38 protein-coding genes, 1 pseudogene and 1 riboswitch are annotated in these 41,108 nt (G+C 61.6%); of the genes and pseudogenes, 15 read left to right on the forward strand and 24 right to left on the reverse strand.

Translation table 11 applies throughout. From position 1 onward, the window contains the following. The 6 genes and pseudogenes from CQ012_RS17945 to CQ012_RS17070 form a co-directional block, all read right to left on the reverse strand. A pseudogene (locus CQ012_RS17945) lies at window positions 1–143 on the reverse strand (serine hydroxymethyltransferase); the annotation flags it as partial. Continuing rightward, the gene (gcvH, locus tag CQ012_RS17050; RefSeq protein WP_105659073.1) at window positions 143–523 is read right to left on the reverse strand and encodes a glycine cleavage system protein GcvH; all 381 of its coding nucleotides are present in this window, start codon (window positions 521–523) and stop codon (window positions 143–145) included. The gene gcvH and the pseudogene CQ012_RS17945, both read right to left, overlap by 1 nt. A 60-nt stretch (window positions 524–583) precedes the next feature. Then, window positions 584–1,711, reverse strand: coding sequence for a glycine cleavage system aminomethyltransferase GcvT (gcvT, locus tag CQ012_RS17055; protein WP_105659074.1), 1,128 nt, complete (start codon window positions 1,709–1,711; stop codon window positions 584–586). Between the two features lie 13 nt (window positions 1,712–1,724). Then, complete coding sequence (gene gcvP, locus CQ012_RS17060; RefSeq protein ID WP_105659075.1) at window positions 1,725–4,571, reverse strand: aminomethyl-transferring glycine dehydrogenase; 2,847 nt, start codon at window positions 4,569–4,571, stop codon at window positions 1,725–1,727. 164 nt (window positions 4,572–4,735) lie between these two features. Continuing rightward, a riboswitch (glycine riboswitch) is annotated at window positions 4,736–4,833 on the reverse strand. A gap of 102 nt (window positions 4,834–4,935) precedes the next feature. Continuing rightward, complete coding sequence (locus tag CQ012_RS17065; RefSeq protein ID WP_105659103.1) at window positions 4,936–5,712, reverse strand: SGNH/GDSL hydrolase family protein; 777 nt, start codon at window positions 5,710–5,712, stop codon at window positions 4,936–4,938. 47 nt (window positions 5,713–5,759) lie between these two features. Next, window positions 5,760–6,932 (reverse strand): serine hydrolase domain-containing protein, encoded by a 1,173-nt coding sequence (locus CQ012_RS17070; protein WP_105659076.1) that lies wholly within the window; start codon window positions 6,930–6,932, stop codon window positions 5,760–5,762. 265 nt (window positions 6,933–7,197) lie between these two features. Between CQ012_RS17070 and CQ012_RS17075 the strand changes: the two genes are divergently transcribed. After that, window positions 7,198–8,646, forward strand: a complete 1,449-nt coding sequence (locus CQ012_RS17075) for an APC family permease (protein ID WP_105659077.1) — start codon at window positions 7,198–7,200, stop codon at window positions 8,644–8,646. Between the two features lie 63 nt (window positions 8,647–8,709). Here the strand turns inward: CQ012_RS17075 and CQ012_RS17080 are convergent, their stop codons facing one another. After that, window positions 8,710–9,639, reverse strand: a complete 930-nt coding sequence (locus CQ012_RS17080; RefSeq protein ID WP_105659078.1) for an RNase H family protein — start codon at window positions 9,637–9,639, stop codon at window positions 8,710–8,712. A gap of 117 nt (window positions 9,640–9,756) precedes the next feature. Here CQ012_RS17080 and CQ012_RS17085 point away from each other — a divergent pair, with 117 nt between their 5' ends. Further along, window positions 9,757–10,065, forward strand: a complete 309-nt coding sequence (locus tag CQ012_RS17085) for a hypothetical protein (RefSeq protein WP_105659079.1) — start codon at window positions 9,757–9,759, stop codon at window positions 10,063–10,065. Between the two features lie 69 nt (window positions 10,066–10,134). Here the strand turns inward: CQ012_RS17085 and CQ012_RS17090 are convergent, their stop codons facing one another. Both CQ012_RS17090 and CQ012_RS17095 read right to left on the reverse strand, forming a co-directional pair. After that, window positions 10,135–11,244, reverse strand: a complete 1,110-nt coding sequence (locus CQ012_RS17090; protein WP_105659080.1) for a glutathione S-transferase family protein — start codon at window positions 11,242–11,244, stop codon at window positions 10,135–10,137. 123 nt (window positions 11,245–11,367) lie between these two features. Continuing rightward, the gene (locus CQ012_RS17095) at window positions 11,368–11,943 is read right to left on the reverse strand and encodes an NADPH-dependent FMN reductase (protein WP_105659081.1); all 576 of its coding nucleotides are present in this window, start codon (window positions 11,941–11,943) and stop codon (window positions 11,368–11,370) included. A gap of 142 nt (window positions 11,944–12,085) precedes the next feature. Between CQ012_RS17095 and CQ012_RS17100 the strand changes: the two genes are divergently transcribed. Beyond that, complete coding sequence (locus CQ012_RS17100; RefSeq protein WP_105659082.1) at window positions 12,086–12,571, forward strand: MarR family winged helix-turn-helix transcriptional regulator; 486 nt, start codon at window positions 12,086–12,088, stop codon at window positions 12,569–12,571. On the opposite strand, the gene CQ012_RS17105 is transcribed toward CQ012_RS17100, so the two are convergent. Further along, window positions 12,568–14,412 (reverse strand): ABC transporter ATP-binding protein, encoded by a 1,845-nt coding sequence (locus CQ012_RS17105; RefSeq protein ID WP_105662722.1) that lies wholly within the window; start codon window positions 14,410–14,412, stop codon window positions 12,568–12,570. The genes CQ012_RS17100 and CQ012_RS17105 overlap by 4 nt on opposite strands. 191 nt (window positions 14,413–14,603) lie before the next feature. Here CQ012_RS17105 and CQ012_RS17110 point away from each other — a divergent pair, with 191 nt between their 5' ends. Then, window positions 14,604–14,996, forward strand: a complete 393-nt coding sequence (locus CQ012_RS17110; protein ID WP_181148955.1) for a MarR family winged helix-turn-helix transcriptional regulator — start codon at window positions 14,604–14,606, stop codon at window positions 14,994–14,996. A gap of 75 nt (window positions 14,997–15,071) precedes the next feature. Here CQ012_RS17110 and CQ012_RS17115 read toward each other — a convergent pair whose 3' ends face one another. From CQ012_RS17115 to CQ012_RS17125, 3 genes are read right to left on the reverse strand one after another with little or no spacing between them, the layout of a single operon-like run. Further along, window positions 15,072–16,979: an SIP domain-containing protein gene (locus CQ012_RS17115; protein WP_105659085.1), complete on the reverse strand. Its 1,908-nt coding sequence runs from the start codon at window positions 16,977–16,979 to the stop codon at window positions 15,072–15,074. Between the two features lie 3 nt (window positions 16,980–16,982). Then, window positions 16,983–18,089: a FecCD family ABC transporter permease gene (locus CQ012_RS17120; RefSeq protein ID WP_286134415.1), complete on the reverse strand. Its 1,107-nt coding sequence runs from the start codon at window positions 18,087–18,089 to the stop codon at window positions 16,983–16,985. After that, on the reverse strand, window positions 18,086–19,135 hold the full coding sequence (locus CQ012_RS17125; protein WP_105659086.1) for a FecCD family ABC transporter permease: 1,050 nt from the start codon (window positions 19,133–19,135) through the stop codon (window positions 18,086–18,088). Before CQ012_RS17125 ends, CQ012_RS17120 begins: the two co-directional genes overlap by 4 nt. 20 nt (window positions 19,136–19,155) lie before the next feature. Here CQ012_RS17125 and CQ012_RS17130 point away from each other — a divergent pair, with 20 nt between their 5' ends. Continuing rightward, a complete protein-coding gene (locus CQ012_RS17130) occupies window positions 19,156–19,956 on the forward strand; it encodes an MBL fold metallo-hydrolase (RefSeq protein ID WP_105659087.1) in 801 nt (266 codons plus the stop codon). Window positions 19,957–19,962: 6 nt separating this feature from the next. Here CQ012_RS17130 and CQ012_RS17135 read toward each other — a convergent pair whose 3' ends face one another. The 3 genes from CQ012_RS17135 to CQ012_RS17145 all read right to left on the reverse strand — a co-directional run bounded on the left by CQ012_RS17135 (window position 19,963) and on the right by CQ012_RS17145 (window position 23,277). Next, a complete protein-coding gene (locus tag CQ012_RS17135; RefSeq protein ID WP_105659088.1) occupies window positions 19,963–21,021 on the reverse strand; it encodes an ABC transporter substrate-binding protein in 1,059 nt (352 codons plus the stop codon). 190 nt (window positions 21,022–21,211) lie between these two features. Continuing rightward, a complete protein-coding gene (locus tag CQ012_RS17140; RefSeq protein WP_105659089.1) occupies window positions 21,212–22,537 on the reverse strand; it encodes an FtsX-like permease family protein in 1,326 nt (441 codons plus the stop codon). Beyond that, window positions 22,534–23,277 (reverse strand): ABC transporter ATP-binding protein, encoded by a 744-nt coding sequence (locus CQ012_RS17145; RefSeq protein ID WP_105662723.1) that lies wholly within the window; start codon window positions 23,275–23,277, stop codon window positions 22,534–22,536. The genes CQ012_RS17140 and CQ012_RS17145 overlap by 4 nt, the downstream gene beginning before the upstream one ends. A 132-nt stretch (window positions 23,278–23,409) precedes the next feature. Between CQ012_RS17145 and CQ012_RS17150 the strand changes: the two genes are divergently transcribed. Next, window positions 23,410–23,670, forward strand: a complete 261-nt coding sequence (locus CQ012_RS17150; RefSeq protein ID WP_105659091.1) for a glutaredoxin family protein — start codon at window positions 23,410–23,412, stop codon at window positions 23,668–23,670. 64 nt (window positions 23,671–23,734) lie between these two features. Further along, window positions 23,735–24,379, forward strand: a complete 645-nt coding sequence (locus CQ012_RS17155; protein WP_286134416.1) for a YqaJ viral recombinase family protein — start codon at window positions 23,735–23,737, stop codon at window positions 24,377–24,379. Between the two features lie 69 nt (window positions 24,380–24,448). Here CQ012_RS17155 and CQ012_RS17160 read toward each other — a convergent pair whose 3' ends face one another. Beyond that, the gene (locus CQ012_RS17160; RefSeq protein ID WP_105659092.1) at window positions 24,449–25,543 is read right to left on the reverse strand and encodes a mechanosensitive ion channel family protein; all 1,095 of its coding nucleotides are present in this window, start codon (window positions 25,541–25,543) and stop codon (window positions 24,449–24,451) included. A 268-nt stretch (window positions 25,544–25,811) separates the two neighbouring features. On the opposite strand from CQ012_RS17160, the gene CQ012_RS17165 reads away from it, so the two are divergent. The 3 genes from CQ012_RS17165 (at window position 25,812) to CQ012_RS17175 (ending at window position 28,910) form a co-directional block, all read left to right on the forward strand. Continuing rightward, window positions 25,812–26,300 (forward strand): AMIN-like domain-containing (lipo)protein, encoded by a 489-nt coding sequence (locus CQ012_RS17165; protein WP_105659106.1) that lies wholly within the window; start codon window positions 25,812–25,814, stop codon window positions 26,298–26,300. Between the two features lie 95 nt (window positions 26,301–26,395). Then, entirely contained in the window at window positions 26,396–27,394 is a 999-nt protein-coding gene (locus CQ012_RS17170; RefSeq protein ID WP_286134418.1) for a PhzF family phenazine biosynthesis protein, read from the forward strand. Window positions 27,395–27,455: 61 nt separating this feature from the next. After that, window positions 27,456–28,910: a DHA2 family efflux MFS transporter permease subunit gene (locus tag CQ012_RS17175; RefSeq protein ID WP_105659094.1), complete on the forward strand. Its 1,455-nt coding sequence runs from the start codon at window positions 27,456–27,458 to the stop codon at window positions 28,908–28,910. A gap of 78 nt (window positions 28,911–28,988) precedes the next feature. On the opposite strand, the gene CQ012_RS17180 is transcribed toward CQ012_RS17175, so the two are convergent. Together CQ012_RS17180 and CQ012_RS17185 are read right to left on the reverse strand one after the other, a co-directional pair. Beyond that, complete coding sequence (locus CQ012_RS17180) at window positions 28,989–29,171, reverse strand: hypothetical protein (RefSeq protein WP_105662724.1); 183 nt, start codon at window positions 29,169–29,171, stop codon at window positions 28,989–28,991. 104 nt (window positions 29,172–29,275) lie between these two features. Beyond that, window positions 29,276–29,707 (reverse strand): DoxX family membrane protein, encoded by a 432-nt coding sequence (locus CQ012_RS17185; protein WP_105659096.1) that lies wholly within the window; start codon window positions 29,705–29,707, stop codon window positions 29,276–29,278. A 161-nt stretch (window positions 29,708–29,868) separates the two neighbouring features. On the opposite strand from CQ012_RS17185, the gene CQ012_RS17190 reads away from it, so the two are divergent. Beyond that, window positions 29,869–30,558, forward strand: a complete 690-nt coding sequence (locus CQ012_RS17190; protein WP_105659097.1) for a TetR/AcrR family transcriptional regulator — start codon at window positions 29,869–29,871, stop codon at window positions 30,556–30,558. Between the two features lie 103 nt (window positions 30,559–30,661). Then, window positions 30,662–31,894 (forward strand): acyl-CoA dehydrogenase family protein, encoded by a 1,233-nt coding sequence (locus CQ012_RS17195; protein ID WP_105662725.1) that lies wholly within the window; start codon window positions 30,662–30,664, stop codon window positions 31,892–31,894. Window positions 31,895–31,964: 70 nt separating this feature from the next. Here the strand turns inward: CQ012_RS17195 and hrpB are convergent, their stop codons facing one another. Further along, window positions 31,965–34,523, reverse strand: coding sequence for an ATP-dependent helicase HrpB (gene hrpB, locus CQ012_RS17200; RefSeq protein WP_105662726.1), 2,559 nt, complete (start codon window positions 34,521–34,523; stop codon window positions 31,965–31,967). Then, window positions 34,520–35,305, reverse strand: coding sequence for an alpha/beta fold hydrolase (locus tag CQ012_RS17205; RefSeq protein WP_105662728.1), 786 nt, complete (start codon window positions 35,303–35,305; stop codon window positions 34,520–34,522). The genes hrpB and CQ012_RS17205 overlap by 4 nt, the downstream gene beginning before the upstream one ends. Window positions 35,306–35,455: 150 nt before the next feature. Between CQ012_RS17205 and CQ012_RS17715 the strand changes: the two genes are divergently transcribed. The 3 genes from CQ012_RS17715 (at window position 35,456) to CQ012_RS17215 (ending at window position 38,630) form a co-directional block, all read left to right on the forward strand. Beyond that, a complete protein-coding gene (locus tag CQ012_RS17715) occupies window positions 35,456–35,617 on the forward strand; it encodes a hypothetical protein (RefSeq protein ID WP_166650864.1) in 162 nt (53 codons plus the stop codon). 296 nt (window positions 35,618–35,913) lie between these two features. Further along, on the forward strand, window positions 35,914–36,975 hold the full coding sequence (gene mgrA / locus CQ012_RS17210) for an L-glyceraldehyde 3-phosphate reductase (RefSeq protein WP_105662727.1): 1,062 nt from the start codon (window positions 35,914–35,916) through the stop codon (window positions 36,973–36,975). A 272-nt stretch (window positions 36,976–37,247) separates the two neighbouring features. Then, entirely contained in the window at window positions 37,248–38,630 is a 1,383-nt protein-coding gene (locus tag CQ012_RS17215; RefSeq protein WP_105659101.1) for an NAD-dependent succinate-semialdehyde dehydrogenase, read from the forward strand. Window positions 38,631–38,731: 101 nt separating this feature from the next. Here the strand turns inward: CQ012_RS17215 and CQ012_RS17220 are convergent, their stop codons facing one another. From CQ012_RS17220 to CQ012_RS17225, 3 genes are all read right to left on the reverse strand, one after another. Beyond that, window positions 38,732–39,805 carry an HTTM domain-containing protein gene (locus tag CQ012_RS17220; RefSeq protein WP_105659102.1) on the reverse strand — a complete coding sequence of 358 codons (1,074 nt, stop codon included), beginning with the start codon at window positions 39,803–39,805 and terminating at the stop codon, window positions 38,732–38,734. Further along, a complete protein-coding gene (locus CQ012_RS17515) occupies window positions 39,796–40,551 on the reverse strand; it encodes a DUF5819 family protein (protein WP_146112342.1) in 756 nt (251 codons plus the stop codon). The genes CQ012_RS17220 and CQ012_RS17515 overlap by 10 nt, the downstream gene beginning before the upstream one ends. A gap of 116 nt (window positions 40,552–40,667) precedes the next feature. Next, the coding region (locus tag CQ012_RS17225; protein WP_146112988.1) for an LPXTG cell wall anchor domain-containing protein at window positions 40,668–41,108 on the reverse strand (441 nt) is incomplete at its 5' end.

Raw genomic sequence — 41,108 nt, forward strand, 5'->3', positions numbered from 1 at the left:
TGGTTCTCCGAAGCGATCATTTCCAGGCCGCGCTGCTGGCGAGCCAGCTCAGCGTCAATACGCTGCGCGATCTCCGGGTCCAGCGAAGCCAGCGACTGGGTCAACGTTGCAGCGGCAACGGATTCAAAAGTCTGGTTGCTCATTACTCGACGTTTCCACCGTTCGCGCTTGCGTAGTCAGCTGCCGAAAGCAGCGGACCCTCTTCGGCGACCTCAACGGTGAACAGCCAGCCGGCACCGTATGGGTCTTCGTTCAGGATGCCTGGGTTGTCCACTGCCTCGTCGTTGATGGCAACGATGGTGCCGGTCACTGGCGAGTACAGGTCGGAAACCGACTTGGTGGACTCGACTTCGCCACAGGTCTCGCCTGCGGTAACGGAGTCGCCGACCTCTGGCAGGTCGACGTAGACCACGTCGCCCAGGGCGTCGGCGGCAACCTGGGTGATGCCGATCTTTGCTGGGGACGATGCATCGATCCACTCGTGTTCGGCCGAGTAGCGCAATGACGAAAGAACTTTACTCACGGTATTTCCTCTCCCAAGGGAATTAGCGGGCGATTTGCTTAGCCCTACTGATGTTTAACGTTACTTGGCTCGGGTGTAGAACGGCAGTTCGACTACGACAAAAGGCAAAGTCTTACCACGCAGGTCTACCTCCAGCTCGGTTCCCACTGCACCGAATTCGGCGTCGACATAACCCAGTGCAACCGGGTAGCCCAGGGTTGGCGAAGGCTGGCCGGAGGTGATTTCACCGATGGTTGCGCCGTCCTTGACGATGGCGTAGCCGCCGCGGCCGGCGCGCTTGCCCAGGCCCTTGAGGCCGACGAGCTTGCGTGGCGGGGTCGCACCGCGCAACGCTTCCAGGGCTTCGCGGCCCACGAAGTCCTCTTCCTTCTTGAAGGAGACCACCGGGCCGAATCCGGCATCGAACGGGGTGCGTTCCAGGGACAGCTCGTTGCCGTACAGCGGCATGCCGGCTTCAAGGCGCAGCGAGTCGCGGGCGGCCAGGCCGCAAGGAACCAGCTCGTGGTCCTTGCCGGCGTCAACGCTCTTTTCCCAGAGGGCTGCCGCATCCTCGTTTTCGATGATCAGCTCGAAGCCGTCTTCGCCGGTGTAGCCGGTGCGGGCCAGCAGCACGTCGATGCCACCGAGCACCACCTTCACCGCAGCGTAGTACTTCAGTTCGGTGACCGCCTGGGCGGTTGCCTCGTCGGCGGCCAGCTTGCGCACAATTGCCTCGGCGTTCGGTCCCTGGACGGCGATCAGCGACTGGCGGCCCGAAGCGTCGTCCACGACGACGTCGAAGCCGGCGGCGCGGGCAGCCAGCTCGGCGGCAACCACCGGAGCGTTGCCGGCGTTGGGCACGACGAGGAACTTCTCCTCTTCCAGGCGGTAGACGATCAGGTCGTCGATGATCTTGCCCTCGGCGTCAAGGATCAGCGAGTACTTCGCCTTGCCGACCTTCATGATGCTCAGGTTCCCTGCCAGGGCGGTGTTCAGCGCCTTGCCGGCTTCCGGGCCGGAGAGGTAGACCTCGCCCATGTGGGACAGGTCGAACAGGCCAGCGGTGGAGCGCACGGCCTTGTGCTCTGCCAGTTCCGATCCGTACTTCAACGGCATGTCCCAGCCGCCGAAGTCGGTGAAGTTGGCGCCGAGAGCTTCGTGCTGCGCGTGCAGCGCGGTGTGCTTGAGTGCTTGGGTAGTCTCAGTCATCTCTAACTCTTCCTTAGTCTTCGAAGGCTTCGGGAGCCGGGCAGGAGCAGATCAGGTTGCGGTCGCCACCGGCGCCGTCGATGCGGCCCACGGTTGGGAAGTACTTGTCGAACTTCAGCGCCGGGACCGGGAAGGCCGCCTGCTCGACCGAGTACTTGCGGTCCCACTTGCTGTTGACCACAGCGGAGACCGTGTGCGGAGCGTTGCGCAATGGGGACTCCTCGATGCTGTAGGCACCGGAGAGGACCTCGTCCATTTCCTGGCGGATGGTGATCATCGCTTCAATGAAGCGCTCGATCTCGGCCAGGTCCTCGGATTCGGTGGGCTCCACCATCAGGGTGCCTGCCACAGGGAAGGACAGGGTCGGCGCGTGGAAACCGAAGTCGATCAGGCGCTTGGCCACGTCCTCGGCGGTGACCCCGGTCTTGGCGGTCAGTTCGCGCAGGTCCAGGATGCACTCGTGGGCAACCAGGTCCTTGTTGCCGGTGAACAGTACCGGGAAGTGCTCGTTCAGGCGCTTGGCAATGTAGTTCGCGTTCAGGATCGCGTGCTTGGTGGCTTCGGTCAAGCCGTCCCCGCCCATCATCGCGATGTAGGCCCAGGAGATCGGCAGGACGCCGGCCGAGCCGAAAGCGGTCGCCACCACCGGCACGCCATCACGCTCGGAGTAGGTGCCCGAAGCATCGCCTGGCAGGAATGGCAGCAGGTGCTCGCCAACGCCGATTGGGCCTACGCCTGGACCGCCACCGCCGTGCGGGATGCAGAAGGTCTTGTGCAGGTTCAGGTGCGACACGTCGCCGCCGAACTTGCCTGGCTGGGCCAAGCCAACCATGGCGTTCATGTTCGCGCCATCGATGTACACCTGGCCGCCGGCGGCGTGGACCTTGTCGCAGACCTCGCGCACGTCCGCGTCGTAGACGCCGTGGGTGGATGGGTAGGTGATCATGATGGCTGCAAGGACGTCCTTGTTGGCCTCGATCTTGGCATCCAGGTCGTTCGCGTCGATGGTGCCATCGGCTGCGGTCTTCACGACCACCACGCGCATCCCGGCCAGCACTGCCGACGCGGCGTTGGTGCCGTGGGCCGAGGCCGGAATCAGGCACAGATCGCGCTGGCCTTCGCCGCGCGAACGGTGGTAGTCCGAAATGGCCAGCAGGCCCGCGTACTCGCCCTGCGAGCCGGCGTTGGGCTGGATCGAAACGCCAGCGTAGCCGGTGATTGCGGTCAGGCGCCCTTCCAGGTCGGTGATCAGCTCGCGCCAGCCCTCGGTCTGCGCTGCAGGCGCGTAGGGGTGGATCGAGGCGAATTCCGGCCAGGTGATGGATTCCATTTCGGCGGCCGAGTTCAGCTTCATGGTGCACGAACCCAGCGGGATCATGGTGCGGTCCAGGGCCAGGTCGCGGTCCGAGAGCCGGCGCAGGTAGCGCATCATCTGGGTTTCGGAGGAGATGGTGTTGAAGATCGGGTGGGTCATGAAGTCGCTGGTGCGCACCTGCCCTGCCGGGATCTCGAAGCCTTCCGGAGCCGAGAGCTCTGCGCCGAAGACCTCAAGCAGGGTCTTGACTACGCCCGAGGTGGTGGCCTCGTCGGTGGAGATGCCCACCTGGGTCTCGCCCACCTTGCGCAGGTTGATGCCTGCTTCGATGGCCTTGGCAATGATGGCATCGGCGTTCTCGACGTTCACCACAACGGTGTCGAAGAAGGAGTCCGAAGCCAAGGTGTAGCCGCCGGAAACCAGCGAGCTGGCGATCACCCGGGCGTGGTTGTTGGCGCGCGAGGCGATCTGCTTCAGTCCGGCTGGGCCGTGGTAGACCGCGTACATCGAAGCGCAGATGGCCAGCAGGGCCTGTGCGGTGCAGATGTTGGAGGTGGCCTTTTCGCGGCGGATGTGCTGCTCGCGGGTCTGCAGGGCCAAGCGGTAGGCAGGGACTCCGGCGTCATCGGCCGAAACGCCCACCAGGCGTCCTGGCATGGAACGGGTCAGGCCATCGGCCACGGCCATGTAGGCAGCGTGCGGTCCGCCGAAGAACAGCGGCACGCCGAATCGCTGGGTGTTGCCCACGGCGATATCGGCACCCTGCTCGCCCGGAGGGGTGATCATGGTCAGGGCCAGCAGGTCGGCAATCACGGTAACCATGGCGCCGGCTTCCTTGGCGGCGGCGATGATCGAAGCGTGGTCCGCGATCGAGCCGTCGTTGCCAGGCTGCTGCAGGACAATGCCGGAGATCTCGCCCTCTGGCAAGCCTGCGGAAAGGTCGGCAATCTCGACTTCGAAGCCCAGCGCGTCAGCGCGGCCCTGCACGACCTTGAGGGTCTGCGGGAAGATGTTGGAGTCCAGCACGGTCTTGCCCTTGGACTTCTTCTTGTTGGCGCGGCGCATCATCAGCACGGCTTCGGCGGCAGCGGAGGATTCGTCCAGCAGCGACGCGTTGGCGATGGGCAGGCCGGTCAGGTCCATGACCATGGTCTGGAAGTTCAGCAGGGCTTCGAGGCGGCCCTGGGAGATTTCCGGCTGGTACGGGGTGTAAGCGGTGTACCAGGCTGGGTTTTCCACGATGTTGCGGCGGATCACAGCTGGGGTGATGGTGTCGTAGAAGCCCTGGCCGATCATCTGGGTCTTCATGACGTTCTTCGAGGCAAGCGCACGCAGGTGGGCTAGGGCTTCGGTTTCGCTCAGGGCGTCTGGGATATCCAGTGCGGAGTCCTGGCGGATGTCTGCCGGAACGGCGGTGTCGATCAGTTCTTCCAGGCTGTCGTAGCCCAGGGTCTGAAGCATGGTGGTGACGTCGGAAGGACGTGGGCCGATATGGCGTGAAACGAATTCAGTATTCGCTCGTGCCGAAGTCTGCGTGATGGTCATGGTGCTGGTATCTCCATGGGATCTGTCTTGGCGCATGCCAAAGGAAGGTCTTTTTACCTCCCCATCCCTGTTGCATAACCTGAGAGTTTTACGCATCCAGCAAACCAAGCCGGGCACTTGCACCTTCGGTGAACCGGAACGGGCCGGTTTCTTTCCAGAGTTGCCTCATGATGGCGGTACGGGTGCCTGAGAGTTTCCTGGGGAGGAATTGCTCCTACGGCGCCCGTCCATGGTGTGAACGGGACTCTCCCGCCATCCGTCTATGGCGCGCGCTGCCGGCCGGAGACCTGCAGCACACCACCATGTTACCTGCCCCGCCCCCAAGGTCAAACAGGAGCGGGGTCCGGAAAAGTCATAAATGCGTTCAGTTGGCGTCGGCAGTTAAACGGATGTAATCAGGATATTTCGCTGACAAGGAATCACCCGACGAGGTGCCGGTGATCCGGCGCTTGACCCACGGAGCCAAATGCTCTCTGGCCCAGCCCAATTCCTGCTTCAGCTTTTCGCCGCGCGAGTTCACGGCCAGTTCCGGCAGGGACGGCTGCTGGATCCTGGAGGACCAGTTTCCCTCGGTGATCCGATGGGTGCCGAACACGTCAAGGACCTTCGAAGCCATCAGCGTGTGGCCCAGCTCGTTCATGTGCAGCCGATCCACCGCCCAGTAGCGCAGATCGGAGAATTCTCGCCACCGCCAGTAATCCGCGATCACCGCACCGTACTCGTCCGCGATTTCGCGAACCTTCTCGTTGTAAATGGCCGTGCGCGGACGGGTCTTGGAGAACAACGGTGATTCCACGGTGTCGAAACCGGTGAACAGCACGACCGCGCTTCCGGCTTCGGCAAAGCGGCTCACCATGCCTTCATAGCCGCGCATCAGCGCATCCAGGTCCGCCTTCGGGCGCAGGATGTCATTGCCGCCGGCATAGATGGTGACCAGGTCCGGGGCCAGTGCGAGCGCCTGGTCCAGCTGCTGGTTGATCACCTGCCCGATCTTCTTGCCGCGCACCGCCAGGTTGGCGTATTCCCATTCGCCTTCGGCGCAGAGCACTTCCGAAACCCGGTCCGCCCAGCCGCGGACCTGGTTGGGCCGGGTCGGATCCACATCGCCAACGCCTTCGGTGAACGAGTCACCTAGTGCCACAAACTTCTTCACTTCGCTCCTGCTTCGTTCCATTCCCGATGGGTTTACTACGCGTTGCTGCCGGCAGCCTGGGCCGACATGTTCTTCTGCATGATCAGCTGGCGGGCCAGCTGGCTGAGCTTGACTCCGGTGGAGATCTCCTTGGCGCCTTCATTGCGCGAGGGAATGAAACCGAAGCCCAGCTGGTGGGCTGGATCGGCGAAGGCCAGCGAGGAATTCGCACCGTCATGGCCGTAGGCGAAAATCGATCCATAGTTGTTGCGCGCGGAGGCCTTCATGAACCCCAGGGCGAAGGCCTGCAGCAGCCCGTTGGTCCGGTCATGGCCGTAGACCAGCTCGGTGGAAACCTGGGACCAGGTGTCGGCGGTGAGGAATCCGCGGGTGGCGCCCAGTGCCGGCACGGCACCGAATGAGGCGGCATAGATTGCGGCCAGGCCTTGGGCATTGGCGACCGCGCCCATGGATGCGGGGCCCAGTTCGCGCACCTGAGGCGCGTTGGCCAGTTCGTGCCAGTTGTAGACCGGGCCGTTTTCCAGCGCGAAACCGGAGGCCGAGTTCACCGAAAGCCCGGCCGGGGAGAACGGATCGAAGAATTCCGGTGCGGCGTCAGCGCCCGGCAGTACATCGCGGTAGCGCGATTCCAGCGCGGGGTCCTGGCCGATGTAGGCTTCGGCTCCCAGCGGCTTGCGGATGCGCTCCTCGAAGACGTCTTTCAGTTCCTTGCCGGTGACCCGGCGTACCAGTTCTTCCATGAGCACGCCCAGGGTGATCGCATGGTAGCCGACAATGTGCTGGCCCAGCGGCCAGACGCTTGGCATGGAAGCGAGCACCTTGGCGTATTCGGCGGAGTTCAGGAGGATCTCGCTGGGAACGCCCCCGGGCACGCCCAGCACTCCCGCTTGGTGGCTGAGCACCTCGCCGACGGTGAGCTGGGATTTCCCGTTGTCCCCGAATTCCGGCCAGTAGGTGGCCATTGGCGCGTTCGGATCAATCAGCCCATCTTGCACGAGCAGTGCCACGACCAGCGCACCCAGGCCCTTGGTGCAGGAGAAGACGCAGGTCAGCGCGTCACCAGAGAGGTGCTCGCCAACGCTGTGGCTGAGCACCAATTCGCCGCGGTGGTACACGGCCAGCTGCGCCGAATAGCCTTCTTCCTCAGCGGCTCGCGCCTCTAGTGCTTCCGCCAGGGGCGCGAACTCTTCAGTGATCACCGATTGCATCTAAATCCTTCAAAGTGCTTGTCTCTCATCAACTAACCCTAACCGCTTCGATCCCATGGCCCGGTAGTTCCACACGCTGACCCGACACCTAGCATATAGGTACGTCAGCTCACAGCATTGGCTTGTTTAAGCCACTAATCGACATTTCACTACCGCTGGACCCCAAGTTCTGTGAGCCAGCCTTGAAGCCGGTTTGCCCACTTCATGCGCTGACCCTAAAGTTGTAATGTTTGCCTACAAAATTGAAGGAGATGATCTCGATCGCATGACTGTGAACAGTGACACGGCCGTTACCGACGGCAAAGAAACAGAACTCCGCAGGGTGATTGGCCCGAAGCTGCTGCTATTCCTCATCATGGGCGATATCATCGGCGCCGGAATTTTCGCCATCACCGGCAAAGTTGCCGGCCAGGTGGGCGGAGCCGCCTGGCTGCCGTTCCTGATCGCTTTCACGATCGCGACCCTCACCGCCTTCAGCTACCTCGAACTGGTGACCAAATACCCGCACGCGGCCGGTGCCGCCTTGTACATCCACAAGGCATTCGGCATCCACTTCGTCACCTTCCTGGTGGCGTTCACCGTGGCTTGCTCGGGCATCACCAGTGCCGCCACCTCGGCCACTTTGGTGGGGCGCAACCTGCTCATTGGCATTGGCCAGTTTGTCGACGGTGTTCCCAACACCCCGGAAGCGGGCATGTGGGCAGCTATTGCAATCATCGTGATCCTCGCCGTGATCAACTTCCGCGGCGTAGGCGAGAGCGTGAAGTTCAACCTCGTGCTGACCATAGTTTCGCTGGCCATCATGGCCGCGATCATCGGCATCGGCTTCGCGGTGATCGCCTCGGGCCAGGGTGACATTTCCCGCCTGGTGGTCTTCGAGACCCCGACCGACCGCAGCGTCTTCGCCGCCGTGACCATGGGTACTGCCATTGCGTTCTTCGCGATGGTGGGCTTCGAGGATTCGGTGAACCTGGTTGAGGAAACCAAGAATCCCAACAAGACCTTCCCGAAGATCATGCTCATCGGCTTGGGCATCTGCGCCTTGATCTACATGCTGGTGGCCGTCACCGTCATCATGGTGATTCCGACCGGCGATCTGCTGAACCCTAAGAACCCGGATGCCGGCATCCTGCTGGATGTTGTGCGCATCGGCCTGCCGAACCTGCCGGTTGACGCGATCTTCCCCTTCTTGACCGTCTTCGCGGTGGTTAACACCGCGCTGATGAACATGCTGATGGCTAGCCGCCTGCTCTACGGCATGGCCCGCCAAGGCGTGCTACCGCAGTTCCTGGGCAAGGTGCATTCGACCCGACGCTCGCCATGGGCTGCGATCCTGTTCAGCACCGGACTGGCCATCGCCTTGGTGGTCTACGTGAACCTGAGCAACGGAAGCAGCATTGTCGGCTCGCTGGGCGGCACGACCGCGCTGCTGCTGTTGTGCGTGTTCGCCGTAGTCAACGTAGCCCTGCTGGTACTGCGCCGCGACAAGCCGGAACCCGATTCGTTCCGCGCTCCAACGATCATCCCGATCCTCGGCGTGTTCTTCTGCTTGTTCCTTGCCGGCCCGTGGGCTCGCGCCCGCGAGGACTGGGTCCAGTACGAGATTGCCGGCCTGCTGCTGGTCATCGGCGTGCTGCTGTGGGCCGTGACCTGGTTGGTCAACCGGATCAACTACAAGAAGGGCGTCATCGAAACCCGCCCGGGACAGTACTGATCCCAGCCCGTTAACGCAGTGATGCCCGCCATTTGGCGGGCATCACTGCTTTAAGCGTGTTTTCTACGCGGTCTGCTCGACCGTTTCCTGGCGGAAACGAAGCTTCAGGCCGCCTTCGGTGCTCTGCCACCAGGAAGATACGACGAGCACCGGGCCCTCTGCAGGCTTCATGCGGTAAGCGAGAAGCACCATTTGCGCATCCACTTCCCGGGCCGCAAGGACCTGCACCGCACCGGTGCTGGGCAGGCTCGCCCCGGATTCCAGCATGGTCCGGACCGTGGCCACATCCAGCAGGCCGCCATGGCGAGTCACTTCCTGGTAGCCCGGATGCAGGAAGTCGTTGAGTTCCGCGAAACTGGTGCGGATCTGCGGGTCGAGGAAACCTTGTTCCAGTTCGAAGACGGTGGCCGCGATGTCCACGCCGGGTTCCGGTGCGGCGGCGGTTTGCCCGCCGGGTGCCAGCACGGCATCTTCAGCCGCTGGAGCATGGGAAGCCGCTGGAGCATTGGAAGCCACGGGGCCGCCGCCGGCAGTGTAGCCCGGTCCGGCCTCTACTGCAGAGCCCTGCTGGTGCGCGGTCGCAGCCGCACGCGCATGGCCGTCAGCAGCTTCATTCAGCTCATGTCCGGCATGGCCCTTGACCCACTCGAAGGTGTACTTGCGCCCGGCAATGGCCCGGTCAAGTTCCTTGAGGATGTCCTGGTTCAAGACCGGTTTGCCGTCGGCCTTTTTCCAGCCCTTCTTCTTCCAACCCGGCATCCACTTGCTGATGCAGTTGATCGCATACTGCGAATCGCACAGGATTCTGAGTTCTTCTTCTGGCAGGTGCTCGGTGGCCCGGAAGAGTTCGAGCACCGCTTGGAGCTCCCCCATGTTGTTGGTTCCGTGGTCCCAACCGCCAGCGGCCCAGTTGTCCTGGTCCACATACCAGGCCCAACCTGCCGGTCCGGGGTTTCCTAGGGCTGATCCATCCGCAGCTGCAATGATCGTCATGCTTTAATCCTGCCACGTTGACGCCCGCACTCGGTTCCATGCATTGGGCCATGTCGCCAGCGAATACTTGCACAATGGATCACAGCATCCAGCCAGGTCCAGGCCTAGGATTGGGATGTGAAGAAAATCCTGCCTGTATTGGCTACCCTGGTTCTGGTCCTGTCCGCATGCGCTGGCCCCTCGGTCGACGAGCTGCGCCAACTCGATCCCCAGGGCCATACCGCCTGCTTGCATTTTGGCGGGGGCCTGGTTGACCCCGAGGGCATCGGCGCAACGAATATGCAGAAAGCCGCTGATCATGGGGCGAAGGCTTCCACCGAACAGATCAGCGCTGCGGTGGCCGCCGATGAATCGGGGGATCCCCGGATTATTGACTTGGCCGCTTTCCAGGAAGCTTGCGAGGGGCAAGGCTTCGATTTCGAATAGGACAGATCGGCCCAGGACCCCTCGAAATAGCGGGCTCCTGAGCCGATCCGCCGTGGATCGCCAGCGCGCCTAGGCGGGGTACAACGGGTTGTGCCCGGCTTGGACTCGCTCGTCAGCCCGGACTTCGCCCGGTGCCGTACCGTTCAGGAACGGACCGTTCTCGGCCAGCTCATCTCGGCCCGGCGCTTCGAGCCAGTTCGCCAACTCCGGCCCCTTCGGGATGATCCGGGTCGGGTTGATGTCCTCATGAACCACGTAGTAGTGCGCCTTGATCTGCTCGAAGTCGATGGTGTCGCCGAAACCCGGGGTCTGGAACAAGTCCCGCGCATAGCCCCAGAGGTTCGGCATGTCGATGAGCTTGTTGCGGTTGGCCTTGAAGTGGCCATGGTAGACCGGGTCGAATCGAACCAGCGTGGTGAACAGCCGGACATCGGCCTCGGTGATGTGATCACCCATCAGGAAGCGGCGGGTGCCCAGCCGGTCTTCGAGGTAGTCCAAGGTGGCGAATAACCGGTCGTAGGCATCGTTGTAGGCCTGCTGGTCCCCGGCGAACCCGGCACGGTAGACGCCGTTGTTGACCTCGGTGAAAATCCGCTTGATCAGCGGAAGCATTTCATCGAGCTGGTCCTGCGCAATGAGGTCCGGGGTGCCTTCCCGGTGGAACTCCTTCCACTGCGTGGACATGTCCCAGGTGATCTGCGGGTAGTCATTGGTGACAACCGCACCGGTGGGGATATCGACGATTGCCGGCACGGTGATGCCGCGTGGATAGTCGGCAAAGCGCTTGAAGTAGTTCTCCTGGACCCGCTCGGTACCCAGGACAGGGTCCTTGCCCCCGGGGTCCAGGTCAAAGGTCCAGCTGCGTGCGTCGTGGGTTGGGCCGGGCAGTCCGACGGACAGCGCGTCTTCCAAGCCCAGCAGGCGGCGAACGATCAGGGTGCGGTTGGCCCAGGGGCACGCGCGGGCTGCGACCAGATGGTAGCGGCCAGCTTCCACCGGCCAAAGCCGGGCCCCGTCCGAAAGCCCCGCGTTGGGATGCCCGATCTTGCTGTGGCTGTTTCCCTCGCCATAGTGCTCGGCGCTGGCATCAGCGACGATGCGGTCCTGGATGTAATTGGTGTCCCGGGTGAATTCTCCGCCGGTGACGTAGGCGCCCTTGGTCGAATATTCCTCGCTCATCGCATTCCTTCCAAAGAATTTTGAAGTCCCGTGCATAAACCATTCACATCGAGACTATGGCAGTTGGGCAGGTATGGAAATGGCACAATGCACTTTTCCACTCCCCGCCGATTTCAACCCGATCTAGGCGTTGACCGTGGCGCCTTCGCGCACGGTGCGCATCGCCTTGCTCCAGGCGAGCACCTGTTCAAGCATGGGCTGCACGCTGTTGGCCGACCGTTCGGTCGGAGCGAAAGCCGAGAAGTTCTCGAAGTCGGAGAATAGCGAGAACATGCCGGTTTTCTGCACGTGGGCGATCTGCAGTTCAGAGAGGATCCCGCGCAGGTGCTCGACGGCACGCGAGCCCATGGCGGAGCCGTATCCGACCATGCCGGCGGCCTTGTTATTCAGCTCTGCATTCAGGTAGCTCAGTGCGTTGGCCAATGCAGGCTGGACGGAGTGGTTGTACTCGCCAACAATGAAAATGTATCCATCGAATTCGCTCATCTTGGCGGCGAAGGTCTTGGTGTGCCCGTTCTGGTAGTTCTGGTAGGCGGCCGGGAACGGCTCGTCGAGCATCGGCAGGTTGAAATCAACGATGTCCACCAGCTCGTAGTCGGCACCACCGAATTCCTGGGCCCTGGCCAGCACCCATTGGGCGACGCCCTGGTTGACACGTCCTGGACGGGTGGAACCGGTAACGATAGCGATCTTCGACAAGTTGCTCTCCTTGGAGTTCTCCGGCCAACAATGTAGTTGACACGTCATCTTCTCTTGCTAAATCCCACTATACAGGAGATGATTGATACGTCAACAATATTTTGAATGCCCCTCCCTGGGGACAACATGGTTAGGAAAGAGAATGAAGAGCGAAGAGACCCGCTGGCTCACCGACAGCGAGCAGGACCTCTGGCGCACCATACGCGAGTTCCTCTGGCAGTTCCCCAGCGGCATGGATCGCCAGCTGCTGCGCGATTCGAACATGCTCTCCGGTGAATACTCGGTGCTGGCTGTGCTTTCGGAAACAACCGAACCAAGTCTACGCCCGGCCGACGTGGCGACCGCATTGCGCTGGGACCGCTCGCGCCTCTCCCACCTGCTGCGCCGCATGGAAGCCAAGGGCCTGGTCAGCCGCTGCTCAGATGAGACCGACCGGCGCGGGCACCAGATTACGCTCACCGCCCAGGGGCGCAAGACCATTGAGGAAGCCGCGCCAACCCACGTGAGCTTCGTGCGTGAAACCATTTTCGATTCCCTGAGCCCTTCCGAACGCACGGCATTGGAATCGGCGCTGCCGAAGATCCTGGCCTCGCTGGAAAAGCAGGGACTGAAAGATGGCCAGTGCTAGCTGGCTCGTTCGGCCAGTTCGCTCTTGGCTACCAGCTGGGCGAATTGCCCGCCAAGCTGGACCAGCTCGTCAAAAGTTCCCGCTTCGGCAATCCGGCCAGCTTCTAGCACGACGATGCGGTCCGCTCGCATCACGGTGCTCAACCGGTGCGCGATCAGCAAGGTGGTTCGCCCCAGTGCGAGCTCGTCCAGCGCCCGCTGCACCAAAGCTTCGGTGACCGTATCCAGGGCACTGGTCGCCTCATCGAGCACCAGGACCTTGGGTTTGCGCAGCATGGTGCGGGCAATGGCCAGCCGCTGCTGCTCGCCACCGGAGAAACGGTGGCCGCGCTGCCCCACCTGGGTTTCCAGGCCCTGCGGCAGGCTGCGGACCAGCTGCGCAATCTGCGCGGCTTCCAGCGCCTGCCAGAGCTCTTCCTCGGTGGCCTGGGGCGCTGCCCACAGGAGGTTCTCCCGAATCGAAGCATGCAGCAGGTAGCTTTCCTGGGCAACGACGGAGACCGCCTGGGCGATGCCTTCAGGATCGAATTCCTTCAGGTCAATGCCGTCGAGCAATACCTGGCCCTCGGTAGGGTCAAGCAGCCGGGGCAGCAAGGACCCCAGGGTGGACTTTCCCGAACCGGTGGAACCGACAACCGCGGTCATTGTTCCCGCCTCCAGGGTCAAATCCAGCTGTTCCAGGGTGGCGCGGTCAGCCTCGGGGTAGCGGAAGCTGACATTGCGCAATTGCACTTCGCCACGCAGCTTCCCGGGTTCGACCGCTCGCGGCCGCTGGGGTACCGGCAGCGCCTGGTCCGTATCCAGGTATTCGAAGACGCGGCTGAACAAGGCCAAGGCCGAGACCCACTGGACCGAAATCTGCATCATGCCCATGACCGGACGGAAGATTCCGGCCTGCAGCCCGGTAAAGGCCACCAAGGTGCCGATGCTCATTCCCTGCCCGGTGGCGGGCAGCCCCGCCACGATGTACAGCACCGCGGGGATGGCCGCGAAAATGATGCTCATCGTGGCCATGCGCCAACGCCCGGCCAAAGCGCTTTTCATTTCCAGGTCGATGAGCTTGTGGCTGGACTCTCCGAAGGCCGCCGCATCAGCGGCTCCGGTGCCCATGATCTTGGCCAGGCGGACCCCGGAGATGCTCAGGCGCTCGTCGATCAGCGAAGCCAGGTTCGACATCTCGCGCTGGCGCTTTCCTGTCACGGCGCGGCGCAGTTTCGCGGTTTGCTTGGCAAGCAGCACCGCTGGCGGCAGCACGACCAATGAGATCAAGCTCAGTTTCCACGAGATCGCCACCATCGCGCAGGCGGTGGCCACAACGGTGGTCAGGTTCGAGGCAATGCTCGTGGCCGAATTGGTAATCACCGATTGCATCTGCCCCACGTCGTTGACCAGGCGCGACTGCACGTCCCCGGAGCGCGAGTTGGTGAAGAATCCCAGGGATTGCTTCTGCAGGTGCGTGAACAGCCCGGTCCGCAGGCCATGCATGACGCGTTCGCCCATCAGGGTTGCCCGCCAGGTCTGGACGACTTCCAGAATCGCGGTAGCCAGGGAGATCAGCACCAGTCCCCCGGCACCCAAGAGCAGCAATCGGATATTGCTGTTGGGAATCGCGTCATCAATGAGTTCGCGGATGATGAACGGCTGGGCCAGGCCGATGACCGACGCTGCCACGATCAGCGCCATGACCGCAATCACCGACCCCAGATGGGGCCGGAAGAGCGCGGCGATGCGCGCCAGGGACACCGGATGCTCGGTGAGCCGCTGCTTGTCCCGGGCGGCGTTGCCGGACCGTCCTTGCCCGCCACCGCCCGGATGCGGCCCCGGCATTCCCATTGCGCTCATGGACTCCCCCTCTACCTCTGGATATCTCAAGTCCAGAATAACAGAGGGAACCTCACTATGTGGTTGCATCTTGAAATTGTTCCCAGAAACACACTATCCTTGAACATATGCAGAACGAAGAGCCCAAGCCTGACTTGGCAGATCTTTTCCTCCACGCTTCAGGCATGCTTCGCGGCAGATGGAGGGACAGCTTGACTCCCCTGGGCATCACTCCGCACCAATCGAGGGTGCTGACCTTGCTGTCCCGGGCCGATAGGATCGGGCTGCGCAACTCGCAGCTCGCAGAACAGCTGCACATCGCCGCGCGCTCGACCACCGAGGTAGTCGACCAGCTGGAAGCCAAGGAGCTTGTCGTGCGCACCCCCGATCCGGCCGATCGCCGCGCCACGTTGATTGCGCTCAGTGCCACGGGCCGCGCCCAGCTCGGCGAGCTCGCCGAATTGCGCCGTTCGAGCATGGACGGCTATTTCGACAAGCTCGGCGACGAGGACCGCGCCGAGCTCACCCGGCTGCTGGCAATCCTGGACCGCGAGAACCCGCGGCCGGTGCGCGGCGCTTGCAAGAACCCGGCGAAAGAAAACTAGCTGCCAGCTAGCGGATAGAACCCGAGGCCCCGGCATATGCGTGCCGGGGCCTCGCGCGCTGGTTGCCGCTGCTGGCTAGTTCTCGGTCTTCCCGCGGCGCCAGTAGCCCATGAAGGCTACCTGCTTGCGGTCCACGCCGGCATCGCGCACCAGATAACGGCGCATTTCCTTGACCGTGCCGGCTTCACCGGCAATCCAGGCGTAGAACGGTGCGGAATTTTCCTGGCCCGTCTCCCACAGGATGTCCGCATCAACATCGATATCTTCCGGCTCGGCGTTGGTATGGACCACGCCGGCTGCTGGAATCGCGACTACCTGGCGCAATGCCGACTGCAGCAATTCGCCGTGCTCATGGCTGCCACGGGTCAGCCACTGCACCGAGACGCCGGAGCGGGTGGAGGCACCGAGGATATCCGTGGTCTCCGGGACCTCGATCAGCGCATGGCCGGTGACGTTGGAGGGCAAGGCTTCGAGGATGGCGCAAATCGCCGGGGCGGCGGTTTCGTCACCGGCCAGCACCACGCGGGTTGCCTCGCCGCGGCGGAACTCGATACCGCCGTAGCTGGAGTCGTTCAGGGTCTTGTTCGGGCCCAGCAGCAACAGCTGGTCGCCCACCTTGGCCCGGTCGCCGAACTCCGTAGCCGGCCCGCCCTGGAGCTGGCCGTCAACCATGTGCCCGTGCATCACGAAGTCGATATCCAGCTCGGCTGTGGCCCCGATATTGTCCCGGTGCCCGGCTTCGCGGAAGGCCCGCACGGTATAGGTGCGCATGTGGCCGCGGGTATCGGGATCAATCGACAACCAGCGCTTGTACCAGCCCTGCTGCTCGGCAGGACTGGTCATCGCCCCGGGTCGCATCGAGGCGATCTCGTCGGTCAACGCAGTACCGCCGGCCGGTGGCAGCAAGAGCTTGATGCGCATATCCAGCGGGTGGCTGTTGGTGCCGAAGTACTCCAGGTCCTCGCCGCTGACGGTCACCCGGCGGAAGGATGGCGCGAGCTGCTGGCTATTGACCACAGTGGTATCAAAGGCCAACGTCGGCACATGCTCATGGGCCGGGCGCTCCGATTGCGGATCAAGCGCGGCGGCTGCTTGGGCAGCTTGCTTCACATTTGCCGCCTGCTTCACCGCAGTTTTCTTCGCAGAAGCTTCGGTACGGAAAATGCCCTGGGAAGCCAGCACCTGCTCGGTGCGCAGCACCCGGTGGCGGCCAATGGGAAGCACCAGCGGAGTGCCGCCCACCGGGTCGGGGATCACGCGGCTGGGCATGCCGAAAACATCCTTGACGGTCTTTTCGGTGACCACATCGTTGGGATGGCCGGCAGCGTAGATCTTGCCGTGGCGCAGCGCCACCAGGTAGTCGGCGTAGCGGGCGGCCAGGTTCAAATCGTGCAGCACGATCACGACGGTGATCCCGCGGCTGCGATTCAGCTCGCTGACCACATCCAGGACTTCGAGCTGGTGCGCCACGTCCAGGAAGGTGGTCGGCTCGTCGAGCAGCAGCAGGTCGGTCTCCTGCGCCAGGGCCATGGCGATCCAGACGCGCTGGCGCTGACCGCCGGAGAGCTCGTCCACCGAGCGGTCGGCCAGCTCGGTGGTGCCGGTCAGCTCCATGGCGCGATTAACCGCTGCCTCGTCCTCGGCAGAGAAGCGCTTGAACAGGCCCTGGTGCGGGTAGCGGCCGCGGCTGATCAGCTCGCGGGCGGTGATGCCGTCCGGCGCGGTGGGCGATTGCGGCAGCAAGCCCAGGGTCTTGGCGACTTCCTTGGCCGGCTTGGAGTGGATGTCCGCGCCGTCCAGGAGCACCTGGCCCCCGGCTGGCTTGAGCAACCGCGACAGTGCGCGCAGCAGGGTGGACTTGCCGCAACCGTTGGCCCCGACGACGATGCTCACCTGCCCGGCAGGGATATCCAGCGACAGCTCGTCGACGATGGTGACCTTGTCATAGGCCAGGGTCAGATCGCTTGCCTGCAAAGTGGCCATGGGTTATGCCCCGCTTCCAGTTGAGTTTGCGCGCACCAGAATCCAAATCAGGAAGGGTGCACCGAATGCGCCGGTGATAACGCCCACCGGCAGCGAAAGATCCGCGAACAGGTTCGCGGCAAAGAAATTGGCAACAGTCACCAGCGTTGCCCCCGTCAGGCCGGAAAGCAGGATGTTGATCGGGCCGCGGGTCAGCGCGGCAGTAATCGGGCCGGCCAGGAAGGCAACGAACGCCATCGGCCCGGTGACCGCAATCGGCAAGGCGCCCATGGCCACCGCAACAAAGACCAAGATCGACCGGGCCCAGCCCACGTGCAGCCCCAGGGCCGCCGCGGTGTCCTCGCCCAGCTCCAGCATTTTCAGTTGGCGAAGCACCAGGGGCAGCAACAGGATGCCGATGGCGCCAAGGGACGCCAAAAGCAGCAGCGCATTCTCCCAGTTGCTCGAGGCCAGTGAACCCGTCAGCCAGTGCATCACATCGCTGGCCGTATTCACCTGCGCCTGGGTCAGCAGGTACTGGATCAGCGCCTGGAGCATCGCGCCGATGGCCAGGCCCGCCAGGATCAGCCGGGGACCGGTCCGCTTGCCCGAGGCCGAGAGCCAGTAGATCAATGCAGCGACCAGCAGCCCGCCGGCCAGTGCGAAGGCGTTGAGCTTCCAGTCGGTATAGCCAAGGGTGATCATCGCGAAAACCGCGGCCGCCGATGCGCCGTAGCCCACGCCGATCACGTCGGGACTGGCCAGCGGGTTGCCCAGCCAGCGCTGGAACAAGGCACCGGAAATGCCCAGGCCGGCACCGGCCAGGGCACCCACCGCGATGCGCGGCAGGCGGTCGGACATGATGATGAAACTGGTGCCCGGCACCTTTTCACCGCTGAGAACCTGGAAGACTTCGGCAGCTGGAAGGCGGTCCCGCCCCCAGAACAGGTAGGCCGCCACGGCGAGCACCAGGGCCAGGGCCATCCACAAGGCGGTGCGGCGCACCCGGGATCTGCGGCGGGCTGCCAGCGCCGGTGCGGCTTTCGAGGCCGGGGCCGTCGCCGGTCCGGCCGTTTCCGTGGTGCTGCGGGGCTGGGTCATGTTCGCTGCTGCCATTTCGCTCGTGCTCACAGGCTCACCGACTTCATGCCGCTGCGCATCATGATGATGAAGATCGGTCCACCCAGCATGGCGCACATGACGCCTACTTGGATCTCGCTGGGCGGGGCGATGATTCGTCCCACCGTATCAGCCAGCAAGAGCAGGATCGGCCCGGCGATCAGGCTCGCTGGCATCAGCCAGCGGTAGTCGGAACCGACCAGCAAGCGCACGGCATGCGGGATCATCAGGCCGACGAAGGCGATGGGCCCGGCCACGGCGGTGGCGGTGCCAGCGAGAATGACCACACCGATGGAGCCGATCAGCCGGGCGCGGTTCAAGTTGAAGCCCAAGGCGATCGCGGTGTCATCGCCCATGGACACGGCATTGGATACCTTGGCGGTGGACAGCACGATCAGTGCGCCGGCGGCCACCACGGGAATGGCCCCGAGGAAGGTGTCGATGCCGCTGCTGGATAACGTGCCGATCTGCCACATGCGGAAACGGTCCATGGTGGCATCGGAAATCATCAGGATCGCATTGGTAATCGCGCCCACGCCCACAGCCATGGCGGCACCGCCCAGCGCAAGCTTAATGGGCGTGGCGCCTTCACGGCCCACGTTGGCCACGAGATAAACCAGGGCCATCACCCCAGCAGCGCCGAGGAAGGCGGCCACCATGATTCCAGCCAGGGAGCTGACGCCCAGGAAGGCGATCGCCAGCACCACGGCCATGGAGGATCCGGCGTTCAAGCCCAGGATCCCGGTATCGGCCAGCGGGTTGCGGGTCAGGCCCTGCAGTCCGGCGCCTGCCAAACCCAGGGCAGCGCCAACCACGATGGCTCCGATGGTGCGGGCGAAGCGGGACGCGACCACGCCCTGGTCGCCATTGGACGGGTCGAAATTCCAGATGGCATCGATCACGGTGCCCATCGAGACGTTTCGCGCGCCCAGCAGCAGCGAAGCGAATAGCGCCAGCCCGAGCAACAGGGCAAGGAGCAGCAAGGCGCCGAGCTTCCGGCCGGCTTTTGGCGACTTGGCCCCCGGTGCTTGGCGCGTAATACTTTCAGTCGCGGTCATTGGTTCCTACACTCATTGCTATGGCTCTTCTTCCCTTGCCCACTATTATCGCTCCAGGCATCGGCCTGCTTCGCGCGCAGAACCCTTCTGAAATGACGTTGGACGGGACTAATTCCTATCTGCTGTTCGACCCTGCTGTGGACGAACTTGTTCCTGGAACTCCGGTCGTCCTGATTGATCCGGGCCCTGGGCTCGAGGACCATCTGCAGGCCTTGGCGGCCTTCGACATCCAGCTGGTGCTCGTTACCCATCGGCATGCCGATCACACGGGAGGCATCGATGCGCTCTACGGGATGACCGGTGCGCCGGTGCGTGCCATGCTGGAGCAGTACTGCCGGGATGCCCCGGTCTTCACCGATGGCGAAACGATCAGCGCCGCCGGGGCCAGCATCCAGGTGGTTTTTACCCCTGGCCACACCTCGGACTCGGTGTGCTTCATCCGCCAGGGCGGGGCTGCCCACTTGTTCACCGGGGATACGGTGCTGGGCCGGGGCACCACCATCTTGGAACACCCGGACGGCACATTGGCCGACTACCTGGATTCCTTGCAGCGGCTGCTCGCGCTGCCCGATATGGCTTTGCATCCGGCGCACGGCGAGCAGCATGATTCCTCGCATCCGCTGCTGCAGATGTACATCAAGCATCGGCATGCGCGGCTGGACCAGGTGCGTGCGGCTTTGCAGAAACTCGGCAAGGCCGGGGTCCACACGCAGCCAGCTGAATTGCTGGAGCATGTCTACCCCGACCTCGATGCGCGCTTGGTGGGCGCAGCTACCCATTCCCTGGAAGCCCAATTGCACTATCTGTCAGTGAATCCCTAGCCGGAGCTACTTCGCGGCAGCTGCGTTTTCAGCAGCCTTGACGATGCCTGGAACTACGTTATCCAGTGCCCATTCGATGGACAGCGGCGAAGCCGCGGAGATCGCCAGTGTTGCTTCATCGGTGCCTGGCAGCGCCACGGCATCGTTCTTCGCGGCAGGGATCTGGCCGTAGAGCGGCTGGCCCTTGACGACATCTTCCATGGTGTTGCCCGCAACAGCCGAAGCGAAGACGATGTCCGAATCCCACTCGTTGACCTTTTCCGGCGACACGGTGAAGAAGAAGGTGTCCTTGGCGGCATTCTTCTGCACGTAGTCGGCCTGGGTCATGCCCAGTGCGCTCAGGAAGCGCGGGCGGGTGTCGCCTTCGGAGTAGATGTAGGCGGTATCCGGCGCCGAGAGGTCAGCTGCGATGAAGGTGGTGTCCTTCAGCGCTGGGTTGTCTTCGCCGACCTTGGCCAGCTTGCCTTCGATCTCTTCGATCAGGGCGTCGGCTTCTTCTTCCTTGCCCAGCATCTGGCCGGCAACTTCGGTGACCTGTTCCCAGCTGGTCAGGTAGTTAGGCTCGATGGGGCCAACGACCGGAGCGATTTCCTGCAGCTTCTCGTACTGTTCCTTCTTCAACCCCGAGTATGGAGCGAAGATGACCTGGGGCTTGCTGGCGGCGATGCCGGTGTAGTCGATGTCATCGCCCACCTTGTACTGCACGGGCGCCTTCTCGGAGCCGATGGAAGCGCCCTGCTCTTCCAGAGCGGCGTCCTTCCATGCGGTGGAGTTGTTCTCGTTCATGCCGTAGGTGTCGGTGTCCATGCCGACCGGCACGGTATCCAGAGCCAGCAGGGTATCTGCGTTGACCCACGAGATGGTCGCAATGCGTTCCGGGACTTTTTCGATCGTGGTTTCACCATAGATGTTCTCGATGGTGACCGGAGTGAAGTCTTCTGCGGCCTTGGCTGAAGTGTCAGCCGACGGATCCGCGGAGTTGCTCGACGCGCCGCAGGCGGTCAGGCCCAAGGCGAGGATGGCAGTTGAAGCGGCGAAAATTCCGGCGCGACGTGAATTTTTCATGGGTCGGTGATTCCAGACTATGCGAGGTTCTGTCAACGTTTTGTTTAGCTAGGTTAGGCAAGCCTATCCGGGCCGTATGCCACGATACGCGTTTCTCTGCGCATTACGCAACACGAAACGTCCCTAATCACCGACCCTGAAGTGACCCTAACCAAATCGGGCGGTTTTTTCGGTGGGCTGACCAGAGACTTTATTCTCTAGTTGCTAGCAGCTTCCGCGGATCAGCCACCAAAATTGCTCCCCGCACCAGCAGCAAGCCGAGTAATACGGAGACAATTACCGTGATGACCGTCAGCGGCTTGAGCAGGATGGCGGCCCCGGCCAGGGGCAGCACGAGCACCGTGGAGGCAATGGCGAAACCGATCGAGGCAGCCAGCGCCGGGATCATGATCGATTTGGTGCGCGCGGCATTCATCGTTTCGTAGGGCATGCCCAACCGGTTCAGCCCGCGATACAGCTCAGCGCGATCCAGGGTACTGGCGCTTTGGGAGATCGCCGCCGAAGCGGCCACGCAGATGAAGCTGATCGCCAAGGTCACCAGCACGCCGGTGGTGACATCGGCCGGCACATGCTCCAGCCAGGTGCCCTGATCGAGTTCGCTTCCGGTCAGCTCCATCAAGGCGGCCCCGCTGCCGCCCACCACCGCGACGAACGAAGCCATGGCAACCCCGGATACCTGGCGCCAGGATTCGGCAGGGCTTTCCAGGATCATGCGGGCCGCCAGCAGCTCTTGCGGAGTTCTGGCCTTGCGCAGCTTGGCCTTGCCCACCTTCGCCACCAGATACGGACCGACCAGGTTCATCACCAGCAGGCCGAAGCCGAAACCGCCAACCACCACTGCGATGATCGCGGCGATGGACTGCACGAACTGGCCCATGTTGGAGAACACCATGTACAGCACCAGAATGCCGGCAAGGGTGATCACCGCGCGCAGCCAGCTGGGGGTGGGCACCGTGCTGCGGGTTGCCACCGCCAACGGGGTGATCACCAATTTGCGCAAGCCGGCAGCCGCACTGCCTGCCGAGAGGAGCACGACAGCGACTACTGCTATCGCCAGCACCCACAGCGGCAAATAGATGGCCGAACCGATCGGCGCACCTTGGAACGGAATCAGCGAAGCCAATGGTGCGGCCAGGAGGTAGAGCACGATTCCGGCGAGTGCGCCGGCCAACGCCGTGCCGGCGGCTTGCAGCACGGCCACGAGGCCGATCTGCGCCCCGGTCGCGCCGAGCAAGCGCAAGGACGACAGGGCGCGGTCATTGGACCGCGCGGAGAGCCGGGCAGCGGCCGATCCCAGCACCAGCAATGGGACTACCAGAAGCACCACGGCGAAGGCTGCCAATGGCAGGTACATCCCCTGGGCCGCGGATTCGAAACTGGTAAAGGAGTAGGCGCCTCCCAGCACGATCAGCAGGATCGCGCTGACCATGGCGTAGGCGCTGGCGGTCAGGACCTGTGGTGCCAGCCGGGACTTCGCCGGCCGGCCAAGCATCCATGACAGGTGCAGGATATTCACTTCTGGGCACCGCCATCCACGGTGGCCGATGGGTGCAGGCTGTCGCTGATCAGCTGGCCGTCCTGCAGCTGCACTACACGGTCGCAGCGCGCGGCGACATTGGGATCATGGGTCACCATCACCAGGGATTTTCCGGCACCGACGGTGCATTGCAGCAAGATCTCCAGCACTTCGAAGCCCGTGGTTGAATCCAGCGCGCCGGTAGGTTCATCGGCAAAGACCATCATCGCCCCGGTGACCTGCGCGCGGGCGATGGCTACTCGTTGCTGCTGCCCGCCGGAGAGCTGGCCGATGCGGCGTTGCTCCATTCCTGCCAGGCCCAGTTCTGCCAGGGCGGCCCCGGCACTGGAAATGGCGGCGTTGCGTGGCACCCCGTTGATCATCAAGGCCATGGCCACGTTCTCTTCGGCAGTGAGCTCGGGAATCAGCAGTCCGGATTGGAAGACGAAGCCGAAGGATTCACGGCGCAGCCTGGTGCGCGCCTTATCCTTGAGCCCTTGGATATCCACCGGTGCTCGGCCCGGGATGTTCAGCATGATGCTGCCGGCGTCGGGAAGTTCAATACCGGCCAAGGCGTGCAGCAGCGTGGATTTTCCGGAACCCGAGGGGCCCATGATGGCAAGGGACTGGCCCAGTGAAATCTGCAGATCGACGCCGTTCAGTGCAGTGGTGGAACCGAAGCTGCGGTAGAGTCCGTGAGCGGCGAGTACGGGAGGTTGGCCAAGGGAATTTTCAAGCATGATCCAATGTTTTCAACAAATGGCACCCGCGCACATCAGCACAGGGTTCCAAGTAGCCTCCGGCCAGGCTCATCCCCCGGTAGGAGCAGCCGGCAGCTAGTTCACGACGACAGCAGGAGCAGTAGGCAACAGATGAAGCTGGAACTGTATACGCAACCATTCTGCGCACCGTGCGTGCGCACGCGGCTGGCTGTCGCCCGCGTGCAGGAACTGCTGCCCGCGTTGGAGGTCGAGGAGATCAATGTCGTGGAGCAGGTGGAGCGCGGCGAGGAAATGGGAATCACCAGCACCCCGGTCATTCGGCTATTGCAGGAAGGCACGGAGAAATTCCGTGCCAGCCAGACACCGACTATCAATCAGCTGTTGAGCGCTATCGCTGAAGCCAGCGACTAGTCTCACGCCAGCTCGAAGCCCAAGGTGCACGGTTCTTGCCCATTCATGGGGAAGAATAGGTCAAGTGATTACTGTGCCCGGCGTCCAACATGAATGCTTCGAACGTGTTCTAGCCGACTCTTCCAACCGCATTGAGTGGCTCCGCGCACGGGCCCAGGGCATCACCGCAACGGACGTGGCCAAGTTGTCCACCGAGAAGTCCATCAAGAACGCCGCATGGGACAAGCTATACGGCAATGGCTTCTCCGGCAATCCCTACACCGATCACGGGCGCAAGCGCGAACCGGTCATCGCTGCCTGGGTCCAAGAGAATTTCAATATTTTCCCCTCCTCCCAGCTCTTCCACTCGCAGCATTCGAGACTCCATCTGGCGACTCCCGATGGCTTGGGTTTCGATGCATCGGGAGTTCCGGTTTTGGCTGAAATCAAGACCACCAACAAGCCCTTCAAGAAGATCCCCAAGAGCTACCTGCGCCAGGTGCTCTGGCAGCAGCATGTGATCGGGGCCGAACGCACGTTGTTCGTTTGGGAAGAGCACGATAATTTCGTGCCGGTGCGCGCGGTTCCCGAATACCTTTGGGTGGAACGCGACGATGATTTGATCCAGGATCTCATTGGCAAGGCCGAGTCGCTCATCTCCGCATTGCGCGAAGCGACGGCCCGCCAGGAGCGCTACAACGACTACGGACCCGCTGCGTTGCGGCTCTAAGTCCCCGGAAACGGCAAAAGCCGCTGATCCCAGTTCACAGTACTGGGATCAGCGGCTTCCGTTATGCCGCTAGACCGGGTTGCTTGGAATCATCCGGGGATCCGGCAGGCAATCAGGGTAGTTTTCCACCAGCTCGGCCAGCAGCTTCTCCCGAAGCATATTGCGCAGGTTCCACAGGTCCCCGGCGTTGCGCGCGGATAAATAAATGGTCACTGTTTGCAAGCCGTTTTGCGCGTCGGTCACGAGCAGCTCATTGTCCCGGCCATCCCACCAGTCGGAGGCTTCAAGCAGTTCGCTGCTGCGCTGGCGCAGGTAGGAAATCGGCGCATTGAGCTTCAGCTGCAGTGCTACGTTTCCGGAGATCTCCGTGCTGCGCCGCGACCAGTTCTCAAACGGCGTCGTGGTGAAGTAGGTCGATGGCAGGATCATCCGGCGCCCGTCGATCAGGTGCACCACGACGTAGGAGAGGGTGATCTCCTCTACCGTGCCGCGTTCCCCCTCGACTACCACCGTGTCGTCCACGCGAATCGAGTCGGTAAAGGCCACTTGCAAGCCGGCAAATACGTTCGCCAAGGTTGACTGCACGGCCAGGCCAACGACCACCGAAGCCAGGCCAGCCGAGGCCAACAGGCCGGCGCCCAGCGCCCTGACTTGCTCGATCGTCAGCAGCACCGCGGCGATTGCAATGATGCAGAGCACCGCAACCAGTACCCGTCGCATCAGGCCGACCTGCGTCTGGACCTTGGCCAGCCTGCGCCCTGGACCGAATCTCACCTCGAAGCGTGCCATCATGCCGGTCTCAATCACGCGCACCAGCTTGATGATGAACCAGGTGAGGAAGAAGACCAGAATGATCAGGATGGCGAACTGCCAGGGGTTGTACCAAGTGCGTTCTCGATAGAAGACCGCGAAGGCCGACTTGGCAATAATCGAGGTAACCAGGCCGAAGAACGGGAATCTGGTGGCTTTCACGTCGGCTTCGTCCACGCCGATCCGGCGCAGCACGCGGCGGGCAACGCCGCTGAAAACAAACGCCAGGATTGCGGCTACGAGCGCACCGATGAGCAGGACAACCCAAAATTGCAACGATTCGGGGAGGAAGCTTGAGGCTGTAATGACTTCCTCGACGGTTTCGCCGATGGGTTCAACGGGGGTAGGTGACATGTTTAAAGCATGTCATATGGCGCTAAATAAATGCTGTGTGGAACCTGCCTTCCGCCCTACGGCCCGGGAGTTCTCCGGCTCCATTGCAGAAGCGTCTCAGAGTGGTTCCAATTCTTTTCTGCCCTTGCGCTTGCCGCATTCCAGGCCTTTAGTTGATTCACTGGCAGTCCGCTCTGCCTGCGGGCGCAAACCAAGAGAGACGGTGATCCATATGCGCCACGGAAAAATTGGAATCGTTCTAGGCACGGTGGCGGCAGCCTTGCTCGTGATGACGCCCGCTTCCGCGGCGGCCCCCGCTCCGGCCGCCCTCGCGTCTGCTTCCTGCCCAACGGTTTATTGGGGATCCTTGGCCAAAACCAGCTCCTTGTCCACGCATTCCGCAGTGGAAAATCTTCGGTCCGGACGGCACCTGTGCTTTGACCGGCTGGTCATCGATCTCGCAGGACCAGCTGCCAGCCATTCAGCCAGGTATGTCAGCGAACTGACCGGAATCGGTTCCGGCCTGCAGGTGGACACCACTGGCGGTGCCAACCTGGAAATCCTGGTGCAGGCCCCGGCAACCGAGGATTTCAACCCGGGCGCCGAAGTGAAGACTCTGGGCTACACGACGTTCCGCCAATTGGTGTGGCTGGGCAGCTTTGAAGGCCAAACCAAAGTGGGGCTCTCGACCAGGGCACAGCTGCCCATGCGCGTGTTCGCGCTGCCTGGACCTGGCGACGGTTCACGCTTGGTCATCGATGTTGCGCACCATTGGTAAAGAAGGTTCATTTCCTTGATGCGTTCGCAACTTTTTGCGTGACGTACCACGTAACACCGGGTCAACCTGCTGATTAATGTGCCACCATGCTAAGTATGTCGCGCACATTCTCTTATCAGCAGGTTGATGTCTTTGCACCCACTGCTTTCAACGGCAATGGCCTGGGAGTCGTGTTCAATGCCGACAGCCTGAGCGATGACCAGATGCAGCACTTTGCGCAGTGGATGAATCTTGCGGAAACTGTATTCTTCGTCGAGCCCACTGATGAGGAAGCGGACTACGCCATTCGCATTTTCACCCCGAGCACCGAGCTGCCCTTTGCTGGCCATCCGACGCTGGGCGCGGCTCATGCTTGGCTGGAGTCCGGTGGCGAGGCTGGTCCCGCAGGCCATCTGATCCAGCAATGCGGTGCCGGGCTGATTCCGGTGCGTGTGGAACGGGAAAGCAGCGACCGCCACTCGCGGCGCTTGGCCTTCCTCGCACCCCCGCTGACCAGGTCGGGCCCTTTGGAACCAGATGTCCTGCAATGGGCGATTGCCGGGCTGGGCATTCGCGAAGAAGACGTGGTGGACCACCAGTGGCTGGTCAACGGTCCGCATCCTGCGGGCCTGGTGCTGCGTGACGCCGATATCGTGCTGGGCATCGAACCTGACTATGAGGCGCTGCAGGGATTGGAAGTAGGCGTCATCGGCCCCTACACCGCAGCCAGCGTTTCGCAGAGCGTGTGGCAACCGCGCGGATCGGTCATGCCGCGCGTTTCCGGTACCCGCGAAGAGCTGCGTCCGCTGGACTTCTCTGATTTTGAGCGTTCCGAAGAGCGCTTCCGCAATGTGGTGCTGCAGCCTCCGGCGGACTATGAGGTCCGTGCCTTCATTCCCGGCGAGGCTGTTCCGGAAGACCCTGCCACCGGTTCGCTGAATGCTGCGTTCGGCATCTGGCTGACGCAGACCGGTTATGCACCCCAGCGCTATACCGTGCGCCAGGGCACGCGTTTGGGCCGCGAAGCGATCTTGCATATTGAAGCTACCGAAAAAGGCGTCTGGGTCAGTGGCGATGTCGCCACCCGCATCTCGGGCGATGTGAGTTTCGACTGATTTCCTATGCATAGTTTCGCTATCCGTTCCGCACAGGGCTGATAGGGACTAGCCTTGACAAGTGCCTGAAACTGCGAATCCCGAAACACACTTCGACAAGAAAGCCGCCTGGCGTGCCCTCTGGGCACTGGTCATCGGCTTCTTCATGATCCTGCTGGACACCACGATCGTGTCCACCGCAATGCCCTCCATCATGACGTCGCTGGACGCCGATATCTCCAGCATCTTGTGGGTCAACAGCGCGTACCTGCTCACCTTCGCGGTGCCGCTGCTGGTCACCGGGCGCCTCGGTGACCGCTTCGGTCCGCGCAATATCTACCTCATCGGCATGGTGGTCTTCTCGCTGGCCTCGCTGTGGTGCGGCTTGTCCGATTCCCTCGGCTCGCTGGTGGCGGCGCGCGCCGTCCAGGGCCTTGGCGCTTCGATGATTTCCCCTCAGGCGATGACGCTCATTACCCGCCTCTTCCCTTATCAGCACCGCGGTGCAGCCATGGGCCTATGGGGTGCAGTGGCGGGCATCGCTTCGCTGATCGGTCCGATTGCCGGCGGTCTGCTGGTGGACTCCATCGGCTGGGAATGGATCTTCTTCATCAACTTGCCCATCGCGGTAGTCAGCTTGACCATGGTCTTCAAATTCGTGCCAGCCCTTGAATCCCAAGCGCATTCCTTCGACTGGTTCGGCGTCATCCTTTCGGCGTTGGCCATGTTCTGCTTGGTCTTCGGCATCCAGGAAGGCGATGCCACCAATTGGGAACCATTCATTGGCCCGCTGAATTCGTGGCATCTGATTATCATCGGCGCGGTGCTGATGGGAGCCTTCATCTGGTGGCAGTCCAAGACCACGTCTGAACCGCTGGTTCCGCTGCGATTGTTCAAGGTCCGCAATTTCTCCTTGGCCAATGTCGCGATCACCTTCATGGGCCTGACCATCGCGACCATCGCCTTGCCGATGGTGTTCTTCTTGCAGAATGTCCGAGGCCTGACTCCCACCGAATCCGCGTTGATGATTTCTCCGATGGCTTTCGTGGCGATCTTCCTCGCGCCGCAGCTGGGAAAGAAGGTCAATCAGCTCAGCCCGCGGATCTTGGCCGTGCCCGGGTTCTTCCTGTTTGGCGGTGCCACGGTGGTCTACGCCTTCATGATGCACGCCGATATCCCGCTGTGGATGCTGCTGATTCCTTCAGCGGTTCAAGGCATCGGTTCAGCCATGATCTGGCCATCGCTGTCGCTGGCAGCCACCAAGGACTTGACCGCGCGTGATGCGGGTGCCGGTTCAGGGATTTACAACACCACCCGGCAAATCGGTTCAGTGCTTGGTTCTGCGCTGATCGCGGTGATGATGGATGCCCGCATTTCGGCACAGATCGCGCAGGCAGATTCCAAGGATCCTGCGGTGATCATGGAAGCCACGTCTGTTGGCCTGGGACAGGCACTGATGCTGCCAGGCTTCATCGGCGTGGCTGCTGTGCTCGTTGTAGCGTTCCTCAGCGATGGCAAGAAGGCGCAGCGCCACTAGCCAGAGGCAGCTCTTAACGGAGCCAGCGCCTGGTCCGGGACTCGAAAGTCGCTGGATCAGGCGCTGGCTTCGTGGTCGCTAGACCTTGTCTTCAGGTTCTTCGTTGCTATCGCCGTTCTTGAATTCATCGACCTTCTCGCCGATTTTTTCTTGGGCGTCCGCTGCGAAGTTCTTCACGTTCTCGGTAGCGTCGCCTGCGAAATCCTTCGCGTTTTCGACTGCCTCGCCCAGCTTCTTCTTTGCATCATCTAAGAAACCCATTGGTTCTCCTCTTAGCTTGTAGTTCAAATGTGGCCGCTGAAAACCGCAGTCTCCAAGATCAACTTACGGCTTGCCGAACGTTTTGCTCAAGCGATTCCGTCCGCTTATTTTGCTTTCTTGATCTTCTTGGCGCCCTTGCGGCCAAGAATCAATGCCACAGCGATACCTGCCAGCCATACGTCCTTGGCCAGGGCGGTGCCATCCGCGGTTGGGCGGATGCCGTCGGATTCTGTCATGCCCGGAGTGCGCAGGTAGGAAGCCAGCAGCACACCGGAGAATGCGCCCAGGCCCAAGCCGGCCAGCCGCGATGGGATCAGCGGCAGCAGCAAGGCGCTACCCAGCGAGATCTCGCCGATGGATACGGCCTTGCCGAAAACTGCCGGTTCCAGCTCGGCCAGCTGAGGCACGCCGTTGGCTGCCATCTGCTGCAGGCCTGCGGCGCTGGCTTCATCGATGCGCAACTTGTTGATGCCGCTGTTGAGAATGAACGCACCACTGACCAAACGTAGCGCGGCGTTTGCAATCGAGATTCCCATGGGCCCTCACTTCTCTTTCATTTCGTCCAAGAATGGCGTTCCTGCATGGAACGCCCTGATGTTCAGCGTAGTCATGGGCGCAGTAGTTCACAATCATTTGCGCGGCGCGCATAGCTGAACCCAAGAATTTCCCAGCTTGAATCGTGCTAAATTCGTGAATCATGATCGCTTCTTCCGCAGTACCCCCAGCAGCCCTTGATCTACTCATTACCCAGGGCTTCGATGCCACCAGCGTCGACGAGCTGGCAGCTGCCGCTGGCATTTCCCGTTCCACTTTCTTCCGCCGTTTCGGGTCGAAAGAGAATATGGTCTTCGCCGACCAGGAAATGATCATTACACACGTCGAGACCACGCTGGCCGCCTCGTCGGTTGATGCAATCACTACGCTCATCGATGCCGCGCATGTGGTTTTCGACCAGTACACGGTCAACCCCGAAGGAGCCCAGCTGCGCCACAAGCTGCTCTCCTCGGTGCCGTCGCTGCGAGAGCGCGAGCTGGTCTCCACTCACCGCTACGAACGGGCGTTTTACGGGTTCCTGAACCGTCGCGATTTGGCAAAGAGCGCCACGGAGAAGTCGCTGTGCCTGGGCGTTAGCGCTGGCCTGGTTGCGATCCACAACGATCATTTGCGCAGCTGGCTGAAAGACGCGCAAAGCACGGACCGCACCAAGCTGGCCAACGATGTGCGCCAGTTCCTGAACCGCTTCGCAGATCTGCTCGACCCCGGACAGGCAGCGACTGCCACCAAGCCGGCGGCCCCCAGCGTGGTGGTTTCCGTCTTGGATACCGGCGCCGATGAGCAGGCGATTCTCCAGGCCGTCTCCCGCGCGCTCAAAGAGCACGGAAAATAATCGATTCCACCCAACTTCTGAAACCAAGTTTCTTGACATGGCACTGCGTTCCACTAGTCTAGGAGTGAAGCTTTTTTCACCGTAGCTATTAGGAGCATCTGAAATGTCCCAGCTGGAGACCGGTTTTGAATTTCCCGCCGGCGTTGTCGAACCCGAATACGACCTGTGGTCCGGAGACGTCAATATCGATCCGACCGGAATCTTCGCCGAAGTAGGCGAAGCGGACAACGCGTGGCGAGCCAAGGCCCGCGCATTCATCCTCGACGAGGTCAAGGACGACATCCACGAGTACTGGGACAAGGCCGACTACCCGCTGCATCTGCTCAAGAAGCTCGGCGATGCGGATCTGCTGCGCGATGGCCTGAACCTGGAAGGCTACGAGGAAATGAGCCCGCTGGCTGCCGGCTTGGTCAACATGGAAATGGCCCGTGGCGACGGTTCGGTCTCCACCATTGTTGGCGTCCAGGGCGGTCTGGCTCTGCGCTCCGTGCTGTACTGCGGCAATGCCCAGCAGATCAAGAAGTACGCCATCCCCATGCTGCGCGGCGAACTTCCAGGCGCCTTCGCGCTGACTGAACCAACTCATGGTTCCGACTCGGTTTCGCTGGAAACCCGTGCCACCAAGGTCGAGGGCGGATACCGCCTGAGCGGTGAAAAGAAATGGATCGGCAACGGCTCGGTCGGCGGCGTGAGCATCGTTTGGGCCCGCGACGACGAAGGCAAGGTCCGCGGATTCATCGTGCACCAGGATGCCGAAGGCTACAAGGCCACCACCATCGAAAACAAGCTCTCCCTGCGCGCTATCTGGCAGGCGCATATCCGCATGGAGAACGTCTTCGTTCCGGACCACGATGTGATGCCCGAAGCCAAGAGCTTCAAGGACACCTCGCGCGTCCTGTTCGCCACCCGGCTGGGTGTCGCCTGGTCTGCCGTGGGCCACGCGACCGCTTGCTACGAGTCGGCCGTGAGCTACGCCGAGCAGCGCGTGCAGTTCGGTCGTCCGCTTGCCGCCAGCCAGATCGTCCAGGAGCGCCTGGCCCGCATGCAGTCCGAACTGGCTACTATCCAGGTTCTGGTCATGCAGGCGACCAAGCGCGAAACTTCCGGTGAGCTGACCGGCCCGCAGGCGTCGCTGGCCAAGTACACCGCTACCCGCACCGCACGCGCCATCGCAGCGAACGCCCGCGACCTGCTCGGCGGCAACGGCATCCTGACCAGCAACCGCGTGGCCCGCCATTTCGCCGATGTGGAAGCAATCCACACCTATGAAGGCACCGAAACCGTGCAGGCCTTGATCATGGGCCGCGACATCACCGGCTTCTCAGCGTTCGCCTAGAACCTGGGCGCCGGAAAGCACGCCGGGACCTGGCTCGTTCTTCCGGGCCCCGGCCCCGGCGTGCTTTTGCCTACTGCCGGCCCAATCGGTTCTTGGTCTTTGCCGTTGCCACGTGGTCCCATGGATTCTCCGGCCAAGGATGCTTCGGGTAGCGCCCGCGCATTTCAGAACGCACCTGGGCGTAGGGCCCATTGAAGAAGCTAACCAGGTCATCGGTCACCGCCAGCGGCCGGCCACCGGGCGAAAGCAAGTGGAACTGGACGGCAAGCTTGCCCTTGACCAGCCGCGGCGACTCATCGAGCCCGAAGCATTCTTGCAATTTCACGGCGACGACCGCTGGACCGGTTTCACCGACCTCGGGATAGGCCACGGAAATCCTTGATCCCGAAGGCACCTGGAGCCGTTCGGGCACCAGCGAATCAAAATCATGGGCATGCTCCCACGGCAGCAAGGTCCGCAATGCCGAATACAGGTCAACCTTGGCCGCGTTCTTGCCGGCGGCTACCTGCCGCAAGACCGGCTGCAGCCAGTTGCCCGCCGAGGCAATCAGGGCCTGGTCATCCACCGCTGCAAAGGGTTCGCCCAGCAGGCGATGGGCCACGGCCATTCGCCGGCGCAAGGCATCAAACTTTTCATGGGTGCCGAAGAAGGCTATCCCCTGCGTAGCTATGGCGCTGGCAACAGCCTGCATGCCCAGCTCTGCGGTGGCCTTGACCGGATGGGCCGCCAGCTCGATCTCGCCGAAGCTCTCGATCTGGCGAGCGGTGATCCTGCCGTCAACCAGCTCCGCCACTTCGCGCTTCTGGTGCATCTGCGGCAACAGGTCGACGGCAGTGCCAAGTTCGATGCCAACGGCCCGTCGGATCACCGCCTTGGATCCGGCACGGGAGACTTCGGCGACCGCAAGAAATTCCTCATGCATCAGCTGGCTGCCGCGTGGCAAGGTTGCCCGGGTCCCCGAAGCCAACAGGTATTCCTCCTGGCCGACCTTGCGCGCAATCCATTGCGGGTACGCCAAAGCGCACACGCCTGCCAGGGCCGCAGCTGCCGGTGCAGGCTGCCGCCCGGTGCGGTTTTCCGCAGTGCCCAGGAGCTTTTCCAGGCGCTGCGCTTCATGCTTCCAGGCACGGTGCGCCGGATGCGAACTCCGGCGCACCGCGGCAAGCAATTCATTCAGGTCCGCACTGGCAATGCGTTCCGAGCTGGCCATCAATGCGACAGCATCCGAGGCAGCCCGGGTGCCGAAAATCCGGCTGCCTTCGAGCAACGCGCGGGCGGCACGCGGGTCTGCTGGAACCTTCATCATCTGCTCGCCCAGGGCGGTGATCTGCCCGGTGCCGTCAACCGCGTCCAGGCTGCGCAGGATCTGCTCATCGCTGGCCATGGCGCTAGCCGGCGGCGCTTCCCACATGGCCAGCCCCTCGCCACGCGGGGTCCCCCATGCCGCGAGCGACAAGCCGGCGGCGACCAGGTCGCCGGTGCGGATTTCCGGTGTGGAGTGCGCCGGGGCGGCGGCAAAGGACTTGGGGTCCAAGGTCCGCACCACCTTGCCCGGCCCGAGTCGTCCTGCCCGGCCCGCCCGCTGGGTGGCCGCGGAACGGCTGGCCACCACGGTCATCAACCCCGAGAAACCACGCGAGCTGTCTCGGCGCGGCTCGCGGGCGTAGCCGGCGTCCACCACCAGATGAACGCGCGGCACGGTCACCGACGATTCGGCAATGGAGGTGGAGACGATGATCCGCGGGGCGCTGCCAGCCTCCGGCTCACTGAGGATCCGGTCTTGTTCCTTGGAAGAGATCTGCGAGTGCAAGGCCAGGACTTGCACTCCGGAGGCAGAAATCTGCGAGCAGACGCGGTCGACTTCCCGTACCCCGGGGACGAACACCAAGGTGTCCACCGGGGTTGCGCTTGCTGCGTTGGCTGCCGCGCTGTGGCGTACCGCGACGGCGGCAACGTGGCGCAGGTAGTCATCGTTCAGCCCGCGTTCGGTGTTCCGGATTCCGGCGAAGCTGTCGAAAGCTTCTTGCACGGCAAACTGCGCGGTGTGGGCGCTGAGCACTGGAGCGGCCTGGCCACGGGCCAGCAGCGCCGAGAGTTCCCCGGCGTGCAAGGTGGCACTCATCAGGATCAGCGACAGGTCATCACGCAATTCGCTGACCTGGTTGGCCATCGCCAGCAACAAATCCGTATCGATTGACCGCTCGTGGACCTCATCAATGATCACCGCGCTCACACCGGCAAGATCCGGATCGGCCAGCAACCTGCGCAGCATCAGGCCTGCGGTCACGAATTCCACGCGGGTCTGCGCCGAAGCTTGCCGTTCCCCGCGCACGGCGAAGCCAACGCGCTGGCCCAGAACCGATCCATCAAGCTGGGCGAGGCGACGGGCAGCGGCCCGGGCTGCGACACGGCGTGGCTGGGTCACGATGATCTTGCCAGCCAGTCCTGCCTGGTCCAGGGCGTTGGCTACCGTGGGTGGAACTATCGTCGTCTTGCCGGATCCCGGTGGCGCCTGGATCACCAACGGCTGGGCAGGATTAGCCGCCAAGGATTCATGGAGTTCCTCCCTGCTGGGACCGAAAGCCAGCCCTGAAGCAATCCTGTTCAGGTCGAAGCGGGCCGAACTCATGCTTGGCGTCCATCCCAGAAGGACTCGATGGCCTCGACCACAGGTTCAATCGGGAACAGGGTGCTGCCGTGGGTTCGCCCCGGCAAGGCCACCATGCGCGCATTGGGCAAGGTGCGGACCATGATCTTGTTCTGGTCGAAGCGCGGCTGGTCCCGGGTGCCGATCAGCAGCAAGGTCGGGATTCTGATCTTCGCCAGCTCGGACAGGTTGGTGTTCTGCAGGGTCTCGGCGGCCTCGTAGTAGGCAGCCAGGGCCAGCGGGTCGTTGGACTTGAAGGCCATGCGGGTTGCTGGATCCAGGCGTCCATTCTTTTCTTGCCCGGTGACGAATCCTTCGATGTCGCCATTGCGCAGGACCTCGAGGTAGCCGGGGAAGAAGAGCTTCCCGATTTCGCCGGGGGTAATTTCGTAGGTGCCGCCGAGCATGATCAGCGAGATCACCTGCTCTGGGTGGTGCATGGCAATGTGCAGCCCGGTGCGTGCACCAAAAGAGTAGCCGACAATGTGAATACGTCCGATGCCCAGGTGATCCATCACCGCGCGGATATCGCCGGCCACCTTGTCCATGGTGTAGTCGGCTACGTCATGGGATTTGGCCGACTTGCCATGCCCGCGCAGGTCCATGCGGATGGTGCGGTGCCCCTGGCCCAACGCCTTGGTGTAGCCGAGCCCTCTCCAGATGGACCGGGACAGGGCGGAGCCATGGAGGAACAGAATCGGCTCCCCGGCAGCCCCGTCATCGTCAAAGAAGATTTCGGAACCATCTGCGGGATTATTGATCATCGGCATGCCTTCGATTAAATCCTGTATTGACGGTGAAGGCGAAATCAGCGTTTGCCGCCGCCCTCGACATCCGCGGCTAATAGGTGAACACTGAAGACACAGGGTCCAGCCATCCGCAGGAAGTGGCCCACGGAAGTTGGGAGGAAGATCATGCCTGAACAATCAGCTGCTGGGCAGCCCGGTGGCGCTGAAGAGGAAAAGCTGCGACTGGCCGCAGAAGAAAAGAAGCGCCATGACGAGCACGATGAAGCTCTCGTCGAAGAGTGGGAAGACGAATCATTCCCGGCTTCGGATCCGCCCTCGAATTATTAGCAAAAGCATTTTCCCAAGAGACCGCACACCTCGCATTCAGCTACTTTCAAGTTTCAGCTCCTAGTGTGGTTATTACCTTCTCAAGGTGCGAGTGATCTAGATGAACCGATCCGCACAGGCGTTACCTCCTTGGCCTGGCGGGTCGGTGCTTCATTTAATCCCAATCCACGAAACCATTACGCACACAGCGGATTCACCTTTGCGCTATTTATTTAGTTCAGGCTCTGGCCTATTGTGGAAACTGACGTCAAATCGATTTCCGCTCGCCAGCGCTTGACCTGGCAGAAAGGTGCCTCGTGGAATACGAACGCCTCCCGTCCATCCCGGAACTGCACCGTCCCTACACTGCTGCCGCAGACCGCTATGCGCACTTCGGCTACCGCCGCGTTGGCGACTCCGGCCTGCGCCTGCCCCCGCTGTGCCTGGGACTGTGGTGGAATTTCGGCGATAACCGTCCATTCGATTCCCAGCGCGAGATCCTGCGCCACGCTTTCGATAACGGCATCAACCACTTCGATCTGGCCAACAACTATGGTCCTCCGGCAGGTTCAGCCGAAGAGAACTTCGGCCGCATGATGGAAAAGGACTTCAAGCCCTACCGCAACGAGCTGGTCATCTCCTCCAAGGCCGGCTACGACATGTGGCCAGGCCCGCACGGCACCTTCGGCTCGCGCAAGTACCTGCTGGCCTCCTGCGAAGCATCGCTGACGAAGATGAATCTGGACTACGTGGACATCTTCTATTCGCACCGTTTCGATCCGAATACTCCTCTGGAAGAAACCATCGGCGCTTTGGATACCCTGGTTCGCCAGGGCAAGGCTACCTACGTGGGCATCTCCTCGTACTCGGCAGAACGCACCGCCGAGGCTGCCGCTATCGCCAAGGACCTGGGAACCCCGCTGGTAATCCATCAGCCTTCCTACAACATCCTGAACCCGTGGGTAGAGCACGGCCTGCTGCAAACCCTGGAAAAGGAACGCATGGGCACCATTGCTTTCACCCCGCTGGCCCAGGGCCTGCTCACCGATAAGTACCTGGAAACCACTGATGTGGTCCGCCAAGGCGGACGCCGTTCGCTCGAAGCCCAGCTGACCGATCAGAACCTGGCCAAGGTCCGCAGCCTGAACGAGGTTGCGCAGACGCGCGGGCAGTCGCTGGCGCAGATGGCCCTGGCCTGGTTGCTGCGCGATGGCGCGGCAACCTCGGTATTGATCGGCGCCTCGTCCACCAAGCAGCTCGACGAGAACTTGGGCGCGCTGGACAACCTTGAGTTCTCCGACGCGGAATTGGCCCAGATTGCCAAGATCGCCCAGGGCGATGCCGGAATCGACTGGTGGCGTTCTTCCGCTATCGGCTAGTAATCCACTGATCACACAGGTAATACCTGTGTTCTTGAGCCGCGGTTTCCGAGACAAGTCTTGGAAACCGCGGCTTTTTCATTCGCTTCCGTCTGCAACTTCCACTCAAGCCAAATACCTGCTGTTCCTTGGTGGCTGAATGTTGTTTCTGCGGATAAGCTCGGAGTAGACGCAATATGAAGTGAATTACATTCATTTATTGCGTGGAGTCCGCTAGCGTTAGATCCACACGGCTTACGCTGACCACTTTTGTGCATACGACAGGAGCATTGATGAGCGCCCCAACCTACAAGGTCTTGAACCCGGCAACCGGTGAAGTCGTCGAGGAATTCGCCGCGGCCACCGATGAGCAAGTCGAACAGGCGCTGGCTGCCGCGCAGAGCGCCTACGAATCATGGCAGGACGTTGACATCAACGAACGCGCCAAGATTGTTTCCAAGGTAGGCACGCTCTTCGCCGAGCGCGCAGCAGAACTCGGCAGGATCATGACCACCGAAATGGGCAAGCCATTGTCCGAGGCCGTGGGCGAAGCTGAATTCTGCCAGGAGATCTTCGAGTACTTCGCCACCGAGGGACCAGCCTTGGCAGCGGACCAGGAGATCAAGTCCTTCTCCGGCGGCAAGGCCGTCGTTCAGAAGCGCCCGGTTGGCCCGCTGCTGGGCATCATGCCGTGGAACTTCCCGCTGTACCAGGTAGCGCGCTTCGCGGCACCTAACCTGATGCTGGGCAACACCATCATCTTGAAGCATGCCGAGTCCTGCCCGCGTTCAGCACTGGCCATCCAGGAAATCATGGATGAGGCTGGAGTACCGGCCGGCGTCTACAACAACCTCTTCGCCACCCACGACCAGATCTCCACCATCATCGCCGATTCCAGGATCCAGGGTGTTTCCTTGACCGGCTCGGAGCGCGCTGGCGCCATTATCGGCGAGCAGGCCGGCCGCAACCTGAAGAAGGCCGTACTGGAGCTGGGCGGCTCGGATCCATTTGTTGTCCTGGACTCCGATGACGTACCGGGCATCGTGGATACCGCTTGGGGCTACCGCATCGACAACACCGGCCAGGCCTGCAACTCGAACAAGCGCATGATCGTCATGGAAGACATCTATGACGAGTTCGTTTCCGAACTGACCAAGCGTGCCGAAGGCCTGCAGCCTGGCGACCCGATGGCGGAAGCCGAAGGCACCTTCGCTCCGCTGTCCTCCCGCAAGGCGGCAGAGTCCCTGCACGAGCAGGTCCAGGACGCCGTGGCCAAGGGCGCTACCCTGCACGCCGGCGGCGTGCTGCACGACGGCCCTTCGGCCTACTACTCCCCTGCGGTGCTCACCGGCATCACCAAGGAGATGCGTGCCTACTACGAGGAGCTCTTCGGCCCGGTAGCAGTGGTCTACAAGGTATCCAGCGACGAGGAAGCCACTGAGCTGGCCAACGACACCATTTACGGCTTGGGCGGTTCGGTGCACTCCACCGACGTCGAGCGTGCCTCCAGGGTGGCTCAGAAGCTGCAGTCCGGCATGACCAACGTGAATGCAGCCAGCGCAGAGGGTGCAGAAATGCCGTTTGGCGGCGTGAAGCGTTCGGGCTTCGGCCGCGAGCTTGGCCCGCTGGGCATGGACGAATTCGTGAACAAGCGCCTGTTCTACGTAGGCGAATAATCTGGATAGGCCCGCAACGGCTGCCTGAACTAAGAGATACATAAATTTAGGGGCGAACCAAAACGGTTCGCCCCTAAGTTTATTTTCTAGTGCTTCTTCTCCTAGGCGTTGGAAGAGACTTTCTCGCCTGATCCCACGCCAACTTCGTTCTGTTCGGAGACCGTCAGCGACGGCTTCTTCGCACGGAACCGACCCCTCCACAACGCTGAGAACCAGCGCTGAATCGTCAACCAGGTCGCGCTAGACACCAGCACGGCGTCTGCGGAAGCCATAATTCCTGAGAAGAAAGGCAGGCCCATAACAACTGCGATGCCGATATGCATCCCAAGAATAGTAATCAGCGCAATTCTCCGGCTGATCTTATGGAACAGCATGAATGGGAATGCAATTTGAGCAAGCACTGTCACATAGGTGATCAAGGCAACGATCCACGAATTCGTAGTGATCAAATCACTAAGCCAAGGGAAGACACCATACGCCTCGGAACTAACCGGGTAGTACATAGCTGTACCGTTTTGCCAAAGAGTGCCTTGAACCTTGTACAGCCCAGCTTCAAGATAGACAATACAAAGTTGGGCTACGACCAGGCATAATGCAAGGTTGTGCAGCACCGTAACGGCTTCGAATTCTTTCTTCGTTTTCCTCGCGCGTTTACGTAGCCAAGAATCGACAGACCAGTGCTTGGACAAGTCAGCAAAAATCAGATAGATCAGCATGATACGGATGAAATAATTTCCGCCATCCGAAACCGGCGTATTCTGTGCGTTAATCGCCGTATAAAAAATGAAGAAGAGCGGCGTGACGAATCTAGTTTGCCAACCAACTACAAATGCGATTGCCAACACGATGGCCATCACGTACCAAAAGACGAAGAACCCGAGTCCCGCGTCACGCAGAATATCCAAAGGCCACTGGTACCCAAGTACAGAACGGTAGGGTTCAAGGTACTCGGAACCAGGTCCCCAGATCTTAGCTGCGACTGGTATGTTGGCAATTAACCAACCCAGAATGAAGAGTCCCGACGACATGCGCATGACTGCAAGACCGTATGGTGCATGCCGGTTTTCGGTAAACCACCCGTAGACCCAGTTCAGTGCTTTGGGGACGAAATCGCGATTCTTAGAAATCCATTCGCTGATCGAAGGAGCACTGCTTGTTTCACGTTTCAGCTCCATACCGACACCGCCGCTTGACTAAATTCCTTGGTATCTCGCCATCCGATGTAGGTTTCGCGAGGTTTTGTTGTTGCGTTCTCATCGCTCCGCTGAGCAAACGGAACAATTGGTTCACGTCGGAGCTTAATTTCCACCATTGATGCTCCGCCCCACTGTTCTATTGCGTAGAGTGACGCGAATCCGACGGCCGTATCTTCCATACGTTTATAGGCTCGAAGATTGCTCAATTCTGTTGCAGAATACTTCTCGCGGGCCTCCGCTGAGTTGAGTTCCACACCAAAAACGGGCGTTCCCTGAATAAAGGGTCTAGAGATTTCCGCTCGAGAATCCGCAGTCAAATCCGAAGCCGCACTCCATAGCCGTCCGTGAATAGATTTAGATTGTTTTGTCTCACGATTGGCAAACATGTTGCCGGCACGGCTTTCCATTTCTTCGGCCGTAACGTCGCGCCACTCTGAGAATTTCGCACCATGTTGGCTACCCTTGGCACAAATTTCCGCGCTAGAAAGACATACACGCATTGTGAAATATTCATCTTGCGAATAGGGCCCAGGAGCAAAAAGGCTCCAGCCTTGATCTAACGGCCCTAGAAAATACTTGTTCAATTCGGGCTGTAATGATGACTTGATGGGTGTTGAAGGACCCGTGAACGCCAATGTGGCTCCGATATGCCCTAACGCGGCTACACTCGCAATTAAAAGCACCAACACTGTAAACAGCTTGGGCTTGGTTTTCTGTTGCCTCATCAGGCTATTGTCTCCAAATTCTTCGACACCCGTGAATTGTTGCAAAGACTACTTGAAAGCGAAATGGGAGGGGCACCGTTTAGATGCCCCTCCTATTTCAAATTACTGCAGTTCGACTATGCTGAACGCTTTCGCGCGAAGACAGCCACACCAGCTCCGAGCAGTACAAGTGCTAGTGCACCTGCACTGATCCAGAGGGCTCCGTTAGAACCGGTATCCGCAAGGCGATCCTTCTTGGAGTCATCTTTCTGGGATCCCTTAGAGTCATCCGACTTAGAGTCCGAGTTATCTGAGGTGTTTGCATCCGTGTTGGCACCGGCGTTCGCATCAGCGTTATCCGCAGTGTTCGCATCGGTGTTCGCATCGGTGTTCGCATCGGTGTTCGCATCGGTGTTCGCATCAGCGTTATCCGCAGTGTTCACATCGGTGTTCGCATCGGTGTTCGCATCAGCGTTATCCGCAGTGTTCACATCGGTGTTCGCATCGGTGTTCGCATCAGCGTTATCCGCAGTGTTCACATCGGTGTTCGCATCGGTGTTCGCATCAGCGTTATCCGC

It is taken from the genome of Arthrobacter sp. MYb214 (assembly GCF_002979865.1).
In the GTDB taxonomy this organism is placed as follows: Bacteria; Actinomycetota; Actinomycetes; order Actinomycetales; family Micrococcaceae; genus Glutamicibacter.

Coding starts and splice junctions, on each gene's coding strand:
- gcvT (WP_105659074.1), bottom strand. CDS start 1,711: ATGACTGAGACTACCCAAGCACTCAAGCACACCGCGCTGCACGCGCAG.
- gcvP (WP_105659075.1), bottom strand. CDS start 4,571: ATGACCATCACGCAGACTTCGGCACGAGCGAATACTGAATTCGTTTCA.
- CQ012_RS17070 (WP_105659076.1), bottom strand. CDS start 6,932: ATGCAATCGGTGATCACTGAAGAGTTCGCGCCCCTGGCGGAAGCACTA.
- CQ012_RS17075 (WP_105659077.1), top strand. CDS start 7,198: ATGACTGTGAACAGTGACACGGCCGTTACCGACGGCAAAGAAACAGAA.
- CQ012_RS17080 (WP_105659078.1), bottom strand. CDS start 9,639: ATGACGATCATTGCAGCTGCGGATGGATCAGCCCTAGGAAACCCCGGA.
- CQ012_RS17090 (WP_105659080.1), bottom strand. CDS start 11,244: ATGAGCGAGGAATATTCGACCAAGGGCGCCTACGTCACCGGCGGAGAA.
- CQ012_RS17100 (WP_105659082.1), top strand. CDS start 12,086: ATGAAGAGCGAAGAGACCCGCTGGCTCACCGACAGCGAGCAGGACCTC.
- CQ012_RS17105 (WP_105662722.1), bottom strand. CDS start 14,412: ATGAGCGCAATGGGAATGCCGGGGCCGCATCCGGGCGGTGGCGGGCAA.
- CQ012_RS17115 (WP_105659085.1), bottom strand. CDS start 16,979: ATGGCCACTTTGCAGGCAAGCGATCTGACCCTGGCCTATGACAAGGTC.
- CQ012_RS17125 (WP_105659086.1), bottom strand. CDS start 19,135: ATGACCGCGACTGAAAGTATTACGCGCCAAGCACCGGGGGCCAAGTCG.
- CQ012_RS17130 (WP_105659087.1), top strand. CDS start 19,156: ATGGCTCTTCTTCCCTTGCCCACTATTATCGCTCCAGGCATCGGCCTG.
- CQ012_RS17135 (WP_105659088.1), bottom strand. CDS start 21,021: ATGAAAAATTCACGTCGCGCCGGAATTTTCGCCGCTTCAACTGCCATC.
- CQ012_RS17145 (WP_105662723.1), bottom strand. CDS start 23,277: ATGCTTGAAAATTCCCTTGGCCAACCTCCCGTACTCGCCGCTCACGGA.
- CQ012_RS17150 (WP_105659091.1), top strand. CDS start 23,410: ATGAAGCTGGAACTGTATACGCAACCATTCTGCGCACCGTGCGTGCGC.
- CQ012_RS17160 (WP_105659092.1), bottom strand. CDS start 25,543: ATGTCACCTACCCCCGTTGAACCCATCGGCGAAACCGTCGAGGAAGTC.
- CQ012_RS17165 (WP_105659106.1), top strand. CDS start 25,812: ATGACGCCCGCTTCCGCGGCGGCCCCCGCTCCGGCCGCCCTCGCGTCT.
- CQ012_RS17170 (WP_286134418.1), top strand. CDS start 26,396: ATGTCGCGCACATTCTCTTATCAGCAGGTTGATGTCTTTGCACCCACT.
- CQ012_RS17180 (WP_105662724.1), bottom strand. CDS start 29,171: ATGGGTTTCTTAGATGATGCAAAGAAGAAGCTGGGCGAGGCAGTCGAA.
- CQ012_RS17185 (WP_105659096.1), bottom strand. CDS start 29,707: ATGGGAATCTCGATTGCAAACGCCGCGCTACGTTTGGTCAGTGGTGCG.
- CQ012_RS17190 (WP_105659097.1), top strand. CDS start 29,869: ATGATCGCTTCTTCCGCAGTACCCCCAGCAGCCCTTGATCTACTCATT.
- CQ012_RS17195 (WP_105662725.1), top strand. CDS start 30,662: ATGTCCCAGCTGGAGACCGGTTTTGAATTTCCCGCCGGCGTTGTCGAA.
- hrpB (WP_105662726.1), bottom strand. CDS start 34,523: ATGAGTTCGGCCCGCTTCGACCTGAACAGGATTGCTTCAGGGCTGGCT.
- CQ012_RS17205 (WP_105662728.1), bottom strand. CDS start 35,305: ATGATCAATAATCCCGCAGATGGTTCCGAAATCTTCTTTGACGATGAC.
- CQ012_RS17715 (WP_166650864.1), top strand. CDS start 35,456: ATGCCTGAACAATCAGCTGCTGGGCAGCCCGGTGGCGCTGAAGAGGAA.
- CQ012_RS17215 (WP_105659101.1), top strand. CDS start 37,248: ATGAGCGCCCCAACCTACAAGGTCTTGAACCCGGCAACCGGTGAAGTC.
- CQ012_RS17220 (WP_105659102.1), bottom strand. CDS start 39,805: ATGGAGCTGAAACGTGAAACAAGCAGTGCTCCTTCGATCAGCGAATGG.
- CQ012_RS17515 (WP_146112342.1), bottom strand. CDS start 40,551: ATGAGGCAACAGAAAACCAAGCCCAAGCTGTTTACAGTGTTGGTGCTT.